The sequence below is a fragment of the Streptomyces sp. NBC_01275 genome (assembly GCF_026340655.1).
Classification (GTDB): domain Bacteria; phylum Actinomycetota; class Actinomycetes; order Streptomycetales; family Streptomycetaceae; genus Streptomyces.
This window is the reverse complement of sequence record NZ_JAPEOZ010000001.1, coordinates 7,209,253-7,265,917: the sequence shown is the minus strand read 5'-3', so window position 1 is coordinate 7,265,917 and position 56,665 is coordinate 7,209,253. Positions and strand designations below refer to the sequence as shown.

Genomic DNA, 56,665 nt, shown 5'->3' with positions numbered 1-56,665 from the left:
GCGCCACATCAGGCCGGCGGTCGCGCTCTCGCCGGGCTTCAGGGTCACCGGCCGGGGCGGGTCGTCGAAGCCGGTGACGGTGGAGATTCCGCCGCTGCCCTGGAAGATCTTCACGCCGTCGACCGGCTCACGGTCCTCGTCCAGCAGGCCGACCGCGGGGTAGCCGTCGAGGGCGTAGTCCTGTTTCCCGCAGTTCTCGAGGCGCAGGCCCACCACCCGCAGCCCCATCGCCGCGTCGCCGTCGTCGGCGGTGACCCTGATCCCGGAGGACGGGCAGACGCCCGCCTCGGGCGGCGCCTCGGCCGCGGGGACCTTGGTGACCTCGGCGACCTTCACTCTCGTCACCGTGGACATGCCCGGCTCCAGGACTCCCAGGCGAACGGTCCCGCGCACCGTCCTGCCGGGGCCGACGTCGCGCACGGTCTCGCGCCGGTTGCTCATCACCTCGCCGCCGGCCGTCGTGAAGTCGAACAGGACCGTGTACGTGAGCGCCGTGTCGCCCTCGTTGGTGACCTCGTAGGCGGCGAAGACACCGGAGTCGGCGGGGAGGGTGAGGTCGTCGGCCGTGACGGGGCCGCCGGGCCCGGTGGACCCGGTGGGGCTCGCGGAGGCGGAGGGGCTCGCGGAGGCGGAGGGGAGGGTCAGCGAGGTGATCCGGACGCCGTCCACCGCCGGATCCGAGACCTGGGTCGGCGATGCCGTGCCGCCCGCGCCGGCCTCGCCGTTCTGGGCGCCGGAACGTTCCGAGCCGCACGCCGAGAGCAGGAGTACGGCGGCCAGGACCGGAAGAAGGGGGGTGGGTCTGCGCATCCGGTCAGCTCATCAGGGCGCCACGCCGCCGACTGTGGCGGAAGCCATACCTCCGGTCACAGGCGTGTCACAGATGCCGGGCGGCGGCCGGAACGGCCCCCGGACCCCGTCCGGCCGCCGGGGCGTCGTCGTCCTACGACAGCTGCGACTGCACCTGGGCGGAGATGAGCTCCAGGTGGTCCAGGTCGTGCAGGTCGAGGATCTGGAGGTAGACGCGCCGGGAGCCGGCCTCGGCGTAGCGGCCGATCTTCTCGACGACCTCGGCCGGGGATCCGGCCAGGCCGTTGGCCTTGAGCTCGTCGACCTCGCGGCCGATCGCGGCGGCACGGCGGGCGACTTCCTGGTCGTCCTTGCCTACGCAGACGACGAGGGCGTTGGAGAGGGTGATGTCGTCGGCCGCGCGGCCGCTCTCCTCGGCGGCGGCCCGGACCCGGCCGAACTGACGCTCGCTGTCCTCGACCGAGCCGAACGGCATGTTGAACTCGTCCGCGAAGCGGGCGGCCAGCCGCGGGGTACGGGTCGCGCCGTTGCCGCCGATCAGCACGGGGATCTTCGGCTGCGCGGGCTTGGGCAGCGCGGGCGAGTCGGCGAGGTCGTAGTACTTGCCGTGGAAGTCGTAGGTGTCGCCGGTCTTGGTGGCCCACAGCCCGGTGACGATCTCCAGCTGCTCCTCGAGCCGGCCGATCTTCTCCTTCGGGAAGGGGATGCCGTACGCCGTGTGCTCCTCCTCGAACCAGCCCGCGCCCAGGCCCAGCTCGACGCGGCCGCCGGACATCTGGTCCACCTGTGCGACCTGGATGGCGAGGACGCCCGGCAGCCGGAAGGTGCCGGCGGTCATCAGCGTGCCGAGGCGGATGCGCCGGGTCTCGCGGGCGAGTCCGGCGAGGGTTATCCAGGCGTCCGTGGGACCGGGGAGGCCGTCGACGGAGCCCATCTTGAGGTAGTGGTCGGAGCGGAAGAAGGCGTCGAAGCCGAGGTCTTCGGTGGCCTTCGCCACGGTGAGGAGGGTGTCGTAGGACGCGCCCTGCTGGGGTTCGGTGAAGATGCGAAGATCCATGCCTCCATCCTGCACTCCGGGGTTCCCGTCAACCCCACCGGTCCCCTCGGGCCCGCCTGTCCCCGGTCGGGTGAAATACGTCCGTGCCGTGCGTGGGGGGTTGCCCTCGCCAGTGACCCGCCCCGGCGGTGATCGTTGGCCGGGGCGGAGCCGGACCGCCCGGCCCCGCGCCCGGCTGGTCAGCGCCGGGACGTCACCCGCATCGGCCTCTTTTTCGGGGGGCCAGGGCCGAGGAGGCCGTCATGTCCGAAGAGACCGTGCCGCAGCAGGGCGGGGGCGCGGGCGCAGCCCCGCCCAAGGGGTTGCTGCAGCAGATGGAAGAGCTGATGGCGGCGCTGAACGCGGATCTCTCGGCGCTGGACGCGGATCTACAGTCGACGGGGAGCTCCCCGCGGGCGTCCGCGGAACAGGGTGACGTGGGCTGAGTCCCGCCGTACTGCCGTGATCCGCCGTTCTGGGGGCTGACGCCCCCAGAGGGGCCGGTTCGACTCACCCGCCGGCATGGGACTCCCCTCCCCGGCCTGCGACTCACCTCTCCGGCAAGGCCCCCTCCCGCTCTTCCCGCTCCTCCCTCGCCGTCAGCTTCCGCAGCATCTCCAGGACCCGGTCCCTGGACTCGTCCGCCGCGTCGATGGCCTCCATGCACTGCCAGTACGTCGTCTCGTCGCCCGCCGCGCTCGCCAGGCCGACGAGGGCGATGCCGACTTCGCCCAGCAGCCCGCTCAAGGCGAGCAGAGCTTGGCGGGCGTCGTGCAGTTCGGTGAGCTGGGCGGCGAGCAGGGTGCCCGGGTCGAGGTCCGGTGGGTCCAGCACACCGCAGCCTCTGCCCGCCAGCTCGGTCAACCCCAGTGCCTCACCGCGTAGTTCGGGCGGGCCCGAGACGGCGAGGCGACTTCCTATCGCCTGCGCCAGGGCCTGCGCCTGCCACACCTCCGTCAGGATCCTCGGTCCCTCTCCGCTGCCCGCGAGCGCAAGCCTGCTCGTCAGGATGAGCCGCACCGCGTCCATGCGCCGCCCCCGTCTGTCCCGACGTGCTTCTCGCACGTCCGCCCGAACTCCCTTACTCACTACCCAGAGTGAGGGTCTGTGGGGCGAAAAGCCAGAGGAAGACGGAAATCTGTGGACAACAAATCGATTTCGAACCGCTTGTTGACTGCGGAGAGTGAAAACGGATCGTGGGACTCCCCTGGAGCGGTCCGCGGGAGGGGTCGGCACGGTCCGCGAGAGAGATCGGCATGGTCCGCGAGAGGGGTCGGCACGGACCCGCCGGACAGGTCCTACGGCGCCGGGAACCTCCGCTCGTTCCGGTCGATCTTGGCGTCCAGCGCCGTCAGCGGGTCGATGCCGAGCACCTCGCACAGCTGCAGCAGATACGCGAGCACGTCGGCGACCTCGTCGGTCACCCGGTGGGCGGTCTCCGGGTCGTCCATGACCCGCGCCGACTCCTCCGGGGTCAGCCACTGGAAGATCTCGACCAGCTCGGACGCCTCCACGCTGAGCGCGGCGACCAGGTTCTTGGGGGTGTGGAAGGGCTGCCAGTTCCGGGCGGCCGCGAACTCGGCCAGCCTGCGCTGCAGCTTCGCCACGTCGAGGTGTTGTTCTGTCACGGACCCAGGTGTACCACCGTCACTCCGGCCGTCCGCACGGCCCAGGACGGGTCGCTCACCGCGCCGACGCAGCGGATGTGCCCGCGCTCGGCCATCCGCACCGCCAGCCGCAGCAGTTCGGCGCGCTGCGTCACGTCGAGGCCCCGGTCGAGGCCGTCGGCGAGCAGGGTGAGCGTCTGCATCGCGGAGGGCACCTCTGCGGCCGGGTCCACGTCGAGGACGCCCGGACCGGTGAGCAGCACCAGCGCGAGAGCTACGTAGCGCAGCTCGCCGTATCCCAGCCGGGCGAGTTCCGTACGGGTGCCGTCGCCGCGGTCGAGCACCGCGCGGACCGTGCCGTCGCCGAGCGGCTCGGCGAGCAGGTCCGTGACCGGGCCGGCGCAGCCGACGCCCAGGGTCGCGACGAGTTGCGCGTGCCGCCGTACGCACTCCTCGCGGGTGCGCCACAGGACGTCGGCGAGGTTGTCGCAGCCGCCGAGCAACCGGCCGGAGCCCGTGGGGACGGGGACGCCCATCCAGTCGGGCTGCGGGTCGCAGGCGAAGACGGAGCGCAGGGCCACCACCATCTGCTCGGCGGCGGCGAGGACTTGGCGCTGCCCGTCGGTCTTGCCCGCCACGCGCAACGGCAGCAGGGCGGTGCCGAGCCGGTCGTCGGGCAGCGGGGCGCGGGTGACGGGCGAGGACCCGGCGGTGTGCCAGGCGGCCTGCACGGTGCGCCGCCCCGGGTCGCGCAGCGCCGTCTCCAGCAGTACGACCCCGTCCGCGCTCAACCGCTCCCCCACGATGCGCAGTTCGGGCTCGGCCTGCACGGCGACGTCGAGCCGGACCGGCCCCTCGGGCCCGTCCGCCGTGCAGCCGATCCGGAACCCGCGCCGCCGCTGGGCGTCGGGCCGCGCCCGCTCCGGTACACAGGAGACCGGATCCGGAAACACATCCCTCAGGGCGGCCCCGCACCCCAGCCGGGCCAGCGCCTCGTACGCCCGCAGGGCACTGCTCTTCCCACTCCCGCTGCGCCCGGCGAAAAGCGTGACCGCCCCGAGCGGGATCCCGACGCCCCGATGCCCGGCAAAGGCGGACAACCGCAACTCGGTGATCCCGGGCCGAACAGGCCCCGACCGGACAGGCCCGCCTCGCCCGCCCCCGGACTCCGCCCGAACGCCCTGACGCGACCGATCGCCCTGAGCGGGCACAGTGAGGGCCTCCTCGCGACGGGCCGCCCGGGCAGGCCTCACGCGGGAATCCGCACCTTGCGCCCCCGGGGCCGGGGCAGGGGCAGGGGCAGGGGCGACAGAGGTATCCCCTTCCCGCGCTCTCGGGGAAGGCGTCGCGGGCGAGGCCCCGCCGCACGGAGCCTGGGAAGGCGTCGCGGGCGAGGCCCCGCCGCACGGAGCCTGGGAAGGCGTCGCGGGCAAGGCCCCGCCGCACGGAGCCTGGGCAGGCACCACAGAGGAGTCCTCGCCCTGCGACACCCCGGCAGTCGCTGCGGAGGAAGTCCCGCCCTGCGGCACTGGAGCGGGAGCAGCGTGCGAAGCCTCGCCCAGGGCAGCCCGGACAGGTGTCGCGGACGAAGTCCCGGCCTGCGACGTCCCGGCAGGAGCCCCGGAGGGGGCCTCGCCGTGGGGCGGTCGGGCAGGCGCGCCCTGACGGTCGGGCTCGGGGAGTGTCCCGTCGGGCCGCCCTGAGCGGGGCGAGGGCGCTGCGGAGCGGGGTGAGGGCGCTGCGGAGCGGGGTGAGGGAGCTGCGGAGCGGGGTGAGGGAGCTGCGGAGCGGGGTGAGGGCGCTGGAGAAGCGGAGGGCACGGCCATATGCGGACCGTAGGACTCCGCTGCCAGGCGAACCGTTTTACCCCCGGAACCTTCCTACGAACGGGCGACGAGGGGACGGTACTGCGGCCCGTCCCGGTCCTTTCAGGGCCGGTCACACCACGGGACCGACCCTGAAAGGACCGGCCCGTCGCCGCCGGACCGGTCCCCCGGACGATCGCCGCCGGACCGGTCCCGGCGGAGCCAGTCGCCCTCAAGCCCCGGTCAAACGCCCGCCCCCTCCATGATTCCGCTCACCTCGGTGCCCGGTGGGGTGAGGAGGAAGACGTTGCGGTCGACGCGATGCATGCCGCTGGCCAGGCCGAAGACGACTCCGGTGGAGAAGTCCAGGACCCGCTTGGCGGTCTCGGTCTCCGCGCCCGTCAGGTCGAGCAGCACCGGGATGCCCGCCATCAGCGTCTCCGCCACCTCGCGGGCGTCCGCGAACACGTTGACCCGCAGGACGACGAAGCGGCGGCGCGTCTCCGTCTCCGAGTCGGGCAGCGAGCGATGGTCCACCGCCGACGGCCAGGCGTCCCGGCCGCGCAGCGGAACGACCTGGGCGAGCCCTTCCCACTGTTCATCGGTGACGTCGTACCGGTTCACCGGATCCCCCCGAACTGACTCGCACTCAATGCCTGCACCAGCCAATTCTTACGCCATGTCACCCGTTCGGCCCAACAGCGACACGGACCGCCACCTCCACAGATACCCCACAGCCGCTTCTTACCTCCACCACACCGGAATCTTCACATCCAAGTGGCCCTCGTTCACCGGGCCCGATTACGTTGCGGAAGCGTGTACTTGGCAGAAACACCGCTGACGACACCCGGCCGGCGGACGCAGTCGACGGTGTCCGCCTTCCCGGAGAGTCCGGAGACTCCGGCCCGAGAAACTCCGGAGACCCGAGAAGCCGCCGCATCGCCCGAACAGTGGCATCGCGTGCTGACCCTGCTCGCCGCGGTCAGCCTGTTCATCGGCACCCGCTCGGTCTGGTCGCAGGCGGCCAGCCACCGGATCGCCGTCGCCGCGGTCATCTCGCTCTGCTATGCGTCGATCCTGGTGTGCGGGGCGCTCGCGCTCGTCGTCCGCCGCGTCCGGTCGCTGGCCCGCGTCGACCTGTTCGTGCTGGTCACCGCCGTGACGCTCGCCCTGTGCACCTGGGCGATGAACCACAAAGGCGGCGACGAGGCGGTCCTCACCACCCAGGCCGCCCGGGAACTCGTCGCCGGCCACCCGGTCTACGGCCAGTCGTGGCCCTGGCTCTTCGGCCACGGCATCGCCCTCACCCCGACGATCCACGGCGGCTACGACTACACGTACGGCTATCCCCCGCTGGGCCCGCTGCTGACCGCGCCGCTGCTGTGGCTGGGGCACGGCGGCGCGCCGGCGACCGCGATGGCGACCGGCGCGCTCCTCGTCGGCTCGGTCGCACTGTGGCGGATGCTGCCGACGCCGTGGCGGCCGGCGGCGACCATGGTGTGCCTGGGCTTCTCCTTCCTGCCGATGTACGGCCGGCAGGGCTACCCGGCGATCCTGGCGCTGGCGCTGCTGATCCCGGTGGTGGTGCGCTGGCCCCGGATCGGAAGGGGCGGCCGGCTCGGCGCGGCGGACATCGCGCGGGCCGCGTGCCTGGGGGCCGCCTGTGCCGCGCAGCAACTGCCCTGGTTCGTCACGCCGTTCCTGCTCGCCGGGATCTACGCCGTGCGCCGAGGCGAGTTGGGTGCGCGGGCCGCGGCGGGCGTGCTGCTGCGTGTCGCCGGGATCGCCGCCGTCGTATGGCTGCTGATCAACGCGTACTTCGTCGCGCAGGAGCCCGGGACCTGGCTCGGCGGGATCGCGCTGCCGTTGACGCAGGGCGCGGTGCTGCACGGGCAGGGCCTGATCGGCGTCTCGCTGTATCTGACGGACGGCAGCGACCGGCTCGACTGGTACGGACACGCGAGCATGCTGCTGGCGGCCGCGCTGCTGGCCCTGTTCGTGCTGTTCGTACGGCGGTTGGGCCCGGCGGCGACCGTGCTGCCGTGGTGCGCGTTCTTCCTGGCGACGCGTTCCCAGGACGGTTACTACCTGATGATGACGCCGCTGTGGCTGGCGGCCGCGGTCACCGCGCCCGCCGCGGAGTTCGCCCGCGCCTGGCAGCCGCGCCCGCGTCCGCTGGCCGGAGCGCACCGGCGTCCGGCGCGGATCGCCGCGGCCGTACTGGTCCTCGTTCCGGCCCTGGCGAGCGCGACCGCCGCGGTGACGGGAACGCCTCCCCTGCACATGCGGGTCACGGAGGTACGGCATCCCTCGCCGAGGTCCGTGACCTACGTGTCCCTGCTGGCAGTCGAGGTCACCAACACCGGAGACGGCCCCCTCGCTCCCCACTTCACGCTCACCACGGGGCAGGGCATGGACCCGTACTGGCCGATCGTGAAGGGGCCGCGCACGCTCCCGGCCCACTCCACCGCGCGCTACGAACTCCGGCCGCCTGCCGGGGGGTTCCACATGCCACGCCCCGGCGTCCGGATCCGGCTGCGGGCTTTCACCGCGGGGCCGCAGACCTTGTCGAGCACGGACGTGGGCCCCTCACTGCGAGCCGCCGCGTCGAAGTGACGATGTGACGGACGGACATGACGCATCGTCACCACACGCTTCACACCGACGTGTTGGCCTGCTGACGTACGCGGGGCTTACCGACGCACCGTCAGGCCTGGGTGCGGGTGAAGCGCAGGGTCGCGGTGACCGTGGTCAGACCGCGGATCATGCCCATCTGGTTCCAGCCCAGGCCGAACTCGCCCCGGTCCACGGTGAATTCGGCGTCGAGCGTGAGCGCGTCGGCGTCCGCCCCGGTCAGCTTCGCGGTGAAGGAGTGCGGCCTGCTGATGCCGCGCACGGTGAGCTGGCCGGACACCTGCACGGCGCCGCCGTCACGGAGTTCGGCGCCGCGGACCGCGTAGGTGATCTTCGGGTGCTGATCGGCGTCGAAGAAGTCGGCGCCGCGCAGATGGACGTCCCGCTTGGCGTTCTTCGTGTCGAGGGAGGCCGCATCCAGGGTCAGGGCGCCGGTGGCGGAGCCGTCGGCGCCCACCTCGCCCCCGCCGCCGATGGTGGCGAAGACGCCCTTGACGGTGACCAGGCCCCACATCGTCTTGTGCTTCAGGGCGACGGTGGAGGCGCCCGCGTCGAGCTGCCACAGTCCGGTTTCCACGGCGACGGTCATGGTCGTTCCCTCGGTTTGGTGATTCAAATTTGGATGACCTCACGCTAGCCGGTTATCCAAATATGAACAACCCTTTCGTCAATCCCTTCGTTCAAAATTGGACAACAGGTACACTCGGAGTATGGCCGACCCTGACGAGCACGCCTCCGACCTGCCCCAATGCCCGTCCATGCAGGACACCGGTCTGCTGCCGCCCGAGCTGCGCGCCTGGATGGTGCTGCTGGCCGCGACGGGGGCGGTGGAACAGCGGCTGCGGTCGGTGGTGAAGGAACGGCTCGACGTCTCGCACGACGAGTTCCTGGTTCTGTGTCTGTTGGCGGAGCAGCCCCGGGAGGGCCTGCGCATGACCCGTATCGCGGAGCTCCTCGGCCGCCCCAAGACCCGGCTCACCTACCAGATCGCCTGTCTCCAGCACGCCGGCCTCGTCACCCGCCAATCGGTGTGCGGCGACAAGCGCGGCGTCGAGGTCGCACTCACCGACAAGGCCCACCGCCTGCTGCGGGAGGCGTCCGGCGCCCTCGCGGAAACGGTCACCGGGGCACTGGCCCACGTCATCGGGCCGGATCAACGAGCCGCGATGTCGGGACTGTTGCCGGATCTGCCGAGGGTGGCGGACACGGAGGCAGACACGGGAGCCGACACGGAAGCGGGGACGCGGACCGAGTCCGGGACCGGGACCGGGGCCGGGACCGGGGCCGGGACCAAGACCGAGACGGTTGCGGAAGCGGTTGCGGAAGCGGAAGCGGTTACTGCGGCCGACTGAGGCCTGAAGGACTGCCGGGCAGGGCCGGAGCAGCCCACACGGACCGCCCCGGCCCTGCCCGGCCGAAGGTCACGACGCCTCACCGAGCGTCGGAGTACACCTCCTCCGCGGCAGCCGCAGCCCCGTCTACCGCAGCCCTGTCTACCGCAGCCCCATCCGCCGCGGCCCCGTCCACGGCCGACTCCTCCGCCCCGCGCTCCGCCGCGGCCCTGCGGCCGGGGAGCACCGCCAGGACGACCAGGGTGCCGGCCGCCATGATGGCGCCGCCGATCAGGCTGGTCTGGGCGACGCCGTGGGCGAAGGACTCGTGGACGGCGTCGATCAGGGCCTGGGCCTGCTGCGCCCCTCCCGCCGGGCTCTTCGCGATCTGCTCGGCGACCGCGAGCCCGCCGCCGACGGAGTCCTTCGCGGTGTCCAGCGCGGCGGCCGGGAGCCGTTCGCCGACCAGGTCGGTCAGTTCGTCGCGGTAGGCGGTTCCCAGCAGCGAGCCGAGGACGGCTATGCCGAGGGAGCCGCCCAGTTCCAGCGCGGTGTCGTTGGCGCCGCCGCCGACGCCCAGCTCGGACTCGGGGAAGGATCCCATGATGGTGTCCGTCGCCGGGGACACGCTCAGGCCGATCGCGAAGCCCAGCATCATCATCGGCGCCAGGAAGTCGGCGTACGTCGAGCCCGTCTCGATCCGCGTGAGCAGGAAGACGGCCGCGGTGCCGACGGCCATGCCGGTGACGATCATCGCCTTCATGCCCAGCTTCGGGGTCATACGGCCGGTCACCGCGGCGCCGACGAACACGGCGCCGGCCAGCGGCAGCAGTCGTACGCCCGTCTCCAGCGCGTCGTAGCCGAGGACGAACTGGAGGAACTGGGTCGAGTAGTAGATCGCGCCGAAGGTGCCGAAGAAGAAGAACAGCACCGCGAGCATCGAGCCGCTGAAGGGCCGCAGCCGGAACCTGCGCACGTCCAGCATGGGGTGCGGGTGGCGCAGCTCCCAGGCCACGAAGGCGACCAGGCTCACCCCGGCGACCACGGCCGCGGCGATCGGTCCCGCGCCCCAGCCGAAGTGCGGGCCCTCGATGGTCGCGTAGACGAGCGAGCCGACGGAGACGATCGAGAGCAGACCGCCGACGTAGTCGATACGGCCCATGCCGGCCGCCTTGGACGGCGGGACCAGGACGAGCGCGCCTATGACGGCGACGACGGCGATGGGAACGTTGATCAGGAACGTCGAGCCCCAGGCATGGTCCTGGAGCAGCCACCCGGCGACCAGCGGGCCGACGGCGATGGCCAGCCCCGAGGTGGCCGTCCAGGCCGTGATGGCCCGGGCCCGCTCGCGCTTCGGGAAGATCGCCACCAGCAGGGACAGCGTGGCCGGCATGACCACGGCCGCCCCGATCCCCATGATCGCGCGGGCCGTGATGACCAGCTCCGTCCGGTCGACCAGGCTGCCCATCACCGAACCGCCCGCGAAGACCACCAGACCGGCGATCAGCGCGCCCCTGCGGCTGTACTTGTCGCCGATGGAGCCCAGGACGAGCATCAGCGCCGCGTACGGGACGGTGTAGCCGTCGATGACCCACTGGAGGTCGCTGCTGCTGAGGCCGAGGTCCGTGGTCATGTCCGGCGCGGCCACGATCAGCGACGTGTTCGCCATGACGACGATCAGCAGACTCAGGCACAGGACGATCAGCGCCCACCAGCGCCGGGCGTACGGCCCGGTCGCCTTGTCGACGGGTGTGCTGACGAGGAGAGGCATGGGGGATCTCCAGAAGACGAGTTAATTGCTCACCGATGTGCAGCTTAATTTATTGCTCACCAGTGTGCAAATAACTCGCCCTACGCAGGGGCGACCGTCGTAGCGCGGAAGGTGGAGCGCATGGGAGGCGCATGCGCGGCGGGAGAAGCCCTCAGCGGGTGGAGTCCGCAGCAGGCGAACCAGGAGCGCGCGAAACCGGAGCACCGGAGCACCGGAGCACCGGAGCACCGGAGCATGCGAAACCCTCCGTCGGCCTGGTCGCCACACGGAGGGGATTGGGGGCGGTACGCCGGTTGAGTCAGTCGTCGCCGGGCTCGGGGTGGGCGGCCGTCTGGGCCGCGACCTCGTCCACGACGAGACGCGCCCGCGCCTGCGGCACCCCGGCCGCGATGAGCGCGGCGACGGTCGTCCGGGTGCCGTCGTCCTCCAGCGCCCCGGCGTTGACCTCCTCCAGCAGCGCCACCGTCATCGCCTCCAGCCCGGCGCTCAGCACGGCGGGCGGCAGATACGCATGGAAGACGCCGTCCCGCTGCCCCCGCTCCAGGAGGGCCGCGACCACGGCGCGGGCCGGCGCCAGGACCTCGGCGACCCGCTCCATCCCCAGATCGCGCCGGGCCAGCGCCAGGAGCAGCCGGTAACGGTCGCCCACCGGCCAGGTCGAGAACATATAGCGCGCGAAGGCCCGTTCGGCCGACTCCTCCGGCTCCGCCGACTCCTCGGCGGCGGCCAGCGCGCCGCGCAGCGCTTCGGAGGCCTCATCGGCCAGCGCCTCCAGCAGCGCGGGCCGCCCGGGAAAGTGCCCGAAAAGAGTGCGCCGTACGACGCCGGAGGCGCGCGCCAGCTCCTCCAGGGTGACGTCCGGGTTCCGGCCGAGCTCACGGCGGGCCGTGGCCAGAATGCGCGCCCGGTTGGACCGCGAATTGCGTCGCTGCGGCTCGCGGGCCAGGGGCTTCGTCACGGAAGAACCTCGGGGAGTCGTGCGGACGGGCGGCGCGCCCATTCTGGCACGGAGGCGCGGGCCCCTCCGGGCCGAAGATCCCTCGCCGCTTCTTTGAGCCAGGTCCGGTGAGCCGGGCCCGCCGGGACGCCTCCCGGGCCCACCATGGGCATCACGCGCATCTCCCGGCCGAGCCCCCCGTTCTCCACACGCCTCCACGCGCCTCTGCACGCCCATGCACGCGTCTGCACGCCCCTCCACAGCAGGGCCATAGCGGGATGACGACGGCGCGAAACCTACCGTAACGCGACACACGCGACACACAGAACTTGGCTGACTCGTTTTCTTGAACTCTTCGTGTTTATGCCGGTAGGTTTGCCGCATGACTTCACCGCAGCCCCCGACCACCGCCGAAGAGCTGCGCGGTGCCGGCCTGCGGGTGACGGCCGCACGCGTCGCGCTGCTCCAGACCGTCCGGGAAGGCGACCACCTCGGCGTCGAGGCGATCGCCGCCGGGGTGCGTGACCGCGTGGGCCACATTTCCCTCCAGGCCGTGTACGAGGCCCTCCACGCGCTCGCGTCGGCGGGACTCGTCCGCCGGCTCGAGCCGCCGGGCAGCCCGGCCCTGTACGAGGGACGGGTCGGCGACAACCACCACCACCTCGTCTGCCGGTCCTGCGGCGCCGTCGTCGACGTCGACTGCGCGGTCGGCCATGCCCCGTGCCTGACCGCCTCCGACGACCGCGGCTTCTCGATCGACGAGGCCGAGGTCATCTACTGGGGCCTGTGCCCCGACTGTTCTTCCACCGCCCCCAGTTCAGCCAGTTCAGCACTCTGATCCACCCCGTTCGGAAGGATTCCCATGTCCGAGAACCATGACGCGATCGTCACCGACGCCAAGTCGGAGGAGACCGGCGGCTGCCCCGTCGCGCACGGCCGCGCCGCGCACCCCACGCAGGGCGGCGGCAACCGCCAGTGGTGGCCCGAGCGCCTCAACCTGAAGATCCTCGCGCAGAACCCCGCCGTGTCGAACCCGCTCGGTGAGGAGTTCGACTACGCCGAGGCGTTCCAGGCCCTCGACCTGGCGGCCGTCAAACAGGACATCGCCGAGATCCTGACCACCTCGCAGGACTGGTGGCCGGCCGACTTCGGCAACTACGGCCCGCTGATGATCCGCATGGCCTGGCACAGCGCCGGCACCTACCGCATCAGCGACGGCCGCGGCGGCGCCGGCGCCGGTCAGCAGCGCTTCGCCCCCCTGAACAGCTGGCCGGACAACGGCAACCTCGACAAGGCCCGCCGACTGCTGTGGCCGGTCAAGAAGAAGTACGGCCAGAGCATCTCCTGGGCCGACCTCATGATCCTCACGGGCAACGTCGCGCTCGAGCAGATGGGCTTCGAGACCTTCGGCTTCGGCGGCGGCCGCGCCGACGTATGGGAGGCCGAGGAGGACGTCTACTGGGGTCCCGAGACCACCTGGCTCGACGACCAGCGCTACACCGGCGACCGCGAGCTGGAGAGCCCGCTCGGCGCGGTCCAGATGGGCCTCATCTACGTCAACCCCGAGGGCCCCAACGGCAACCCGGACCCGATCGCCGCGGCCCGCGACATCCGTGAGACGTTCCGCCGGATGGCGATGAACGACGAGGAGACCGTCGCGCTCATCGCCGGTGGCCACACCTTCGGCAAGACCCACGGCGCGGGCCCGGCGGACAACGTCGGCGCCGACCCCGAGGCCGCCCCGATCGAGGCGCAGGGCCTCGGCTGGGCCAGCACCTACGGCACCGGCAAGGGCGGCGACGCGATCACCTCCGGCCTGGAGGTCACCTGGACCAGCACGCCCACCCAGTGGGGCAACGGCTTCTTCGACATCCTCTTCGGCTACGAGTGGGAGCTGACCCAGAGCCCGGCCGGCGCCAACCAGTGGGTGGCGAAGGACGCCGAAGCGATCATCCCCGACGCGCACGACGCGTCGAAGAAGAAGCTTCCGACGATGCTCACCACCGACCTCTCGCTGCGCCTCGACCCGGTCTACGGTCCGATCTCGCGTCGCTTCCACGAGAACCCGGCCGAGTTCGCCGACGCGTTCGCCCGCGCCTGGTACAAGCTGACCCACCGTGACATGGGCCCGAAGTCGCTGTACCTCGGCCCGGAGGTCCCGGCCGAGACCCTGCTGTGGCAGGACCCGCTGCCGGAGGCCGAGGGCGAGGTCATCGACGCCGCCGACATCACGGCGCTCAAGGCCAAGCTCCTCGCCTCGGGCCTGACCGTCTCGCAGCTCGTCTCGACCGCGTGGGCGTCGGCCTCGACCTTCCGCGGCAGCGACAAGCGCGGCGGCGCCAACGGCGCCCGCATCCGCCTGGAGCCCCAGCGCGGCTGGGAGGCCAACGACCCCGACCAGCTGGCGCAGGTGCTGCGCACGCTGGAGGGCGTCCAGCAGGAGTTCAACTCCGGCGCCAAGAAGGTCTCCCTGGCCGACCTGATCGTCCTCGGCGGCGCCGCCGCGGTCGAGAAGGCCGCCAAGGACGCCGGCGTCGACGTGGAGGTCCCCTTCACGCCGGGCCGCGTGGACGCCTCGCAGGAGCAGACGGACGTCGAGTCGTTCGCCGCGCTCGAGCCGACCGCCGACGGTTTCCGCAACTACCAGGGCAAGGGCAACCGCCTGCCGGCCGAGTACCTGCTGCTCGACAAGGCGAACCTGCTGGGCCTCAGCGCCCCCGAGCTGACCGTCCTCGTCGGCGGCCTGCGCGTCCTGGGCGCGAACCACGCCCAGTCCTCGCACGGCGTCCTCACCGACGCCCCGGGCACGCTGACCAACGACTTCTTCGTCAACCTGCTCGACCTGGGCACGACGTGGAAGTCGACGTCGGAGGACCAGAACACCTTCGAGAGCCGCGACGCCAACGGCACGGTCAAGTGGACCGGCACCCGCGCCGACCTCGTCTTCGGCTCCAACTCCGAGCTGCGCGCCCTCGCGGAGGTCTACGCCAGCGACGACGCGAAGACGAAGTTCGTGAACGACTTCGTCGCCGCCTGGGTCAAGGTCTCGGAGCTGGACCGGTTCGACCTGGTCTGATCCGGCGAACGTCTGATCCGGCGAACGCCTGACAGACCAACACCTGACAGACCGACGTCTGACGGACCACCGTCCGACATAGGAACGACGTGCAGGCCGGCCTTCGGGTCGGCCTGCACGTCGTTGTCCGCTCGCCTGCACGCCTCTCGGTGACCGCACGACTCCCGCACGACTTCCGCACGACTGCCGTCTCGCCGCCGTACGGCGGACAGACCGCAGCAGATCGGTCACTTGGGAGGCGTGAGCGCGCATTCGGCCCACACCGTCTTGCCCGGACCGTCGGACCGGAGGTGCCAGTCCCAGCGGGCGGCGAGCCCGGCGACGAGGAGGAGTCCCCGGCCGCCCGAGTCCTCGGCGTCCGGGAGGCGGAGGGCGTCCGGGCGGGGCGGCAATCGTTCGGCACGGGTGTCCGCGACCTCGATCCGGACGGTCCGCGAGTGTGCCATCACTTGCAGACGCAGATGGAAGTCCCGGCCGGGGACATGGCCGTGTCGTACGGCGTTGGATGCCAACTCGGCGAGGACCAGCACGATCCCGTCGTGCGCATACGTGTCGTACGGGATCCCCCAGGCGTCCAGCCGGTGCGCGGCCAGTCGCCGAGCGAGGCGGGCACCGCGCGGTGTCGAGGTGAAGCGCATCTCGAAGGTGTGATCGAGCAGAGCGCAGGGGGTGATCAAGTAGCCGGTGGGGCGGGCGGGTTGGGCGACGCGGCTGGCGTCGCCGGGCTTGCTCGTCATGCCTCCAACGGTGACGTCGGTCGCGTAGCGTGACCAGTGGTGACGCACCGACGCGGACCGGTTGTACGCGAGGTGTCGGTACGAGTACGAGACACACGGCGTGACGACGCTCCCTCGTGGGCGTTGGGCCAGGGAGGCGGTAGCGGTGACCAACGGCGCGGACGCGAACGCGGTGGAGTTGAGTTTCGGCGACAGCTGGGAGAACGACGACGACACCGGAGGGCAAGGAGCGGCGGACAAGGCCGGGCAGGGCGTGGTCACGGCGTTCGGGCAGAGCATGAAGACGCTGCGCGTACGGGCGGGGATGGAACGCGACGAGTTCGGCCGACAGTTGGGGTATTCGGCCTCCACTGTCGCGTCGTTCGAGCAGGGCCGGAGGATCCCGTCGGCGAGGACCATCGAGCAGGCGGACAAGGTGCTGGAGGCCGGCGGGCTGCTGACCCTGTGGACGGAGCAGGTGGAGCGGGCTCAGTATCCGGTGTTCTTCCAAGGGATGGCGGCCCTGGAGAAGAAGGCCATCGAGCTGCTCATGTACGACACGCTTGTGGTCAATGGCCTCCTCCAGACCGAGGAGTACATGAGGGCGTTGCTCGGCATGCGGCGCCCGCCCCTCAACTCCGAGACCATCGAACAGCGCGTGACCGCACGACTGACCCGGCAACAGATCTTCGAACGGCGGCCCGCGCCCCTGCTGAGTTTCGTGTTGGACGAGTCGGTGCTGCGACGCAAGTACGGCGGAAAGGACGTGCATCGGGGGCAGTTGGAGCACATCCTCCTGGTCGGCCAGAAGCGTAACGTCGAGATTCAGGTGATGCCGCTCGACTGCGAGGAAAGCGCGGGCGTGGACGGGCCGTTCACAGTCGTCACCCGCAAGGACGGCAAGAAGTTCGTGTACGCCGAAGCACAGGGCACCAGCGCCCTTGAGACCGACCCGGAACAGACAGTGCTGGCCGCCGCCCGCTATGGAATCATCCGAGGCGAGGCTCTCAACGCGCGAGAGTCAACAGACTTCCTCGAAGGGTTGCTGGGAGAGCTATGAACAACGCTGAGTCCTCGACCGTTGCATCCGGCCTCACCTGGTTCAAGAGCAGCTACAGCGGAGCCGAGGGCGGTCAGTGCATAGAGATCGCGACCGATACGGGAGTTGTGCACGTCCGGGACTCCAAAGCCGCGGCCGGGCCGGTCGTCCGTGTGTCGCGTGAGGCGTGGGCAGGGTTCCTCGGAGGCGTCTGACGGCCGTACGCAGCGAGAGCCCTGCCCTCGCCGACGACTCGCTCGGCGACAACTGGCGCATCAGCGGCCTGCAGGCATGCGTGATCCGCGGCGGTTCGGCGCTGGCAGCGGCATCGTTCGTGGTGCAGGCCGAAGGCCCTTGGCATGACACCTGCAACGCATCGCCCGGGAATCCAAGGTCGACTACGAGCGGCCCGCCTTCACCTACACGGAGTACACCGTCGGGCTCTGCTACATCGCGGGCACCAAGGGCCTCCCCGCCGAACTGCGTCACCGGGCGCCGGACACCCTCGTACACCGCGCGGACGAGGCCGGCTACGCGGAAGCGCGAAGCCTCCTGCCCAAGAACAGCTGGGGCTGACTCGCGGACGCGGTGCGGAGTACCAGGCGATGAGCAGGGCCAAGACGATTCATTCGCACGCGGATCAGGATGGCCGGAGCGTCGAACGAGCGTCACCCGACCATTGCTCCAGGTCCTCCTGGAGCTGACCCGCGCCTGACGGAGGACTCGGCTCTTGAGGGGAGAACAGCCGGTCAGGCACCCTTCGCCGCAGGCTCCAGCACCGCCACGCACTCCACATGATGCGTCATCGGAAACAGATCGAACGCCCGCAAAGTCCGCACCCGATACCCCCCGTCCCGGAAGTACCCCAGATCCCGGGCCAACGCGGCCGGGTCGCAGGCCACGTACGCGATCCTCCGCGCCCCCAGCGACGACAGATGCTCGACGGTCTTCTTGCCGGCGCCCGCGCGGGGCGGGTCGAGGACGATCAGGTCGACCTCGGTGATGCCGGTGCGCGGGAGGATCGACTCGACCTTGCCCTGCTCGATGCGGACGCGGTCGAAGGCCGCGAGGTTGTGCCGGGCGTCCTCGACCGCGCGCTTGCCGGACTCGATGCCGAGCACCGCGCCCTTCTCGCCGAGGCGGTCCGCGAGGGCGCCCGCGAAAAGGCCGACGCCGCAGTACAGGTCGAGCGCCATCTCGCCCTTGCGCGGCATCAGGCCCTGCATGACGGCCTTGACCAGGGTGTCGGCGGCCTGCGGGTGGACCTGCCAGAAGCCGCCGCTGCCGACGCGGTAGGTGCGGCCGTCGGCGCGCTCGCGCACGAACGCACGGCCGTGGACGCGGTGGATGCCGCCGTCGTGCTCCTCGACGCGCATGACGGAGACGGGCCTGTCGAGCTCGACGAGCGGGAGGCGGGCGCCGGGCCTCGGCTCCAGGATCACCATACGGTCCTGGGAACCGGTCGCCGCGATCGCGTCCACCGAGGCCATGCCGGACCAGTCGCGGTCCTCGATGCCGAGTTCGCTGACGCCGGGCGCGGCGATCATGCAGTGCTCGATCGGCTCGACCTCGTGGGAGCGGTGGCGGCGCAGTCCGGCGTTGCCGTCGGCGTCCACCGCGTACTGCACGCGGGTGCGCCACTGCGGTACCTGGCCCGCGGGCAGCTTGTCGCCCTCGGCCGGCATCACGGTGCCGTCCCAGCCGGCCTCCTCGGGCGTGAGGCCCGCGAGCCGCTGGAGCTGCTCGGCGATCACCTCGCCCTTGAGCCGGCGCTGGGCGCCCGGCTTGGCGTGCTGCCAGTCGCAGCCGCCGCAGCGGCCGGGGCCGGCGTACGGGCAGGGCGCCTCCACCCGGTCCTTGGACGCCTCCAGCACCCGCACCGCGTCCGCGCGCAGGAACCGGGCCCCTTCCTCGCCGTCGGTCACCCGGGCCACGACCCGCTCGCCGGGCAGCGTGTGCCGGACGAACAGGACCTGGCCCGCGTCGGTACGGGCGATGCAGTGGCCGCCGTGGGCGACGGGCCCGATCTCGACCTCGTACTCCTCGCCGACGAGCGACACCGCCTGCGGCGCAGACGACTCCGACGCCTTCGACGCCTCCGACACCGCTGACGCCCCTGACGCCTCCGATGCCTCTGTCACCGCTGACGCCTCTGACTCCGCCTGCGATTTCTTCGGTTCTGCCTGCATGGCGGGGTGACTCCACAACGTCGAACGAGGAACGGCCGGACAACAGCCCACCAGTCTACGTGGCTGTCGTCCGGCCGGTCACCACGAGCGGGTGCGCGCGGCGGTGGGCGGCGGTGGGTCAGTCCTTCGGCTCCGAGCCCGACGGCTCCTTCGACTGCCCCGCCTGCGCCTGTCCCTGCGACGGTCCCTGTCCCTGTCCCTGCGCCGGACCGCGCCGCACCGACCCCGGAGCGTTCCACTCCTGCCGCTTGCGAGCCCGGTTCTTCGCCGCCTCCGAGGACTGGAGCTGGTAGGGGATGGACGTGACCATGACGCCCGGCGTGAACAGCAGCCGGCCCTTCAGCCGCAGCGCGCTCTGGTTGTGCAGCAGGTGCTCGTACCAGTGGCCGACCACGTACTCGGGGATGATCACCGACACCGCGTCGCGCGGCGACTCCCGGCGCAGGCTCTTGACGTACTCGATGACCGGCCGCGTGACCTCGCGGTACGGCGAGTCCAGCACCTTCAGCGGTACGTCGATGCCGCGCCGTTCCCACTCGTCGCGCAGTGCCTTCGTCTCGGTCGGGTCGACGTTGACGGTGAGCGCCTCCAGGGTGTCGGAGCGCATCAGCTTGGCGTAGGCGAGGGCGCGCAGGGTGGGGCGGTGGATCTTGGAGATGAGCAGCACGGAGTGGACCCGGGACGGGCGCACGCTGTCGTCGCTCGGCCCCTCGGGAGCGACCAGTTCGGCCGCCACGCCGTCGTAGTGGCGGCGGATCGCGGTCATCGTCGCGTAGAAGATCACCATGCCGAGCAGGGCGACCCAGGCGCCGTGGGTGAACTTGGTGACCAGGACGACGACCAGGACCAGGCCGGTGAAGAAGGCGCCGAAGGTGTTGATCGCCCGGGAGCGGACCATGTGCCGTCGCTTGGCCTGGTCGGTCTCGGTGGCCAGGTGGCGGTTCCAGTGGCGGACCATGCCGGTCTGGCTGAGGGTGAAGGACACGAACACGCCGACGATGTAGAGCTGGATCAGGCGGGTGGAGTCGGCGCCGTAGATCACGACCAGCAGCATGGCCGCGCCGGCCAGCAGCACGATGCCGTTGGAGAACGCGAGGCGGTCGCCGCGGGTGTGCAGCTGGCGGGGCAGATAGCGGTCCTGGGCGAGGATCGAGCCGAGCACCGGGAAGCCGTTGTAGGCGGTGTTGGCCGCCAGGAAGAGGACCAGGGCGGTGGCCGTGGCCAGGACGACGAAGAGGAAGCTGCCCTTGCCGAAGACGGCCTCGGCGACCTGGGTGATCACCGGGTTCTGGACGTAGTCGGCGCCGACCCCGGTGCCGTTCTTGAGCAGGTCGACGGCCGGGTTCTCGGCCATCCTGACGTCGGTCACCAGGGCCAGGACGATGATGCCGCAGAACATGGTGACGGCCAGCAGGCCCATCGCCGCGAGGGTGGTCGCCGCGTTCTTCGACTTGGGCTTGCGGAAGGCGGGGACGCCGTTGGAGATCGCCTCGACGCCGGTGAGCGCCGCGCAGCCGGAGGAGAAGGCGCGCAGCATCAGGAAGACCAGCGCGAAACCGGCCAGGCCCTGGTGCTCGGCCTTGATCGTGTACTCGGCCGTCGGCGCCCGCATCTGGTCGTCGAGGACCAGTCCGCGGAAGGCGCCCCACGCGATCATGATGAAGACGCCCGCGACGAACACGTACGTCGGGATCGCGAAGAGCTTGCCGGACTCCTTGACGCCGCGCAGGTTCATCAGCGTCAGCAGCACGATGACGGCGACCGCGCAGGCCACCTTGTGCTCGACGACGAACGGGATCGCGGAGCCGAGGTTCTCGATGCCGGAGGCGATGGAGACGGCGACGGTGAGGACGTAGTCGACGAGCAGGGCGCTCGCGACGGTGAGGCCGGCCTTGGGTCCGAGGTTGGTGGTGGCCACCTCGTAGTCGCCGCCGCCACTGGGGTAGGCGTGGACGTTCTGCCGGTAGGAGGCGACCACCGTGAACATCAGCACGACGACCGCGAGGGCGATCCACGGGCTGAGGTGGTAGGCCGACACACCCGCGATGGACAGGACCAGCAGCACCTCCCCTGGCGCGTAGGCCACGGAGGACAGCGGGTCGGAAGCGAAGACGGGCAGGGCGATGCGCTTCGGCAGGAGCGTTTCTCCGAGCCGATCACTGCGCAAAGCGCGCCCGATCAGAATCCGTTTGGGCACGTCGGTCAGTTTGGACACAACAGAGGATCGTAAGCCTTCGAACACGGGGCCGCCCACCCTCCCCCGGGCTCGGCCGGGCGATGCCTTGCCGCGTCTGCCTCCCGGGTGAAATCAGCCACGCGTCCGCTGCGGATTCCACAGCCGCGCCGATCGCCATGTCTATATGACAAACCCCGCCCCACTGCCGCCCCTCGGACGCCTCCCGGAGGTTCCATGCCCGCGACCGCGGAGATCATCGGCGCCGCCTGCACCCTCGTAGGCCTCGGAATCCTCACCTTCCTCAGCGTCTGGAGCATCAGCCGTCGCTGATCGCGCGAAGGGCGCACAGGCAGTGCACGGGGGTGCCGTGCGCCGACCGCGCGTGTGAAGCTTGGTCGACGGTCTGAGACCCTGTTTACAGCCAAGCCAGACAACTCTTGACTTCTTGACTTCTTGACTTATTGACCTCGGAAGGACGGTTGTGCACATCGTCATCATGGGCTGCGGCAGAGTGGGTTCCGCTCTCGCCCAGACCCTGGAGCAACAGGGGCACACGGTCGCCGTGATCGACCAGGACCCCACCGCCTTCCGACGCCTTGGCTCCTCGTTCGGCGGCCGCCGGGTCACCGGAGTCGGCTTCGACCAGGACACCCTGCGCGAGGCGGGCATCGAGGAGGCCGGCGCCTTCGCCGCCGTCTCCAGCGGCGACAACTCCAACATCATCGCCGCCCGCGTGGCGCGCGAGATGTTCGGCATCGAGAACGTCGCCGCCCGCATCTACGACCCCCGGCGCGCCGAGGTCTACCAGCGCCTCGGCATCCCCACCGTCGCCACCGTCCGCTGGACGGCCGACCAGATGCTGCGCCGGCTCCTGCCCTCGGGCGCGGAGCCGCTGTGGCGCGACCCCACCGGGGGCGTCCAGCTCGCCGAGGTGCACGCCGCCCCGTCCTGGGTCGGGCACAAGATCAGCAAGCTGCAGGAGGAGACGGGCGTGCGCGTGGCGTTCCTGACCCGCCTCGGCGAGGCGATGCTGCCCACCTCGCAGACCGTGCTGCAGGAGGGTGACCTGGTACATGTCATGATGCGCACCGACGAGGTCGAGAAGGTCGAGGCCTCGTTCGCCGAAGGCCCGCAGGAAGGCGGTCACTGATGAGGGTCGCCATTGCCGGAGCCGGCGCCGTCGGTCGCTCGATCGCGGCCGAACTGCTGGAGAACGGTCACGAGGTCCTGCTCATCGACAAGGCGCCGACCGCCATCTCGGTCGAGCGCGTCCCGCAGGCGGAGTGGCTGCTCGCCGACGCCTGCGAGATCACCTCCCTAGACGAGGCGGCGCTCCAGCGCTGCAACGTCGCCATCGCCGCGACGGGCGACGACAAGGTCAACCTGGTCGTCTCTCTGCTGGCCAAGACGGAGTACGGCGTCCCGCGCGTCGTGGCCCGCGTCAACAACCCCAAGAACGAGTGGCTCTTCAACGAGTCCTGGGGCGTCGACGTCGCCGTCTCCACCCCGCGTCTGATGTCGGCCCTGGTCGAGGAGGCGGTGAGCGTCGGCGACCTGGTCCGGCTGCTCCGCTTCAGCCACGGCGACGCCAACCTCGTCGAGCTGACCCTCCCCGAGGAGTCGGCGCTGGCCGGCACCCAGGTCGGCGACGTCGAGTGGCCGGAGGACACCTCCCTGGTCACGATCATCCGCGGCACCCGAGTCCTCACCCCCACCCGCGAGGACTCCCTCGAACCGGGCGACGAACTGCTCTTCGTGGCAGCTCAGGCCCGGGAGGAGCAGCTGGAGGATCTGTTGTCGGTACGACGCGACGACGCAACCGGGTGAGTCAACTCAGCACGTCTGAGGGTCCCCCCTCGGGGGGAGTCTGAGGACGAGGCCCGTTCAGGGCCGAAGCGGGGGTCTGGGGGCGGCAGCCCCCAGCACCTCGGCCGTCCCGACGGTTCAGCAGGCACCCCGACGGTTCAGCAGCCGCCGCGACGGGGTTCAGCCGTCCCGACGGTGCCGCCCGGCCACCTCACCGGCGGCAGCCTTACGCTCGGCCTCGGCCTTCTCCTCGGCCTCCATCTCCGCGAACACGTCGATCGGCGCGGGCGCCTTCGCCAGGAACACCCACGTCAGATACACGGCCAGCAGGAACGGCGGGATCTTCAGCGCGACCAGGACCCAGCCCAGCTGCGCGGTGTTCGCCCACCAGTACAGCGGGAAGAGGATCGCGCACTTGGCGAGGAGGATCAGCCCCCACGCCCAACTCGCCTTCGCGTAGGCCTTCTTGCGGCCCGGATTGCGGGTGCGCCAGGAGAGGTTCTCCTTGAAGACCGGCCCGAGGATCAGCCCGATCAGCGGGACCCCGCACAGGGTCGTGATGATGTACGCCAGCGCCAGGCCCAGCGTGTAGAGCATGCCCGGCAGATAGAAGTCCTTCGCGTTGCCGGTCATCATCGCGAAGACGACACCGAAGGCGACGCCGAAGACACCGCTGAACGCGTGCTTGACCGTGTCCTTCATCACCAGGCGCACCACGACCAGGACCAGCGACACCGCGAGCGCGGCGATCGCGGACATGTGCAGGTCCTTGTTGATCGTGAAGATGGTGACGAAGAGCAGTCCGGGCACCACGGTCTCGACCATGCCCCGCACGCCGCCGAACGCCTCGAACAGCGCGGCCTCGGTCACCGCCCGGGCGTCGGCCGCGGCGGTGTCCTCTGCGGTCGAGTCCTCCGCGGTCGTGTCTTCGGTCGGCTTGTCGAGCGACGTCACCGGCTACTCCCTACCAAGGGGTCTCAGTTCGTACTTCGGGTTGAACAGCACGCGGCGGCCCCGGCTCATGGAGACCCGGCCCGACGCTATGAGCCTGCGCCCCGGTTCTATCCCCACGATGGAGCGCCTGCCCAGCCACACCACGTCCAGCGCGGCGCTGCCGTCGAACAGCTCGGCCTCCAGGGCCGGAACTCCGGCGCGCGGCCGCAGGGTGACCGTGCGCAACGTACCAGTAACCGTGACGATCTGTCGGTCCTGGCAGTCTCCGATCCGGGTGCAGCCGGCCGTCTCGGCGTCCTCGCGCAGCTCCTCGGACTCCAGGTCCTCCTGCGACGAGGAGAGCCGGTCGAGCATGCGCCGGAACCGGCCCACCGGCTTTTCGGAACGAGGAACAGCACTCATATCTGAAGCGTACCGGGACGCGCCGACACCGCCGTACCTGCTCTCACTTCTCGAACCGATACCCCATCCCCGGCTCGGTGATGAAGTGCTCGGGATGCGAGGGATCGGTCTCCAGCTTCCGTCTCAGCTGTGCCATGTACACGCGCAGATAGTTCGTCTCCGTCCCGTACGACGGCCCCCACACCTCCTGCAACAGCTGCTTCTGGCTGACCAGACGGCCGGTGTTGCGCACCAGCACCTCCAGCAGATGCCACTCCGTGGGCGTCAGCCGTACGTCCTTCCCGGCCCGGTTGACCTTCTTCGCGGCCAGGTCGACGGTGAATCCGTCGGTCTCCACCAGGACCTCGTCCTCGCCGCCCCCGGCGGGCTCGGCCCGGCGTACGGCGGCCCGCAGCCGGGCCAGCAGCTCGTCCATGCCGAAGGGCTTGGTGACGTAGTCGTCGGCGCCCGCGTCGAGCGCCTCGACCTTCTCGTCGGAGGAGTGCCGGGCGGACAGCACCAGGATCGGCACCCGGGTCCAGCCGCGCAGCCCTTTGATCACCTCGACGCCGTCCATGTCGGGCAGCCCCAGGTCGAGGACGATCACGTCCGGGTGGCGGGCGGCGGCGAGCTGAAGGGCGGTGGCGCCGTCGTGGGCGGCGTCGACCTCGTACTTGCGTGCCCTGAGGTTGATCACGAGGGCGCGTACGATCTGCGGCTCGTCGTCGATCACGAGCACCCTCGTGGGGATCTGGGGAGTCCCCCCGGCCGGGCTCAGCATGAGGTCTGCCTTTCGGGTCGTGCCACAGGTTGCGGTGCGGGGCGGAGTCCCGCCGCGCGCACGGTGAGGACCATGGTGAGGCCGCCGCCGGGAGTGTCCTCGGCGGTGAGCGTGCCGCCCATGGCCTCGGCGAAGCCGCGCGCGACGGCGAGGCCGAGGCCCACCCCGGCCCCGCGCGGGGCGTCGCCGTAGCGCTGGAACGGCGCGAAGATCCGCTCCTTGGCCTCGTCGGGGACGCCCGGACCGCGGTCCACGACCCGTACCTCGACCCGGTCGGCGAGGGCGCTCGCCGAGACCAGCACGGGCTCGCCGGCCGGGCTGTACTTGACCGCGTTCTCGACGAGGTTGGCCACCGACCGCTCCAGCAGCCCGGCGTCGACGGCCACCATGGGCAACGTCTCGGGGATGTCCAGTTCCACGCTCTCCTCCGGGTCCGGGACCCCGCCGAGCGCCATCGGCACCACCTCGTCGAGGTCGATCTCCCGGATGATCGGCGTGACCGTGCCGGTCTGGAGGCGGGACATGTCGAGCAGGTTGCCCACCAGGTGGTCGAGGCGGTCGGCGCCGTCCTCGATGCCCTCCAGCAGCTCCGCCTGGTCCTCCTCGGACCAGGCCACGTCATCGGATCGGAGCGAGGAGACCGCCGCCTTGATCCCGGCCAGCGGCGTCCGCAGATCATGGCTCACGGCGGCCAGCAGCGCCGTACGGATCCGGTTGCCCTCGGCGAGCGCGCGGGCCTGGTCGGCCTCCTCCTGGAGCCGTCTGCGGTCCAGGACGACGACGGCCTGCGCGGCGAAGGCGGCCAGCACCCGCCGGTCCTCCGCGGGCAGCACCCGGCCGGTCAGGGCCAGCGCCATGTGGTCGCCGACCGGCACGTCCACGTCGGCGTCCTCCGGCCGCTCGACCGGCTGCCCGACCCCGACGTGGCCGGCCCGGGTCCAGGGCGCTCGGTCGCCCTCCCGCTCCAGGAGCGCCGCCGACTCCATGCCGAAGATCTCCCGCACCCGCTCCAACAACGCCTCCAGACTGGTCTCGCCGCGCAGCACGTTGCCCGCCAGGTAGGACAGGATCTCCGACTCGGCGCGCAGCCGGGCGGCCTGGTGCGTACGCCGGGCCGCGAGGTCCACGACCGAGGCCACCGACACCCCCACGCCGACGAAGATCACGATGGCGACGATGTTCTTCGGGTCGGCGATCGTCCAGCGGTGCAGGGGCGGCGTGTAGAAGTAGTTCAGCAGGAGCGAGCCGACGGCCGCCGAGGCCAGTGCGGGCAGCAGCCCGCCGAGCAGGGCCGCCGCCACGGTCACGGCCAGGAAGAGCAGCATGTCGTTGGCGAGGCCGAGGTGGACGGTGTTCAGCAGCAGTGCCAGCACCGCCGGGCCGGCCACGCCGACCAGCCAGCCCCAGATGATCCTGGCCCGCCCGAGCCGCGCGCCCCGGGCCACCGGCAGTCCCCGCCCCTTGGCGACCTCGTCGTGGGTGACGATGTGCACGTCGAGGTCGGATCCCGACTCCCGGGCCACGGTCGCGCCGACGCCGGGCCCGAAGACGTACTGCCAGGCCTTGCGGCGGGAGGAGCCGAGCACGATCTGGGTGGCGTTCACGCCCCGCGCGAAGGCGAGGAGCGCGGCGGGTATGTCGTCGCCGACGACATGGTGGAAGGTGCCGCCGAGGTCCTCCGCGAGGGTGCGCTGGACCGCCAGTTCCTTGGGCGAGGCCGAGGTCAGGCCGTCGCTGCGCGCTATGTACACGGCCAGGACCTCGCCGCCGGCGCCCTTCTCCGCCAGCCGCGCCGCCCGCCGGATCAGCGTGCGCCCCTCCGGACCGCCGGTCAGCCCTACGACGATCCGCTCCCGGGAGCCCCAGATCGCCGACACCCGGTGCTCGCTGCGGTACTGCTGGAGGTATTCGTCGACCCGGTCGGCGACCCACAGCAGGGCCAGCTCCCGCAGGGCGGTGAGGTTGCCCGGGCGGAAGTAGTTCGACAGGGCCGCGTCGACCTTGTCCGGCCGGTAGACGTTGCCGTGCGCCATCCGGCGCCGCAGCGCCTGCGGGGACATGTCGACCAGCTCGACCTGGTCGGCGCGGCGGACGAACTCGTCGGGCACGGTCTCCTGCTGCCGCACCCCCGTGATCGACTCGACGACGTCCCCGAGGGACTCCAGGTGCTGGATGTTCACCGTGGAGACCACGTCGACGCCGGCGGCGAGCAGTTCCTCCACGTCCTGCCAGCGCTTGGCGTTGCGCGAGCCCGGGACGTTGGTGTGGGCCAGCTCGTCCACCAGGGCGACCTGCGGGCGGCGGGCGAGGACGGCGTCCACGTCCATCTCGGTGAACGCGGCGCCCCGGTACTCCAGTTCCCGGCGCGGGACCTGTTCCAGCCCGTGCAGCATCACCTCGGTGCGCTGCCGGCCGTGGTGCTCGACGAACCCCACCACGCAGTCCGTGCCGCGCTCCAGCCGGCGGTGCGCCTCGGACAGCATCGCGTACGTCTTGCCCACGCCCGGTGCCGCACCGAGGTAGATCCGAAGCTTGCCGCGTGCCATGGCCTCATTGTCTTCTCGTCCTCGGGTGGCTGCTGCGTCCGCAGCGTCGACCCTACGACCAACAGTTCCGACAAAAGGGACGGGGCGGGGCGCGGGGAACGCCTTTGACGCAACCCTGACGCGACGGATCCGCAGGCCGAGCGCACGACGAAGGGCCGCACCCTGGTGCCGGGTGCGGCCCTTTGCGCCGTACGGTATGACGTTTGCCGTCTGCGTCTGGCTAGCGGACCTCGGTGATCTCCGGTCCGCGCTGCAGCTGGCCCATGCCGCCGGAGAAGCGGGAGCCTTCCTGCTCCTGCTGCTGGACGCCCTCGGGCACCATCTGCGCGTCGTTCGGCAGCTTGAGGACGATCGGGTCGCGGGGCGCCATCGGGCCCTCGCCGCGGACCACGACCGTGTCCCGGAAGATCTGCTCGAGCAGGCCCGCGGCCTGCGGCTGCACCGCGCCCTGGCCCGAGATCACTCCGCGCAGGAACCAGCGGGGACCGTCCACGCCGACGAACCGCACGACATGGAAGCCGCCCGTGCCGTCCGGCAGCTGCACCGGCACCTGGGCCCGCAGCTCCCAGCCCAGCGGGCCCTCGACCTCGTCGATGATGCCGCCCTGCTGGGTGATGCCGGAGCCGATCTCCTCGCGCACCTCGCCCCAGATGCCCTCGCGCTTGGGCGCGGCGAAGGCCTGCAGCTGGATGGCGCTGTCGCGCAGCACGACGGTCGCCGCGACGATCGCGTCGCCCGCGACCTCGACCCGCAGCTCCATGCCGTCGACGCCCGGCACGAACAGACCGCCCAGGTCGACCCGGCCCTCGGCCGGGTCGCGGACCTCGGAGTCGTCCCAGGGCCCGTCGGGCCGCGGCTCCGGCTCGAGCCGTACGCGCTCGCGCTCGCCCGTTCCCTCTTCGTCCGCCTCAGTGTCGACACTGTCGACGACCTGCTCGGCCTCGCCGGCCGCGTCCTCGGCGGCACCCTTCTTCTTGCGACGTCCGAACACGTCACTGTCCTTCCCGGTCGGATACGACCGAAGCGTATCGATTCCCACCCGTCGCGCCGCCCGCGGCGGCCTGAACGCTTGTGCCGCTGTCGCCGCCCACCGCGGCATGCCCGCCGGAGGAACCGAAGCCCCCTGCGGCCCGTGCCGAGTCGGGAAGCTCCGCGACCTCCTGGAAGCGGACCCTCTCGACCTGCTGGACGACCAGTTGGGCAATCCGGTCGAAGCGCTCGAACCGCACGGACTCGCGCGGGTCGAGATTCACCACGATCACCTTGATCTCCCCACGGTACCCGGCATCAACCGTCCCCGGGGCATTCACGAGGGCCACACCGCACCGCGCGGCCAGCCCCGACCGGGGGTGCACGAAGGCCGCGTACCCCTCGGGCAGCGCGACGGACACCCCCGTGGGCAGCACGGCCCGCTCCCCCGGCGCCAGCTCACAGCTCTCCGTGGTCCGCAGATCGGCCCCCGCGTCACCGGGGTGCGCATACGTCGGAAGCGGTACGTCGGGATCGACGCGCCGGATCAGGACGTCGAGTTCTCGACGGGACGCAGGGCTCACGGGTTCACCTCGAAGGCGCGAGCGCGCCGGATCTGGTCCGGGTCGCTCATCGCGGCCCGGATCTCCCGCTCGCGCCCGTTGTTCACGAAGTGCTCGACGTCCACCTCGACGAAGAGCGCGTCGGCACGGACGGCGACGGGCCCCTCGGGGCCGCCGATCCGTCCGGTCCCGGTGGAGTAGATCTTCCGGCGGGCCACCGCCGTCACCTCGGCCTCCAGGTACAGCGTGGTGCCGACGGGCACGGGCCGCACGAAGTCGGTCTCGAGCCGTCCGGTCACGGCGATCGTCCGCAGCAGCCAGTTCAGCGAGCCGAGCGTCTCGTCGAGGGCGGTGGCCAGGACACCGCCGTGGGCGAGTCCGGGCGCGCCCTGGTGGGCGGGCTGCACGGTGAACTCGGCGGTGACGGTGACTCCCGCGCCGGCCCGCGCCTCCAGGTGCAGTCCGTGCGACTGCCCGCCGCCGCACCCGAAACACTGTTCGTAGTGGGCGCCGAGAAGCTCGCCGGGCGCGGGAGCATCGGGGTGCCGCACGGGTTTCACCGCGTCGGCCGGGGGCTGAAGAGCCGGGGAAGTACCACTCACAGCCGCAGACCTTACCCGCGCGTCGATGGGTTCCGGACACCGTGCCAAGCTTGGCTTCATGCAGCTTTCCGCCACCCCTTACGAAGAACGCCTGACCGCCCCTCGCTCGTGGTGGTTCGTCTCGTTCCTCGTGGGCGTCTCCTTCGCCCTGATCCTGCTGCCCTTCGGCACCCTGCCGCTGCTCGGCGGTCTGGTCGGCGGCACCGCGGCCGCGGCGGTCGTGGCCAGCTCCTACGGGTCCCTGCGCATCCGTGTGGTGGGCGACTCGCTGATCGCGGGCGAGGCGAAGATCCCGGTCGCGGCACTGGGCGAGGCGGAGATCCTGGACGCGGAGGAGGCGCGCGCCTGGCGCACGTACAAGGCCGACACCCGGGCCTTCCTGCTGCTGCGCTCCTACATCCCCACGGCGCTGCGCGTGGAGGTCACCGACCCGGCCGACCCGACGCCGTACCTGTACCTGTCGACGCGGGAGCCGGAGCGCCTGGCGCAGGCCCTGAAGACGGCCCGGGAGGCGACGGCCTAGGCAGGCGGCCCTCCCGCGCCCGCACCAGTCCGCTCAGCGCCCGAGTTCCCAGGGGTTTCCGGGGATCTCCCCCACGTCGATCGGCTCCGCCGGCTTCTCCAGCGGAGGCAGCTCGGGCAGTGCGTCCCACGGCACCTGCATCTTCCGCAGGTCGGTCCGGATCTTCGCGGCGACTCTCCTGGTGTCCCGCCGGTTCATGACCGCGCCGACCGCGGCGCCCACCATGAAGGGCATCAGGTTCGGCAGGTCGCGGACCATCCGTTTCATGATCTGCTGACGCAGCTCGCGCTTCATCTGGCCGCCGAGCGCGGAGTTGATCGAGGACGGCTTCAGGACCTGCACGCCGCGTTCACCGGACCACGAGCGCAGGTAGGCGCTGCTGCGGTCCTTGAGGTTTCCCTGCGGCCGTACGCCGTACACCTCGTGCAGTTCGGCGATCAGCTTGAGCTCGATCGCCGCGACGCCGGTGATCTCCGCGGCCAGTTCGGTCGGCATCGCGGGCGGCACGGGCAGCATCGCGGCCGCGCCGATGCCCGCTCCGACGGTGGACGTGGCGTTCGCCGCGCCCGCCACGAGCTTGTCGGCGAGCTCCTCGGGCCCGAGGCCCGGGAACTGCCTGCGGAGCGTCTGGAGGTCCCGTACGGGGATCCTCGGGGCGATCTCGATGATCCGGTCGGCGAGGTACGCCAGTCCTCTCCTGGCGCGGTCACCGCCCTTGCGGACGCCTTCCCGGGCCAAGTGCCTGGCCTTGTCCCGGATCACCGCCGCCCGTCGACTGGCGACGGGGGCGGCGTCTTGCTTCGGAGCCGGGAGGTCAGCCCGGTCGTCCGCCGGTTCGAGCGAGGCCGATCCCGCAGGGACCAGTCCCGTGCCGGATGAGCCTCGCTCGTCGTCACGCACGCCGTGAGGGCCGTCGGACGACCCTTTGTCCGCTCCCCCGAAGGGGAAACGGCGCTTCCGAGAGGGGGTCGAGCCAGTCACGGCCGACCCCTCCTCAGTCGCAGTCGCGGCAGATCGGCTGACCGTTCTTCTCGCGGGCCAGCTGGCTGCGGTGGTGCACCAGGAAGCAGCTCATGCAAGTGAACTCGTCCTGCTGCTTGGGCAGCACCCGGACAGCCAACTCCTCGTTCGAGAGGTCTGCTCCGGGCAGTTCGAGGCCCTCCGCGGCCTCGAACTCGTCTACGTCTACAGCGGAGGCGGACTTGTCGTTCCTCCGGGCCTTGAGCTCTTCAAGGCTGTCGGAGTCGACGTCGTCATCGGTCTTGCGTGGGGTGTCGTAATCGGTTGCCATTTCGCCTCTCCCCCTCTGGGTGTCTGCGGTGTCTCCAGCGCACGTAACGCGTGAGAGGCCGGACTTGTGCCCGCCTCGAGGCGGAGATTTTGCCTCACATCAAGGTCTGTTACTCAATCGACACCCAACCGGACTCCTCATGAGTGATCGGCTTGGATGGCGATCGGGACCGTACACGGTCCGAATGCCGCACTTCAAAGGCGTCTCACCGTGTACTTCCCGTGATCAGGACCCCCGAAAACCCGGATTTTCCGGGCTTTACAAGGGTCTTCATGATCACAGAGAGTAGATGGCCGGAAATTCGCCTTTGTGATCGATCACACACGGGAGGGCCTGGCCGGAGTTCTGAAAATTCCGCGCAAAGCGAACATCCCCGCGTGTGTCGGCGACATGATCTCAGACGGGAAGGGCGACCCGCATCACGAGCCCTCCTCCCTCGCGCGGTCGGGCCACGATATGGCCGCCGTGAGCCCGGGCCACGGACCGGACGATGGACAGGCCGAGCCCGACGCCCTTGTCGCTGCCCGTGCGCTCCGTACGCAGCCGCCGGAAGGGCTCGAAGAGGTTGTCGACCTCGTACGCCGGCACGACCGGCCCGGTGTTCGACACCACCAGGACCGCCTGGCCGTGCTCGACCTGGGTGGTCACCTCGACCCAGCCGTCCTGCGGGACGTTGTACCGCACCGCGTTCTGCAGGAGGTTCAGGGCGATGCGCTCCAGCAGCACGCCGTTTCCCTGGACGACGGCCGAGGCCCGCTTGCCGCGGATCTCCACGCCCTTGGCCTCCGCCTCGCCGTTCACCTGGTCGATGGCCTGCCCGGCGACCTCGGAGAGGTCGACCGGCTTGCGCTCGACGATCTGGTTGTCGCTGCGGGCCAGGAGCAGCAGGCCCTCGACGAGCTGCTCGCTGCGCTCGTTGGTGGCCAGCAGCGTCTTGCCGAGCTGCTGGAGCTCCATCGGCGCGTTCGGGTCGGAGAGGTGCACTTCGAGGAGGGTGCGGTTGATCGCCAGCGGGGTCCGCAGCTCGTGCGAGGCGTTGCCCACGAAGCGCTGCTGGGCGGTGAAGGCCCGCTGCAGGCGCTCCAGCATGTCGTCGAAGGTGTCGGCCAGCTCCTTCAGCTCGTCGTCGGGCCCGTCCAGTTCGATACGGCGGGACAGGTCCGAGCCCGCCACCGCGCGCGCGGTACGGGTGATCCGGCCGAGCGGGGACAGCACCCGGCCGGCCATGGCGTAGCCGAAGGCGAAGGCGATCACGGCAAGGCCGAGCAGGGCCAGCAGGGAGCGGCTGAGCAGGTTGTCCAGGGCGACCTGGCGCTGGTGGTCGATGCACGCGCTGACCGCCGCGTCGAACTGGCTGAGCGTGAGGTTGCTGGCGTTGTTGATCGCGGGGCAGTTGTCGCTGGTGACCTTGATGATGTCGCTGCCGCCCGTGATCTTGAAGAGCGGCTGGTTGCCCGTCTTCAGGGCCTGCGCGGCCAGCAGGTAGATGATCGACAGCAGCAGGATGCCGGCGATCAGGAACATGCCGCCGTACAGCAGCGTGAGCCGTATGCGGATGGTCGGGCGCAGCCACGGGAAGGGGGCGGCCTGCGGCCTCCTGGGGTCCCAGGTGGGCTTCGGGGGCGCCTGGGGAGGCGCGGGCGTCGCGGCCACGGCGGATCAGATCCGGTAGCCGGAGCCGGGGACGGTGACGATCACCGGGGGTTCGCCGAGCTTACGGCGCAGGGTCATGACGGTCACCCGCACGACGTTGGTGAAGGGGTCGGTGTTCTCGTCCCAGGCCTTCTCCAGAAGCTGCTCGGCGGAGACCACCGCGCCCTCGCTGCGCATCAGCACCTCCAGGACGGCGAACTCCTTGGGCGCGAGCTGGACCTCCTTGCCGTCGCGGAAGACCTCGCGGCGGTTGGGGTCGAGCTTGATGCCGGCGCGCTCCAGGACGGGCGGCAGCGGCACGCTGGTGCGCCGGCCGAGGGCACGCACGCGTGCGATGAGCTCGCTGAAGGCGAAGGGCTTGGGGAGGTAGTCGTCGGCGCCGATCTCCAGGCCCTCGACACGGTCGCTGACGTCGCCGGACGCCGTGAGCATCAGCACGCGGGTGGGCATGCCGAGCTCGACGATCTTGCGGCAGACGTCGTCGCCGTGCACGAGCGGGAGGTCACGGTCGAGGACGACCACGTCGTAGTCGTTGACGCCGATGCGCTCCAGGGCGGCCGCACCGTCGTACACGACGTCGACGGCCATGGCCTCCCGGCGCAGTCCGGTGGCCACCGCATCGGCGAGCAGCTGCTCGTCCTCGACGACGAGTACGCGCACGTCGCTTGTCCTTCCTGTGTCCACCCGCGTAGCGCTCGGTGAGCGTGCGTGGGCAGGGGGCTGGGTGAGTGTGGCCTCCATCCTGCCCTTTTCGGCCATAAGTCGGCTGTAAGACGGGGACGAGCGGGATGAAGGACGGGTGTGAAGCCCGGGAATGCCAGATTTTCTCGCCGGGTTGAGGTTTCCGTGGAAGAGAGCAGGGGGAGGACGGCTTTACACCCCGCGATCACGCTCTGCATGTGCCACAGCACCATGTGGTACTTCGCGCTCCGCTTGCCGCAGAGCGGGCGTGGGTGTCCGGCACCGTCGCCGCCCGGCAGGGCAGCGCTGGGCACCTACAGGAGACGTGATCGCCCCTTCCCAACCCGGCACACCCCCGTGCCAACGACCCACGACCCAGGACGAGGGGGCGCAGCATGGACGCATTCACCGCAGGACTTCTGCAGCGCATAAGGGCGACCGAGACCGACCTGACGCGGGCTCGCGACGAGGGCGACGACTTCCTCGTCGAGGTGGAACAGGCTGAGCTCGACGACCTGCGCCGCCTCGCCGCCGACCACGGTGTGGAGGTCGGCGCGACGAGCGTCTGAGCAGTTCGCACGTCTGAGCAGTTCGCGTGCACGACGGAGGGGCCCCGGCGAATCCAGCGCCGGGGCCCCTTCGCGTGCCCGCCTCGTGAAGGCGTCCGCCTCGTGACGGCTCAGTCGTGCCAGGCGCCGAAGTCCTCCAGGAGCCGCTGGAGGGGCTCGAAGACTCCCGGGGTACCGGCGACCGTCAGATCGCGTGCGGGACGCTCTCCGGGGCGTCCACCGGTCAGCGCGCCCGCTTCCCGGGCGATGAGGTCCCCCGCGGCCAGGTCCCAGGGGTGCAGACCGCGCTCGTAGTAGCCGTCGAGGCGGCCGGCGGCCACGTCGCAGAGGTCGACCGCGGCCGAGCCGCCGCGCCGGATGTCCCGCAGGAGCGGGATCAGCCGCTGGGCGACGTCGGCCTGGTGGGCGCGGACCTCGGTGACGTAGTTGAAGCCGGTGGAGACCAGGGCCTGCTCGAGGGGCGCCGTGGGGCGGCAGGCCAGGGCGCGCTCGCCCTCCCAGGCGCCGGTGCCCCAGGCGCCGCCGCCGCGGACCGCGTGGTACGACTCGCCGCGCATCGGGATCTCGACGGCCCCGACGACGGTCTCGCCGTCCTGTTCCGCCGCGATGGAGACGGACCAGGTGGGCAGCCCGTAGAGGTAGTTGACCGTGCCGTCGAGCGGGTCGATCACCCAGCGGATGCCGCTGCTGCCCTCGCTGGAGGCGCCCTCCTCTCCGAGGAAGCCGTCGTCGGGGCGGTGGTCGGAGATCAGGTCCGTGATCAGCTTCTCGGCCGCGATGTCCATCTCGGTGACGACGTCGATGGGGCTCGACTTGGTGGCGGCGACCGCGAGGTCGGCCGGGCGGCCGTCCCGCAGCAGTTCGCCGGCCCGGCGGGCGGCCTCCCTGGCGAGCTCGAGCAGGTCCGTGTGCAGGGGGTCGGTCACGGGAGTCCTCACGCGTAGGGGCTGTCGGCGCCCGCGGCGGCGGGCTTGGGCGCGCGCGCCGGGCAGCAGCCGACGGGGCAGAGGTCGTGGCCGGGGCCGAGGGTCCCGAGGGCGCAGGGGGCGACCGGCTGTCCGCTCTCGGTCGCGGCGCGCTCCAGGACGAGCTCGCGGATCGCGGCCGCGAAGCGGGGGTCGGCGCCGACGGTGGCCGAGCGGCGCAGCGGCAGGCCCAGCTCCTCGCCCTTGGCCTTCGCCTCCGTGTCGAGGTCGTAGAGGACCTCCATGTGGTCGGAGACGAAGCCGATGGGGGCCATCACGACGGCCGGGACCCCGGCGGCGTGCCGCTCCTCAAGGTGGTCGCAGATGTCCGGCTCCAGCCACGGGATGTGCGGGGCGCCGGAGCGGGACTGGTAGACGAGCTGCCAGGGGTGGTCGACGCCGGTGCGCTCGCGGACGGCGTCGACGATCAGCCGCGCCACGTCCAGGTGCTGCTCGACGTACGCCCCGCCGTCGCCGTGGGCCCCGACCGGGCCGGAGGAGTCGGCCGCGGCGGTGGGGATGGAATGGGTCGAGAAGGCGATGTGCGCGCCGTCCCGGACGTCCTCGGGGAGGTCGGCGAGGGACTCGATCACGCCGTCGATCATGGGCTCCAGGAAGCCCGGGTGGTTGAAGTAGTGCCGCAGCTTGTCGACCTTCGGCAGGTCGAGGCCCTCGGCCTCCAGGGCGGCCAGCGAGTCGGCGAGGTTCTCGCGGTACTGGCGGCAGCCCGAGTACGAGGCGTAGGCGCTGGTGGCGAGGACGAGGACGCGGCGGCGGCCGTCGGCGACCATCTCGCGCAGGACGTCCGTCAGGTACGGGGCCCAGTTGCGGTTGCCCCAGTAGATCGGCAGGTCCAGGCCGTGGTCGGCGAAGTCCTTGCGCAGGGCGTCCAGCAGGGCGCGGTTCTGGTCGTTGATGGGGCTGACCCCGCCGAACAGGAAGTAGTGCTGCCCCACTTCCTTGAGGCGTTCCTTGGGGATGCCTCGCCCGCGCGTCACGTTCTCCAGGAACGGGACCACGTCGTCCGGGCCTTCCGGGCCGCCGAAGGAGAGCAGGAGCAGGGCGTCGTAGGGGGTGGCATCGAGCGCGTCTCGCATGAGTCGATCCTGCCACCCGCCTCTGACAGCCGGGAAACGGCGGGGTGACGGGCGAGAGCCGGGGCGAAGGGTCAGAGGGTGCGGGGCGAAGGCGGGGGGGCGGGGGTGCCACCTGCGCGGAAAGGTGCACACCTGGTGCGTTAGGGTTGCCTAACTCGTAAGCTGTATGGGCTGCCTTCACGCCTTACCGAGCGTGACCGGACAGTGTCGAGCCGCCTTCTCCCCTCTCGCGCCGAGCCGTCACGCGCGCGTGACCGGACCGGACCCATCGGAGACCTCCGTGCCCAGCCCGTACCGCGCCCTGTTCGCCGCCCCCGGCTCCAAGGGCTTCTCCGCCGCGGGGTTCGTCGGCCGGATGCCCTTGTCGATGATGGGCATCGGCGTGGTCACGATGGTCTCCCAGCTCACCGGCCGTTACGGGCTGGCGGGCGTCCTGTCGGCGACCATCGCGCTGGCGGCCGCGGTCTTCGGGCCGCAGATCTCACGCCTGGTGGACCGGCACGGGCAGCGAAGGGTGCTGCGTCCCGCGACGCTGGTCGCGCTCGCGGCGGCGGCCGGACTGCTGCTGGCCGCGCACTTCGAGTGGCCGGACTGGGTGCTGTTCGTGTGCGCCGCCGGCATCGGCGCCGTGCCCAGCCTCGGCGCGATGATCCGGGCCCGCTGGGCGGCCCTGTACCGGGGCACCCCGCAGTTGCACACCGCGTACTCCTTCGAGTCCGTGGTGGACGAGATGTGCTTCATCTTCGGGCCGATCATCTCCATCGGTCTGTCGACGGCCTGGTTCCCGGAGGCGGGGCCGCTGCTGGCCGCCTGCTTCCTCGCGGTCGGCGTCTTCTGGCTGACCGCCCAGCGGGCCACCGAGCCCGAGCCGCACCCGCGCGAGGAGCGCGGCGGCGGCACGGCGCTGCGCTCGCCCGGCCTGCAGGTCCTGGTGTTCACCTTCGTGGCGACGGGGGCGATCTTCGGGGCGGTCGACGTGGTCACCGTGGCCTTCGCCGACGAGCGCGGCCACCAGGGCGCCGCGAGCGTCGTCCTGGCGCTGTACGCGGCCGGCTCGTGCGTCGCCGGACTCGTGTTCGGACTGCTGCGCCCGAAGGGGGCGCCGGAACGACGCTGGCTGCTGGGCGTCACCCTGATGGCCGTGAGTATGATCCCCCTCCTACTGGTCGGAAACTTGCCGTTCCTGGCCGTGGCGCTGTTCGTTGCGGGCCTGGCCATCGCTCCCACGATGATCACCACGATGTCCCTCATCGAAGAGCACGTACCTCGCGCGCAACTGACCGAAGGCATGACCTGGATCAGCACCGGGCTCGCCGTCGGGGTGGCGCTCGGCTCCTCCATCGCCGGCTGGGTCATCGACTCGGCCGGTGCGCGGGCCGGGTACGGGGTTCCGGCGGTGTCCGGGGCCGTCGCGGCCGCGGTCGGTTTCCTGGGGTACCGCCGGCTCAGCAGGCCGGCTCCGGGTCGGGGAGGCTCCGTTGGGCAGCACAGCGAGCGGGAAGAACGGCACGTGGCGTAACTGGGGCGGGAACGTCTCCGCACGTCCCGCGCGGGCGGTCATGCCCGCCTCCGTCGACGAACTGGCCGCGGCCGTGCGCCGGGCCGCCGAGGACGGGCTGAAGGTGAAGGCGGTCGGCACCGGGCACTCCTTCACGTCGATCGCCGCCACGGACGGTGTGCTGATCCGCCCTCAGCTGTTGACCGGGATACGCGCGATCGACCGAGACGACATGACCGTCACGGTCGAGGCCGGCACCCCGCTCAAGAGACTCAACCTGGCTCTCGCGCGCGAGGGCCTGTCGCTCACGAACATGGGCGACATCATGGAGCAGACGGTCTCCGGGGCCACCAGCACCGGCACGCACGGCACGGGACGCGAGTCCGCCTCGATCGCCGCCCAGATCAAGGGCCTGGAGCTGGTCACCGCCGACGGATCGGTGCTCACCTGCTCCGAGAAGGAGAACCCGGAGGTGTTCGCGGCCGCTCGGATCGGCCTCGGGGCCCTGGGCATCGTCACCGCGATCACCTTCGCCGTCGAGCCGATCTTCCTGCTCAGCGCGCGCGAGGAGCCGATGCCGTTCGACCGGGTGCTCGCCGAGTTCGACGAACACTGGGCCGAGAACGAGCACTTCGAGTTCTACTGGTTCCCGCACACCGGCAGCACCAACACCAAGCGCAACAACCGCAGCGCGGGCCCGCGCGAGCCGGTGGGGCAGGTCGCGGGCTGGATCGAGGACGAGTTCCTCTCCAACGGCGTCTTCCAGGCGGCCCAGTGGGTCGGCCGCGCGGCGCCCGCCACGATCCCGACGATCGCCCGGATCTCCAGCAAGGCCCTGTCCGCGCGGACGTACACCGACATTCCCTACAAGGTCTTCACCTCTCCGCGCCGGGTGCGGTTCGTGGAGATGGAGTTCGCCGTCCCGCGCGAGGCCGTGACCGGGGTGCTGCGCGAGCTGAGGACGACCGTCGAGCGCTCGGGCCTGCGGATCAGCTTCCCCGTGGAGGTGCGCACCGCGCCGGCCGACGACATCACGCTGTCCACCGCCTCCGGCCGCGACAGCGCGTACATCGCCGTCCACATGGTCAAGGGCACGCCCTATCAGGCGTACTTCACCGCCGCCGAGCGCATCTTCACCGCGCACGAGGGCCGGCCGCACTGGGGCAAGGTGCACACCCGGGACGCGGAGTACTTCGCCGGGGTCTACCCGCGCTTCGGCGAGTTCACCGCGCTGCGGGATCGGCTGGATCCCGACCGCCTGTTCCAGAACGACTACTTGCGGAGGGTTCTGGGGTCGTAGCGAACAGCTGCGCCGGGACCGGTTCCATTTCTACCGATTGCGTGAAGTACACCACTTTCAAGATCGCCAAAAGGGCGTCCAGCACGGCCAAGTCCCACCTCTTGCCAGAAGTTGGGTGGCGCGCCAATCCACGCACGTGGCCCAAATGGAGTACTGTTGCGAGCCCTGGGGCCCGGTCTCCCACCAGGATGTCCGGGGCCTTGCTGGACCGCCAGGAGGGGACCCAGTTGCACAGGGTGACGACATTGGTCACTTAGCGTGGCGAATCAGTAACCGTGTCATAACGGCGATCAAGGGCCCCTGCCCGACACGCCGGGCAACTCGGCAAGGTTGTGGCAGGCTGCACCCGGGCAGGCCACACTCGACTAGCGGAAGCAGCGACGCACGTGACGTCGGCAGGCACCACCCGGGAGGTCCCCATGCCCGAACTGCGTGTCGTGGCCGTCTCGAATGACGGCACACGGCTGGTGCTGAAGGCTGCGGACAGCACGGAGTACACGCTTCCGATCGATGAGCGTCTGCGCGCCGCCGTACGCGGCGACCGTCCCCGCCTCGGCCAGATCGAGATCGAGGTGGAGAGCCATCTCCGCCCCCGCGACATCCAGGCGCGTATACGTGCCGGCGCGACCGCGGAAGAAGTCGCGCAGATGGCAGGCATCCCCGTCGATCGCGTACGGCGTTTCGAGGGCCCCGTGCTGGCCGAGCGCGCCTTCATGGCCGAGCGGGCCCGCAAGACGCCCGTCCGCCGGCCCGGAGAGAACGCGGCCGGGCCACAGCTCGGCGAAGCCGTCCAGGAGCGGCTGCTGCTGCGCGGCGCCGACAAGGACACCGTCCAGTGGGACTCGTGGCGCCGCGACGACGGCACCTGGGAAGTCCTGCTGGTCTATCTGGTCGCGGGCGAACCGCACTCGGCGAGCTGGACGTACGACCCGCCCCGGCGGCTCGTCCAGGCCGTCGACGACGAGGCGCGCTCGCTGATCGGTGAGTCCGACGACCTCACCGCGCCGGAGCCCAGCTTTCCGTTCGTCCCGCGGATCGCACGGCTGCCGCGCGACCGCACGATGGACCGCGCCCTGGAACGGCCGACTCCGCCCGCGCCGCCGTCCGAACCGGCCGAGGAGGCCGTCGGCGAGCGGGAGCGGGACTCGCTGACCAGCCTGCTGGAGGCGGTGCCGAGCTTCCGGGGCGACCTGGTCGTCCCGGAGCGTCCGTCGGAGCCCCCGACAGAGGAGCCGGACGAGCAGGATCCGGACGCCGAGGAGCCCCCGGCCCCCGCCGCGTCCGCCGGTTCCGCCTACGCGGACGTGCTCATGCCGCGCTCCGTCGGCAGCCACCGTGACCGGCTCATCGGCGCGACCGACCGGCAGGCCGAGGCGGACGGCGTCCGTCCGGGCCGCCGGGCCGCGGTGCCGAGCTGGGACGAGATCGTGTTCGGGACCCGGCGCAAGAAGCAGGAGTAGTAGAAGTAGCAGGGGTAGCAGAAGAAGGAGCGGGAGTGGGCCGCCGCAGGGGCGCACACCGGTTGATACGTACGGGAGGGCCGCACCTGTTCGGTGCGGCCCTCCCGCATGTCCGCGTCGCACCCGCGTGACGCGGGCCCGCGTCACGCCTTCGCGCGAGGAGGGGTCATCGGGGGTCGGGGCCGACGGCGACCGGTCGGGCCGGGTCCGAGGACCACTCCGACCAGGAGCCCACGTACAGCGCGGCCGGGATGCCCGCCGCGGCCAGGGCCAGCACCTCGTGGGCGCCGGAGACGCCCGAGCCGCAGTACACGCCCACCTCGGCCCCGTCGTGGGCCCCCAGCGTCTTGAAGCGGCTGCGCAGCTCCTCGGCGGGCAGGAAGCGGCCGTCCGGGCCCACGTTGGCGGTCGTGGGCGCGGACACGGCGCCCGGAATGTGCCCGCCGACCCGGTCGATCGGCTCGACCTCGCCCCGGTACCGCTCCCCCGCGCGGGCGTCGAACAGCACCCCGGAGCCGGCGAGCGCGGCGGCCGCGTCCGCGTCGAGGAGGCCCACGGCCCCCGGCGTCGGCGCGAAGTCGCCCTCCAGGGGCGCGGGGACGTCGACCGAGAGCTCCCCCTCCCAGGTCGGCAACCCGCCGTCGAGGACCCGCACGTCCGGGTGACCCGTCCAGCACAGCAGCCACCATGCGCGGGCCGCCGCCCAGCCCTGTCCGCCGTCGTAGACGACCACCGGCCGGCCGGCCGAGACGCCCGCCCGGCGCATCGCGGCGCCGAACTCCGTGACGTCGGGCAGCGGATGCCGGCCGCCGGTCCCGGGCGTGCCGGCGAGCTCCCGGTCCAGGTCGACGTAGACCGCGCCGGGCACGTGTCCGGCGGCGTACGCGGCCCGGCCGTCGAACGGCGGCTCCCCTGCCGCCTTCGCCAGGGTGAGCTGCCAGCGGACGTCGAGCACGACCGGCGGGTTGGCCCCCGTCAGGTCGCTCGCGAGTTCGGATGCGGAGATGATGGCGTTCATGGCCACCATCCTTGCGCACGGGGTGGCCCCATCGCCCATGTCCGGCTACTGTGCTCGGCCGGACAGGCCCGATCACGAGGCGTACGGGATCGGGCACGTGCCGTACAGGCGATCGACATAGGGCGACAACCGTACGGACACCGAGGGAAGACGGCACATCGGGCATCCTCCGTCCCGGGGCACGGAGCGGCGGTCCGCCCGAGGGCGTGACGCCAGGGGTGGTGCGTACACCACCGGCTCGGTTCCGGAGAGCGGAAGCGACGCGGCCACCGCGAGGGGCCGAGGAGAGAGTGACGATGACCGAGGGACGCGGGTCGGCCGGCCTGAACGGCGCGGCGCACGCTCGGTACGCGACCGGCACACCCTGTTGGGTGAGTCTGATGGTGCACGGGTTGACGACGACCCAGGCGTTCTACGGCGAGCTGTTCGGTTGGGAATTCCAACCCGGTCCACAGCAGCTGGGCCCCTATGTGCGGGCTCTGCTCGACGGCCGTGAGGTGGCCGGCATCGGCCAACTGCCCCCGGACCGGCATCTGCCCGTCGCGTGGACGCCCTACCTGGCCTCGGACGACGTGGACGCGACCGCCGAAACGGTACGGCTGTGCGGCGGCACGATCGGCGTCGGCCCGCTGGACGCCGCCGACGCCGGCCGGCTGGCGATCGGCTCCGATCCGGCGGGCGCCGTCTTCGGCATCTGGCAGGCGGTGGCCCACCCCGGCACGGACCTCACCGGCGTCCCCGGCACGCCCGCCTGGAACGAACTGGTGACCTTCGAGACCGAGAGCGTCGCCAAGTTCTACGAGACGGTATTCGGCTACGAGGAGGAGGCCGTGGTCTCCGCCGACTTCGACTACGTCACCCTGCACGTCGCCGGCCGTCCCGTCGCCGGCCTGCACGGCGTCGGCAACAGCCTGCCCCGGGACCAGGGTCCGCACTGGATGACGTACTTCGAGGCGGCGGACACGGATGCCTCCCTCGCCCTCGTCACCGACCTCGGCGGGCGCGTCCTCGCCCCGGCCCGGGACAGCGCCCACGGGCGCGTGGCGACGGTGGCCGACCCCGAGGGGGCCCGCTTCGCCCTCATCGAGGGACCTCGCTAGGGAGGGCTCGCTCAGGCGGTCGGGCGCGCTCTAGAGCTGGTGCACCGGCAGCACGTCCGGGGACAGGGCCGCCGCCCGGGCCGACGCCGACGTCATACGGCGGCGGTGATGGCGGCGGCACAGGACCTCGTAGCCGACGGTGTCCGCCTGGTCGACATCGCCTACGACGACCTGCGCGCCCTCGACGACCATGACGCCGCCCACCGTGCGGGCGTTGTGCGTGGCGCGGGCGCCGCACCAGCACAGGGCCTCGACCTGGAGGACCTCGACGCGGTCGGCGAGTTCGACGAGGCGCTGGGAGCCGGGGAACAGCTTGGAGCGGAAGTCGGTGGTGATGCCGAAGGCGTAGACGTCGATGCCGAGGTCGTCGACCACGCGCGCGAGCTGGTCGATCTGCTCCTCGGCCAGGAACTGTGCCTCGTCCGCGATCACGTAGTCCGCGCGGCCGCCCTGCGAGAGGTGGTCGACGAGGGACGCGTACAGGTCCTGTCCGTCCTCGACCTCGACCGCGTCGGTGACCAGGCCGAGTCGTGAGGAGAGCTTGCCCTCGCCGGCACGGTCGTCACGGGTGAAGATCATGCCCTGGAGGCCGCGCGCGGACCGGTTGTGCTCGATCTGCAGCGCCAGCGTCGACTTCCCGCAGTCCATGGTTCCGGAGAAGAACACCAGCTCGGGCATGGGGAGTTGAGCACCTTTCGGCAAAGAGGGAAGAGAGCGATGCGCTTCAGGAGCGTACTTCGAGCAGGGGGACCAGTTGCTCGGCAGGGGTCATGGAGCCGTGGTTGCCGACCATCGCGGACTCCTTGGGCTCCCGCTCGGAGGCGATGATCAGGACGTCGTCCCGGGCGGCCGCGATCACGTCGCCGAGGCGGGCGTACACCCGCTCGTCGATCCCGTCGGGGCGGCCGAACCAGCCGGCCGCGATCGCCTCGTCCCGCGAGGCCACCCAGAACTGCTCGCCGATCACCTCGCGCCAGCAGGTCAGAACATCGTTCTCGGCGCCCGGCAGCGCGTAGACGTGCCGGGCGCGGCCCTCGCCGCCCAGCAGGGCCACCCCGGCGCGCAGTTCCCAGTCCGCGTCGAAGTCGATGCGGTGCTCGTCGTCGAAGGGCACGTCGACCATGCCGTGGTCGGCGGTGACGTAGAGCGCGCTGCGCGGGGGGAGCTGCTCGGCGAGGCGCTGGACGAGCCGGTCGACGTACATGAGCTGGCCGCGCCAGGTGTCGGAGGCGACGCCGTAGCGGTGCCCGGCGCCGTCCAGCTCGGCGTAGTACGTGTACACCAGGGAGCGGTCGCCGGCGGCGAGCTGCTCGGCGGCGAGGTCCATGCGCTCCTCGCCGGTCAGCCGTCCGTGGAACGTGCCGCCGCTGAGGGCCACCTTGGTCAGCGGGGTGCTCTGGAAGGCGGGCGAGGACACCTGGGCCGTGTGCACGCCCGCCGCGTGGGCGAGCTGGAAGACGGTGGGGTAGGGCTGCCAGGCGTGCGGGTCCGTCCAGGGCTGCCAGCGGAGCTGGTTCATCAGCGCGCCGGTGGCGGGGTTGCGCACGGTGTAGCCGGGCAGGCCGTGGGCGCCCGGCGGGAGGCCGGTGCCGACGGAGGCGAGGGAGGTCGCGGTGGTCGCCGGGTAGCCGGCGGTGAGCGGGCGTCCGGTGCCGCCGCGCGAGCTGCCGAGGAGGGCGTGCAGATAGGGCGCCTCGTCGGCGTGGTCCTTGATCTGCTCCCAGCCGAGGCCGTCGATCAGGAAGACGCAGTTGCGGTCGGCCGGGGTCAGCTCCTCGATCGCCGCGGTCATGCCGGGCACGCCCATACCGGCGGCCAGCGTGGGCAGCAGGTCGGCGAGGGAGCCGGAGCCGTACGCGGGGACGGGGGCGGAGGCGACCGCGAGGGGTTCGGGGTGGTCCCAGGGGGCGGGCAGAGCCATCAGCGGGTGACGTCCGCGGTCGCCTCGGAGAGCGACTGCGCGAAGGCGAGCGCTTGGCGCACCGTCTCCGGGCCGTCGCCCGCCTCGCTGACGCGCAGGCTGAGGTCGTCGGCCGTCGAGTTGCCCGTGTAGCCGTGGTCGGCGTCGCAGTTGGGGTCGCCGCAGGCGGCCGGCTCCAGGTCGATGCGGGAGACGGCGCCCCACCCGATGGTCAGCACGACCTCGCGCGGCAGGGTGCCCGGCGTGTACGACTCCGGGTTGGCGACCACCCGGCTCAGCACGACCGACGAGATCCGGCCGAGCTTCACGGACTCCGTGGACGTCGTGGCGTACGGCGTCGGGGACGTGGTGTCGGCGGCCTGCTCGTCGGTGTGGCTGACGATGAAGCGGTTGCCGGTGAGGACCAGCACGGTCACATGCCGACGCACCTCGTTCTGGTCGAACGTGGTCTCCTGGTGGACCAGGAACGACCGGATCGGCTCGCCGCCCACGGCGGCCTCCACCGCCTCGGCCACGAGGGCCGGGTAGTAGCCGCTGCGCTCGATCGCCGAGCGCAGCCCCTGGGTCGTCGTACTGGTCTTGGCCATGTCCTCCATCCTACGGGGACCCACTGACTGCGAGGCACCGCTCAGGACGCCTTCAGTACGCGGGTTCGGTGCGCGGTTCGGTACGCCGATCAGTACGCCGTTCGGTCCTCGGCTCAGCGCGCGGTCCGGTCCTCGGCTCAGTACGCGGGCAGTGTGCGGGGACCGAGGTCGTCGCGAGCGGGCGGGGGCGCGAGGCGGACCGAGGCGCCGAGGACGCTCAGGCCGTGCGGGGCGACGACGACCGGCTCCAGGGTGACCGCCACGACCTCGGGGTGGTCGTCGACCAGCCGGGAGACCCGCAGCAGCAGCTCCTCCAGGGCGGGGGTGTCGACGGGGGTCGAGCCCCGCCAGCCGAAGAGGAGCGGGGCCGTCCGGATCGAGCGGATCAGTGCGGTCGCGTCGCGGTCGGTGACCGGAACCAGTCGGTGGGCCATGTCCCCGAGCAGCTGGGAGGCCGCCCCGGCGAGCCCGAAGGACAGCACGGCTCCGGCGGCCGGATCGATGACCGAGCGGACGACTGTGTCGACCCCGCGCGGGGCCATCGCCTGGACGACCGGACGCAGCTGCTCCGGCGCCCCGAACAGCCCGGTCAACTCGGCGTACGCCCGCCGCAGTTGTTCCTCGTCCGCGAGATCCAGACGTACGCCGCCCAGGTCGGCGCGGTGGCGCAGGTGCGGGGCGGTGGCCTTGAGGGCGACGGGGTAGCCGAGGGCGTGGGCGGCGCGGGCGGCCTCGTCGGGGGTGGGCGCGGGGATCGCACGGCGGGGGTGGACGCCGTAGCGGCCGAGCAGCTCGCAGGTCTCCTCCGTGCCGAGGGTGAGGCCCTGCCCGCGCGCGAGGAGCCTCTCGATCAGGGCGGCGGCGCCCTTCTCGTCGATGTCCTCGTACTCGGGCACCTTGCCGGGGTCGGCGGCCTCGCGCCGCCACTGCGCGTACTTCACGGCTTCGGCGAGGGCGCGGACCGCGCGTTCGGCGGCGGGGTAGGCGGGGATGAGGTGCGTTCCCTCGGGGGCTTCGGCGGCGGTGGGCGGGCGGGTGTCGGTGGGCGGCTGTGCACCGGCGGGCGGCCGTGCGGCGGCGGGCGGCCGAGTATCGGCGGGCAGCCGTGTTCCGGTGTCCGGAGTTCCCGCGTCCGGTGTCGCGGCCCGCGCGCGGGGGGCCGTCTCCGCGGCGCGCGGTGCGGTGCTCGTCGCGGCCGACAGCGCCTCCGCCAGGCCGCCGAGTTCCACGTGCACGACCAGCACCGGCTTGGCGGGGGCCACGACCGCGGCCGAGCGCAGCGCCTGAGCCAGCTCCGCGTCCCCGGGCGAGGTCTCGCCGATCGCCGGGATCGCCGTGACGACCACCGCGTCGCACGTCTCGTCGGCCAGCGCCCGCGCGAGCGCCGCATGGAAGTCCTCCGCCGAGGCCCCCGTGGTCAGGTCCAGCGGCGGCAGCGGCCGCAGCCCCTCGGAGAGGCAGGCGTCGTACGTCAGCAGCCCCAGCGACTCGGAGTTGCCGAGGATGGCCACCCGCGGTCCCGTCGGCAGCGGCTGGCGGGCCAGCAGCAGGCCCGCGTCGACCAGTTCGGTGATCGTGTCCACGCGGATCACGCCGGCCTGCCGCAGCAGCGCGGACACCGTCGCGTGCGGCAGCCGCGTCGCCCGTACGGCGTGCCCCTGCGGGGCGGTGCCGGTGCCCTGGACGACGACCAGCGGCTTCGCCGCCGCCGTACGCCGGGCGAGGCGGGTGAACTTGCGCGGGTTGCCGATGGACTCCAGGTACATGAGGGCGACGTCGGTGTCGGGGTCGTCGTACCAGTACTGCAGGACGTCGTTGCCGGAGACGTCCGCGCGGTTGCCGGAGGAGACGAAGGTGGACACGCCGGTGACGCCGGTGACGCCTCCGCCGCGCCGGTGCAGCCGGGACAGCAGGGCGACGCCGATGGCGCCGGACTGGGCGAAGAGGCCGATCCGGCCGGGCCGCGGCATCTCCGGGGCCAGGGAGGCGTTCAGCCGCACCTGCGGGGAGGTGTTGATGACGCCGAAGGCGTTGGGGCCGATGATCCGCATCCCGTACGCGCGCGCGTGCCGCACGAGTTGGCGCTGGCGTTCGCGTCCGTCGGGGCCGCTCTCGGCGTAGCCGGCGGAGAGGACGACGAGTCCCTGTACGCCGTGCTCGCCGCACTCTGCGACGACCTCGGGCACGTGCTCGGCCGGGACGGCGACGACCGCGAGGTCGACATGCCCCTCTATGTCGCGCACCGAGCGGTGGGCGGGGACCCCGTCGAACTCCTTCAGGTCCTCGGGGAACGCCTTGTTCACGGCGTACAGGCGTCCGGCGAACCCGGCCTCCCTGAGATTGCCCAGGACGCTTCGGCCCACGCCGCCGGGGGTGCGGCCGGCGCCGACGACGGCGACGGAGCCGGGCGCGAGCAGCCGCCCTACGGAGTGCGCCTCGGCGCGCTGCTCCCGCGCGCGCTGCACGGCGAGGGAGCGCTCGGTGGGTTCGAGGTCGAACTCCAGGCGGACCACGCCGTCCTCGAAGTGGCGCTGCTGGGTGTATCCGGCGTCCGTGAACACCTTGATCATCTTGTTGTTGGCGGGGAGCACCTCGGCGGCGAACCGGCGGATGTCCCGCTCGCGCGCGACGGCCGCGATGTGCTCGAGGAGGGCGGAGGCGACACCGCGCCCCTGGTGGGCGTCCTGCACGAGAAAGGCGACCTCGGCCTCGTCGGCGGGCGCGGAGGCGGCCATGCCGTCGGCACCAATCCGGTCATAGCGTACGGTGGCGATGAACTCGCCGCCGACCGTGGCCGCGAGTCCCACCCTGTCCACAAAGTCGTGGTGCGTGAAGCGGTGGACGTCCTTTGCGGACAGGCGCGGGTAGGGCGCGAAGAAGCGGTAGTACTTCGACTCGTCCGAGACCTGCTCATAGAAGCTGACCAGGCGCTCGGCGTCATCGACGGTGATGGGGCGGATGCGTGCGGTGCCGCCGTCGCGCAGCACCACGTCGGCCTCCCAGTGGGCGGGGTACTCGTGCCGGTCCGACGCGCTCTGCATGGGGCCCAGAGTACGGCTCGCGTACGACAACGGCGCGAGGCAGTCTGTGGAGGACGGACGTCGGATCGAGGCCGCGATCCGACGACCACACCGGGACGGTTCACACGGACCCTCCCTCACACGCTTCACGTGTGGAACACTGGTCTAGACAACCTGAACACCGAAGGGCAGCATCACATGGCTGAGCGCCGCGTCAACGTCGGCTGGGCCGAGGGCCTTCACGCCCGCCCCGCTTCCATCTTCGTCCGGGCCGCCACGGCCGCAGGCATCCCGGTGACGATCGCCAAGGCCGACGGCAACCCCGTCAACGCGGCCTCCATGCTGGCCGTTCTCGGCCTGGGCGCCCAGGGCGGCGAGGAGATCGTCCTCGCCTCCGAGGCCGAGGGCGCGGACGCGTCGCTCGACCGACTGGCGAAGCTGGTCGCCGAGGGTCTCGAGGAACTCCCCGAGACCGTCTGAGCGGGAAATCGACGGTTGCGGCGGCCTTGACCTCAAAGACATCGCGCCGCAACTCCGAAGGGCTCGTCCGAATTATCGGGCGGGCCCTTTGCATTTCCCTTCAACGGGCAGCATAAATAGCGCCCCGCGAATTATCTTCTCTTTGTATACGGCCCTCGTGTTAATGACGCAGGCCCGTCATGTTTACGGGATGTTGCGAAGTCCTCACACGGTCCTGGCGGTCGGCTCCGGCGGAAAAGCGCAGCCGGTGCGCGGCCGTCGCGCGCTCGGTGTGCAGCGCCGTGATCGCCCGCGCACGCTCCCCGTCGCCGCGCGCCACCGCGTCCACGATCGCGCCGTGCTCCGCCCAGGACTCCACGGGGTTGGCCGGCGCCTCGATCGCGTACATCCAGGCGATCTTGTGGCGCAGCTGGGTCAGCGTCGACGTCAGGGCGTGGCTGCCGGAGGCCTGGGCGAGCGTCTCGTGGAACCAGCTGCCCAGCGAGCGCAGATCCTCGCTGTTGCCCCTCCGGGCGCGTTCCTGGCCCAGCCGGACGAGCCCGCGCAGCACCTTGAGATGGGCCTCGGTGCGGCGCTGGGCGGCCCGGGAGGCGCCGAGCGGCTCCAGCAGCATGCGCATCTCCAGCAGGTCGGCGGCCTCCTGCTCGGTCGGCTCGGCGACGCACGCGCCCGCGTGCCGCCGCGTCACGACGAAGCCCTCCGCCTCCAGCGTGCGCAGCGCCTCTCTGACCGGAACGCGGGAAACGCCGTAGCGGCGGGCGAGGAGTTCCTCGGTGAGGCGGCTGCCGCGCTCGTAGACACCCGCGACGATGTCGTCCCGGATGGCCGTGCACACCGAGTGCGCCGGAATACGCATGACGGACCTCCGCCTTAATCCCCGTGAAACGTCGACGATTGACGTGTTCAGTGACTCTATTGCAATGAGCGGGAATTTCCGATGGCGGGCCGGAATCCAGGGATATTTTTTGGACAGCAGGGCCTCGGAAACGACGAAAGCCCCGGCCACGGGGGCCGGGGCTCGACGATCTGTCGCCGAACGTCGTCAGAGGTTCACGCCGTGCGTGCGGAGGTAGGCGACGGGGTCGATGTCCGAGCCGTACTCCGCCGTCGTGCGGGCCTCGAAGTGCAGATGCGGGCCGGTGACGTTGCCGGTCGCGCCGGACAGGCCGATCTGCTGGCCGGGGGTGACCTGCTGGCCCACCGAGACGCCGATGGACGACAGATGGCCGTACTGGGTGTACGTGCCGTCGTTCATCTTGACGACCACCTGATTGCCGTACGACCCTCCCCAGCCGGCCTCGACGACGGTGCCCAGGCCGACCGCGTGCACCGAAGTGCCGCTCGCGGCGTGGAAGTCGATGCCGGTGTGGCTGCCGGAGGACCACAGCGAACTGCTGGCGTGGTAGCCGGTGGAGACGTAGGAGCCGGTGATCGGCAGCACGAAGGCGTTGAGCCGCTTGCGCTCGGCCTCACGGGCCGCACGCACGCGTGCCTCGCGCTCCTCCACGGCCTTCTTGGCGGCCGCCTCGCGCGCGGCCTCCTCGTAGGCGGCCTTCATCTGCACGGCGACCTGGTCGTCGATCTGCTCGGCGACGGCTTCGCCGGCGGTGACGACGGGGATCAGCCCGGTCTGCTCGGGGGTGGGCTCGGCCGCGAGGGCCGGGGAGGCGACGGTGGCGACGACGCCGGTGGTGGTGAGCGCCGCGACGCCCGCCGCGCGGGCGGTGGTGCGCTTCATCCGGCTGGGCCGACGGTGCTTCCCGGGGGCGCAGGTGAACGCCATGAAGTCGGGGGTGTCCTTTCCTTCCCTCTCGCCTACCGGGTTAGCTGACGGGTTCGGAGCAGGAAGGTCTCCTACGGGCGCCCTCGCGACCTGCGCGGGCGTCCGATTCACCCCAGGGACTTCTGGGCCCCTCCAGCCGCGAACGCGGCGACAGGAGGGAGGGTCCCCGGCTCCCCTGGCTCGCGCCATGCGGGGACTCGGCGATGACTGTCCGCTGCCGCGGATGCGGCGCACTGCCTGACGAACAGCCCGGACGAAGCTAAGCGGGGCGGCTCCCCATCCCCAAGCCGATGACGGGTTTTGTAGCGCATCCCACAGGGCAGACGGGCAACCTCCGCCCCAATTCGGACATCTGAGGGCCCTGGTGACGCTTCCGTCGACCAGGGCCCCACACGCGCGTGCCGCCGCTTCGGCCTACTCCGCGGCGACGACCTTCACTTCGCCGAGACCGAGCGCCTCGACCGGCTCCTTGATCTGCGCGGCGTCGCCGACGAGGACGGTCACCAGACGGTCCACGGGGAAGGCGCTCACGGCCGCCGCGGTGGCCTCCACCGTGCCGGTCGCGGCGAGTTGCCGGTACAGCGTCGCCTGGAAGTCGTCGGGCAGGTACTGCTCGACCTGGTCGGCCAGCGTGCCGGCGACGGCTGCGGCGGTCTCGTACTTCAGCGGCGCCACACCGACCAGGTTCTGCACGGCCACGTCGCGTTCGGCGTCGGTCAGTCCCTCGGCGGCGAGGGTGCGCAGCACCTTCCAGAGGTCGTCCAGGGCGGGACCGGTGTTCGGGGTGTCGACGGAGCCGCTGATGGCGAGCATCGCGGCGCCCGTGCCGTCCGGCGCGGACCGCAGGACCTGCCCGAACGCCCGCACGCCGTAGGTGTAGCCCTTCTCCTCGCGCAGGACGCGGTCCAGGCGGGAGGTGAGGGTGCCGCCGAGGCAGTACGTGCCGAGGACCTGGGCGGGCCACACGCGGTCGTGCCGGTCGGCGCCGATCCGGCCGATCAGCACCTGCGTCTGGACGGCGCCGGGGCGGTCCACGATGACGACCCGTCCGGTGTCGTCGGCGGTCACCGGCGGCACCGGCCGCGGCTGGGCCGAGGAGCCCGTCCAGGCGCCCAGCGTGTCGCCGAGGAGCGCCTCCAGCTCGATGCCGGTGAGGTCGCCGACGACCACGGCGGTGGCCGTGGACGGGCGAACGTGCCTCTCGTAGAAGGCGCGTACGGCCGCGGCGTCGATCTTCTCGACGGTCTCCGCGGTGCCCTGGCGGGGGCGCGACATGCGCGCGGTGGCCGGGAACAGCTCCTTGGAGAGCTCCTTGGCGGCGCGCCGGGAGGGGTTGGCCAGCTCGTGCGGGATCTCGTCCAGGCGGTTGCGGACGAGGCGCTCGATCTCGCTGTCGGCGAACGCGGGCGCCCTGAGGGCGTCGGCGAGCAGGCCGAGCGCCTTGGCCAGGCGCGAGGCCGGGACTTCGAGGCTGAGGCGGACGCCGGGGTGGTCGGCGTGCATGTCGAGGGTGGCGCCGCAGCGCTCCAGCTCGGCGGCGAACTCCTCGGCGGAGTGCTTGTCGGTGCCCTCGGAGAAGGCCCGCGCCATGATCGTGGCGACGCCGTCGAGGCCGGCCGGCTCGGCGTCCAAGGGCGCGTCGAGGAGGACCTCGACGGCGACGACCTGCTGGCCGGGGCGGTGGCAGTGCAGGACCGTCAGGCCGTTGTCCAGCGCGGCGCGCTCGGGCGCCGGGAACGCCCACGGCCTGGCCTCGCCCGCCTGGGGCTGGGGGTGGAAGTCCATCGTGGCGAGCTCGGTCACTGCGCCGCCTCCTCGTTCTCGTCCTGGTCGGCGGGGGCTTCGGCGGCGGTCGGCTCGTAGACGAGCACCGCGCGGTTGTCGGGGCGCAGTCGGGCCTTGGCGACCTCCCGCACCTCCTCGGGCGTGATGTCCAGGACCCGCTGGACGGCGGTCAGGGCGAGCTGCGGGTCGCCGAACAGGACGGCGAACCGGCACAGTTCGTCCGCGCGGCCGGCGACCGTGCCGAGCCGGTCCAGCCACTCGCGCTCCAACTGGGCCTGGGCGCGCTCCATCTCCTCGGCCGTGGGGCCCTCCTCGGCGAACCGGGCGAGCTCCTCGTCGATGGCGGCCTCGATCACGGGCACCTCGACGTCGCCGGAGGTCTTCACGTCCAGCCAGCCCAGGGAGGGCGCGCCGGCCAGCCGCAGCAGGCCGAACCCGGCCGCGACGGCCGTACGGTCGCGGCGCACGAGCCGGTTGTACAGGCGGGAGGACTCGCCGCCGCCGAGGACGGTGAGCGCCAGGTCGGCCGCGTCCGACGCGCGCGTGCCGTCCTGCGGCAGGCGGTAGGCGGCCATCAGGGCGCGGGCCGGGACCTCCTCCTCGACGACCTCGCGCAGCTGCTCGCCGATGACGTCGGGCAGCGAGCCGTCCCGGGGCTCGGGCTTGCCGTCGTGGCCGGGGATGGAGCCGAAGTACTTCTCGATCCAGGCGAGCGTCTGCGCGGAGTCGATGTCGCCGACGACCGACAGGACCGCGTTGTTGGGCGCGTAGTACGTGCGGAAGAACGCGCGCGCGTCCTCCAGGGTCGCCGCGTCCAGGTCGGTCATGGAGCCGATCGGCGTGTGGTGGTAGGGGTGGCCGTCCGGGTAGGCGAGGGCGGTCAGCTTCTCGAACGCCGTGCCGTAGGGGACGTTGTCGTAGCGCTGGCGGCGCTCGTTCTTCACGACGTCGCGCTGGTTCTCCATGGACTCGTCGTCCAGGGCCGCCAGCAGAGAGCCCATGCGGTCGGCCTCCAGCCAGAGGGCGAGCTCCAACTGGTGAGCGGGCATGGTCTCGAAGTAGTTGGTGCGCTCGAAGCTGGTGGTGCCGTTGAGGGAGCCGCCGGCGCCCTGGACCAGCTCGAAGTGACCGTTGCCCTTGACCTGGCCGGAGCCCTGGAACATCAGGTGCTCGAAGAGGTGAGCCAGGCCGGTGCGGCCCTTGACTTCGTGGCGCGAGCCGACGTCGTACCAGAGGCACACCGCCGCTACGGGGGTCAGGCGGTCCTCCGAGAGCACCACGCGCAGGCCGTTGGCCAGGCGGTGCTCGGTCGCTGTCAGGCCCCCGGAGCCTGCCTGGGCTGTGGCCGTGTGACCCATGGGCATGTACGTCCCTTCCGATCGCGGACGCGGTCGTGGAAACCGCGTTTTTCCTGCCGGTCCTGCCACTGTATGCAAGCGTGCGGACGGTCGGCGAAGTTCCCGGACGGCGTACGCCGAGAGCGAGATCGCGTAGCCTGCGGGCAGCCGTGAAGGAGATGCCTCCCGGCGCAGGGCCGGACGGCCGACGCCGGGTCCTCGCCCGCACTGTCAGTGCCACGGTCCACAATGGTCCGCGTCAGATCCCGTCACACGCCCCAGCAAGGAGCCGGCAGCGATGGCCCGCCGCAGCACGAAGACCCCGCCGCCCGACGAGTCGTACGAGGAGCGGATCCTCGACATCGACGTCGTCGACGAGATGCAGGGCTCCTTCCTCGAGTACGCGTACTCGGTCATCTACTCCCGCGCCCTGCCGGACGCCCGCGACGGCCTCAAGCCGGTGCACCGCCGCATCGTCTACCAGATGAACGAGATGGGCCTGCGCCCCGACCGCGGGTACGTCAAGTGCGCCCGCGTCGTCGGCGAGGTCATGGGCAAGCTGCACCCGCACGGCGACGCCTCGATCTACGACGCCCTGGTGCGCATGGCCCAGCCGTTCTCCATGCGCGTGCCGCTGGTCGACGGCCACGGCAACTTCGGCTCCCTGGGCAACGACGACCCGCCGGCCGCGATGCGGTACACGGAGTGCCGTCAGGCCGAGGCGACAAGCCTGATGACGGAGTCGATCGACGAAGACACGGTCGACTTCGCGCCGAACTACGACGGCCAGGAGCAGGAGCCGGTGGCGCTGCCCGCCGCCTTCCCGAACCTCCTGGTCAACGGCTCGTCGGGCATCGCGGTCGGCATGGCCACGAACATGCCGCCGCACAACCTGGGCGAGGTCATCGCCGCCGCCCGCCATCTGATCCGCTTCCCGGCCGCCGATCTGGACGCCCTGATGCGGCACGTCCCGGGCCCCGACCTGCCCACCGGCGGCCGGATCGTCGGCCTCTCGGGCATCCGGGACGCCTACGAGACGGGCCGCGGCACCTTCAAGATCCGCGCCACGGTGTCGGTGGAGACGGTGACGGCCCGCCGCAAGGGCCTGGTCGTCACCGAGCTGCCCTTCACGGTCGGCCCCGAGAAGGTCATCGCCAAGATCAAGGACCTGGTCGGCTCGAAGAAGATCCAGGGCATCGCCGACGTCAAGGACCTCACCGACCGCGCGCACGGCCTGCGCCTGGTCATCGAGATCAAGAACGGCTTCGTGCCGGAGGCGGTCCTGGAGCAGCTGTACAAGCTGACGCCGATGGAGGAGTCCTTCGGCATCAACAACGTGGCGCTGGTGGACGGCCAGCCGCTCACGCTGGGCCTCAAGGAGCTCCTGGAGGTCTACCTCGACCACCGTTTCACGGTGGTGCGCCGCCGCAGCGAGTTCCGCCGGACCAAGCGCCGCGACCGGCTGCATCTGGTGGAGGGCCTGCTGACGGCGCTCGTCGACATCGACGAGGTCATCCGGCTGATCCGCTCCAGCGACAACAGCGCGCAGGCCAAGCAGCGTCTGATGGAGCGCTTCTCGCTGTCGGACATCCAGACCCAGTACATCCTGGACACCCCGCTGCGCCGGCTGACCAGGTTCGACCGCATCGAGCTGGAGGCCGAGCAGGAGCGGCTCAACGCGGAGATCGCCGAGCTGACCCGGATCCTGGACTCCGACGCCGAGCTGCGCAAGATGGTCTCGGCCGAACTGGCCGCGGTGGCCAAGAAGTTCGGCACCGAGCGGCGTACGGTCCTGCTGGAGTCGTCGGGCGTCACGACCTCCGCGGTGCCGCTCCAGGTCGCGGACGACCCGTGCCGCGTCCTGCTGTCCTCCACGGGACTGCTGGCCCGTACGGCGAACGGCGAGCCCTCCACGGAGAGCGCCGAGGACACCGAGGAGGAGGCCGGCCCGCGCACCAGGCACGACGTGATCGTCTCGGCCGTGCCGGCCACCGCGCGCGGCGAGATCGGCGCGGTCGTCTCGTCCGGCCGACTGCTGCGGATCAACGTGGTCGACCTGCCGCAGCTGCCGGACACGGCGTCGGCGCCGAACCTCTCGGGCGGCGCCCCGCTGACGGAGTTCGTCTCCCTGGAGGGCGACGAGACGGTGATCTGTCTGATCACGCTCGACGAGTCGTCCCCGGGCCTTGCGCTCGGCACGGAACAGGGCGTCGTCAAGCGGGTCGTGCCCGACTACCCGACCAACAAGGACGAGTTGGAGGTCATCACCCTCAAGGAGGGCGACCGCATCGTCGGCGCGGTCGAACTGCGCACCGGCGAGGAGGACCTGGTCTTCATCACGGACGACGCCCAGCTGCTGCGCTATCAGGCCGCGCAGGTGCGCCCGCAGGGCCGTCCGGCGGGCGGCATGGCCGGCATCAAGCTCGTCGAGGGCGCGAAGGTGATCTCGTTCACGGCGGTGGACCCGGCGGCGGACGCGGTGGTCTTCACGGTCGCGGGCTCACGCGGCACCCTGGACGACTCCGTCCAGACGACCGCCAAGCTGACCCCGTTCGACCAGTATCCGCGCAAGGGCCGGGCCACAGGCGGGGTGCGCTGCCAGCGGTTCCTGAAGGGCGAGGACTGCCTGTCCCTGGCCTGGGCGGGGCCCGTCCCGGCGAAGGCCGCGCAGAAGAACGGCACCCCGGTCGAGCTTCCGGAGATCGACCCGCGCCGTGACGGTTCGGGCGTGTCGCTGGCGAAGACGGTGTCGGTGGTGGCCGGCCCGATCTAACCCTCCGGGAAGGCCTCTTCCTCGGGTTCCGGTAGATACTCCTCGGGATCCTGTACGCGTTCCTCGGACCCGTGTACGTACTCCTCGGGATCCTG

At 71.5% G+C, this 56,665-nt stretch carries 51 protein-coding genes, 1 pseudogene and 1 riboswitch (2 of these 53 running past the window's edge); of the genes and pseudogenes, 17 read left to right on the top strand and 35 right to left on the bottom strand.

Annotation, left to right across the window (positions count from 1 at the left end):
- Both OG562_RS32260 and OG562_RS32255 read right to left on the bottom strand, forming a co-directional pair.
- Nucleotides 1-810: the 5' portion of a DUF4232 domain-containing protein gene (locus OG562_RS32260; RefSeq protein ID WP_266404254.1), read on the bottom strand. Its footprint begins 150 nt before the window's first position; 810 of the gene's 960 nt are visible here — the first part of the coding sequence; its start codon is at nt 808-810; the stop codon falls past the left edge of the window.
- A gap of 133 nt (nt 811-943) precedes the next feature.
- Nucleotides 944-1,867, bottom strand: a complete 924-nt coding sequence (locus tag OG562_RS32255) for an LLM class F420-dependent oxidoreductase (protein ID WP_266404253.1) — start codon at nt 1,865-1,867, stop codon at nt 944-946.
- 242 nt (nt 1,868-2,109) lie between these two features.
- On the opposite strand from OG562_RS32255, the gene OG562_RS32250 reads away from it, so the two are divergent.
- On the top strand, nt 2,110-2,292 hold the full coding sequence (locus OG562_RS32250) for a hypothetical protein (protein ID WP_266404251.1): 183 nt from the start codon (nt 2,110-2,112) through the stop codon (nt 2,290-2,292).
- A gap of 103 nt (nt 2,293-2,395) precedes the next feature.
- On the opposite strand, the gene OG562_RS32245 is transcribed toward OG562_RS32250, so the two are convergent.
- From OG562_RS32245 to OG562_RS32230, 4 genes are all read right to left on the bottom strand, one after another.
- Nucleotides 2,396-2,875 (bottom strand): DUF6099 family protein, encoded by a 480-nt coding sequence (locus OG562_RS32245; RefSeq protein WP_266409637.1) that lies wholly within the window; start codon nt 2,873-2,875, stop codon nt 2,396-2,398.
- A 269-nt stretch (nt 2,876-3,144) separates the two neighbouring features.
- A complete protein-coding gene (locus OG562_RS32240) occupies nt 3,145-3,474 on the bottom strand; it encodes a nucleotide pyrophosphohydrolase (RefSeq protein ID WP_266404248.1) in 330 nt (109 codons plus the stop codon).
- On the bottom strand, nt 3,471-4,568 hold the full coding sequence (locus OG562_RS32235) for an ATP-binding protein (protein ID WP_266409636.1): 1,098 nt from the start codon (nt 4,566-4,568) through the stop codon (nt 3,471-3,473). The genes OG562_RS32240 and OG562_RS32235 overlap by 4 nt, the downstream gene beginning before the upstream one ends.
- Nucleotides 4,569-5,501: 933 nt before the next feature.
- The gene (locus OG562_RS32230) at nt 5,502-5,882 is read right to left on the bottom strand and encodes a cell division protein SepF (protein ID WP_266404246.1); all 381 of its coding nucleotides are present in this window, start codon (nt 5,880-5,882) and stop codon (nt 5,502-5,504) included.
- 336 nt (nt 5,883-6,218) lie between these two features.
- On the opposite strand from OG562_RS32230, the gene OG562_RS32225 reads away from it, so the two are divergent.
- Complete coding sequence (locus tag OG562_RS32225; protein ID WP_266404244.1) at nt 6,219-7,874, top strand: hypothetical protein; 1,656 nt, start codon at nt 6,219-6,221, stop codon at nt 7,872-7,874.
- Nucleotides 7,875-7,965: 91 nt separating this feature from the next.
- Here OG562_RS32225 and OG562_RS32220 read toward each other — a convergent pair whose 3' ends face one another.
- Nucleotides 7,966-8,481, bottom strand: a complete 516-nt coding sequence (locus OG562_RS32220) for a YceI family protein (RefSeq protein ID WP_266404243.1) — start codon at nt 8,479-8,481, stop codon at nt 7,966-7,968.
- 121 nt (nt 8,482-8,602) lie between these two features.
- Between OG562_RS32220 and OG562_RS32215 the strand changes: the two are divergent.
- Nucleotides 8,603-9,082: pseudogene (locus OG562_RS32215) on the top strand (MarR family winged helix-turn-helix transcriptional regulator); the annotation flags it as partial.
- Between the two features lie 241 nt (nt 9,083-9,323).
- Here OG562_RS32215 and OG562_RS32210 read toward each other — a convergent pair.
- Complete coding sequence (locus OG562_RS32210; protein ID WP_266404241.1) at nt 9,324-10,994, bottom strand: MFS transporter; 1,671 nt, start codon at nt 10,992-10,994, stop codon at nt 9,324-9,326.
- Between the two features lie 298 nt (nt 10,995-11,292).
- Nucleotides 11,293-11,952, bottom strand: coding sequence for a TetR/AcrR family transcriptional regulator (locus tag OG562_RS32205; protein WP_266404240.1), 660 nt, complete (start codon nt 11,950-11,952; stop codon nt 11,293-11,295).
- 361 nt (nt 11,953-12,313) lie between these two features.
- On the opposite strand from OG562_RS32205, the gene OG562_RS32200 reads away from it, so the two are divergent.
- Nucleotides 12,314-12,769, top strand: a complete 456-nt coding sequence (locus OG562_RS32200; RefSeq protein ID WP_266404239.1) for a Fur family transcriptional regulator — start codon at nt 12,314-12,316, stop codon at nt 12,767-12,769.
- A gap of 24 nt (nt 12,770-12,793) precedes the next feature.
- Nucleotides 12,794-15,007, top strand: coding sequence for a catalase/peroxidase HPI (gene katG, locus OG562_RS32195; RefSeq protein ID WP_266404237.1), 2,214 nt, complete (start codon nt 12,794-12,796; stop codon nt 15,005-15,007).
- 227 nt (nt 15,008-15,234) lie between these two features.
- Here katG and OG562_RS32190 read toward each other — a convergent pair whose 3' ends face one another.
- Nucleotides 15,235-15,744 carry an ATP-binding protein gene (locus OG562_RS32190; protein WP_266404234.1) on the bottom strand — a complete coding sequence of 170 codons (510 nt, stop codon included), beginning with the start codon at nt 15,742-15,744 and terminating at the stop codon, nt 15,235-15,237.
- A gap of 172 nt (nt 15,745-15,916) precedes the next feature.
- Between OG562_RS32190 and OG562_RS32185 the strand changes: the two genes are divergently transcribed.
- Both OG562_RS32185 and OG562_RS32180 read left to right on the top strand, forming a co-directional pair.
- Nucleotides 15,917-16,783, top strand: coding sequence for a helix-turn-helix transcriptional regulator (locus OG562_RS32185; protein WP_266409635.1), 867 nt, complete (start codon nt 15,917-15,919; stop codon nt 16,781-16,783).
- The gene (locus OG562_RS32180; protein ID WP_266404233.1) at nt 16,780-16,977 is read left to right on the top strand and encodes a DUF397 domain-containing protein; all 198 of its coding nucleotides are present in this window, start codon (nt 16,780-16,782) and stop codon (nt 16,975-16,977) included. The genes OG562_RS32185 and OG562_RS32180 overlap by 4 nt, the downstream gene beginning before the upstream one ends.
- Before the next feature lie 534 nt (nt 16,978-17,511).
- Here the strand turns inward: OG562_RS32180 and OG562_RS32175 are convergent.
- Both OG562_RS32175 and OG562_RS32170 read right to left on the bottom strand, forming a co-directional pair.
- Nucleotides 17,512-18,951 (bottom strand): class I SAM-dependent RNA methyltransferase, encoded by a 1,440-nt coding sequence (locus OG562_RS32175; RefSeq protein ID WP_266404231.1) that lies wholly within the window; start codon nt 18,949-18,951, stop codon nt 17,512-17,514.
- Nucleotides 18,952-19,069: 118 nt separating this feature from the next.
- Entirely contained in the window at nt 19,070-21,166 is a 2,097-nt protein-coding gene (locus OG562_RS32170; RefSeq protein ID WP_266404229.1) for an APC family permease, read from the bottom strand.
- Nucleotides 21,167-21,608: 442 nt separating this feature from the next.
- On the opposite strand from OG562_RS32170, the gene OG562_RS32165 reads away from it, so the two are divergent.
- Complete coding sequence (locus tag OG562_RS32165) at nt 21,609-22,277, top strand: TrkA family potassium uptake protein (RefSeq protein ID WP_266404227.1); 669 nt, start codon at nt 21,609-21,611, stop codon at nt 22,275-22,277.
- Nucleotides 22,277-22,954: a TrkA family potassium uptake protein gene (locus OG562_RS32160; RefSeq protein ID WP_266404224.1), complete on the top strand. Its 678-nt coding sequence runs from the start codon at nt 22,277-22,279 to the stop codon at nt 22,952-22,954. Before OG562_RS32165 ends, OG562_RS32160 begins: the two co-directional genes overlap by 1 nt.
- Nucleotides 22,955-23,113: 159 nt before the next feature.
- Here OG562_RS32160 and OG562_RS32155 read toward each other — a convergent pair whose 3' ends face one another.
- The 7 genes from OG562_RS32155 to OG562_RS32125 all read right to left on the bottom strand — a co-directional run bounded on the left by OG562_RS32155 (nt 23,114) and on the right by OG562_RS32125 (nt 29,729).
- A complete protein-coding gene (locus OG562_RS32155) occupies nt 23,114-23,887 on the bottom strand; it encodes a DUF3159 domain-containing protein (RefSeq protein ID WP_266404221.1) in 774 nt (257 codons plus the stop codon).
- A gap of 3 nt (nt 23,888-23,890) precedes the next feature.
- Nucleotides 23,891-24,289, bottom strand: coding sequence for an OB-fold nucleic acid binding domain-containing protein (locus OG562_RS32150; RefSeq protein ID WP_078890401.1), 399 nt, complete (start codon nt 24,287-24,289; stop codon nt 23,891-23,893).
- A 43-nt stretch (nt 24,290-24,332) separates the two neighbouring features.
- The gene (locus OG562_RS32145) at nt 24,333-25,049 is read right to left on the bottom strand and encodes a response regulator (protein ID WP_266404214.1); all 717 of its coding nucleotides are present in this window, start codon (nt 25,047-25,049) and stop codon (nt 24,333-24,335) included.
- Entirely contained in the window at nt 25,043-27,595 is a 2,553-nt protein-coding gene (locus OG562_RS32140) for a sensor histidine kinase KdpD (RefSeq protein WP_266404211.1), read from the bottom strand. Before OG562_RS32140 ends, OG562_RS32145 begins: the two co-directional genes overlap by 7 nt.
- Nucleotides 27,596-27,815: 220 nt before the next feature.
- Nucleotides 27,816-28,586, bottom strand: coding sequence for a DUF3710 domain-containing protein (locus tag OG562_RS32135; RefSeq protein ID WP_266404208.1), 771 nt, complete (start codon nt 28,584-28,586; stop codon nt 27,816-27,818).
- Between the two features lies 1 nt (nt 28,587).
- Nucleotides 28,588-29,148: a dUTP diphosphatase gene (gene dut / locus OG562_RS32130; RefSeq protein ID WP_266404206.1), complete on the bottom strand. Its 561-nt coding sequence runs from the start codon at nt 29,146-29,148 to the stop codon at nt 28,588-28,590.
- On the bottom strand, nt 29,145-29,729 hold the full coding sequence (locus OG562_RS32125; RefSeq protein ID WP_266404204.1) for a PaaI family thioesterase: 585 nt from the start codon (nt 29,727-29,729) through the stop codon (nt 29,145-29,147). Before OG562_RS32125 ends, dut begins: the two co-directional genes overlap by 4 nt.
- 58 nt (nt 29,730-29,787) lie before the next feature.
- On the opposite strand from OG562_RS32125, the gene OG562_RS32120 reads away from it, so the two are divergent.
- Nucleotides 29,788-30,252, top strand: coding sequence for a DUF3093 domain-containing protein (locus tag OG562_RS32120; protein WP_266404202.1), 465 nt, complete (start codon nt 29,788-29,790; stop codon nt 30,250-30,252).
- Nucleotides 30,253-30,285: 33 nt separating this feature from the next.
- Here the strand turns inward: OG562_RS32120 and OG562_RS32115 are convergent, their stop codons facing one another.
- From OG562_RS32115 to OG562_RS32100, 4 genes are all read right to left on the bottom strand, one after another.
- Complete coding sequence (locus tag OG562_RS32115; protein WP_266404199.1) at nt 30,286-31,233, bottom strand: hypothetical protein; 948 nt, start codon at nt 31,231-31,233, stop codon at nt 30,286-30,288.
- A 13-nt stretch (nt 31,234-31,246) separates the two neighbouring features.
- On the bottom strand, nt 31,247-31,543 hold the full coding sequence (locus OG562_RS32110; RefSeq protein ID WP_003993510.1) for a DUF4193 domain-containing protein: 297 nt from the start codon (nt 31,541-31,543) through the stop codon (nt 31,247-31,249).
- Nucleotides 31,544-31,939: 396 nt separating this feature from the next.
- Nucleotides 31,940-33,196: a HAMP domain-containing sensor histidine kinase gene (locus OG562_RS32105; RefSeq protein WP_266404195.1), complete on the bottom strand. Its 1,257-nt coding sequence runs from the start codon at nt 33,194-33,196 to the stop codon at nt 31,940-31,942.
- A gap of 6 nt (nt 33,197-33,202) precedes the next feature.
- Complete coding sequence (locus OG562_RS32100; RefSeq protein ID WP_003993508.1) at nt 33,203-33,856, bottom strand: response regulator transcription factor; 654 nt, start codon at nt 33,854-33,856, stop codon at nt 33,203-33,205.
- 416 nt (nt 33,857-34,272) lie between these two features.
- On the opposite strand from OG562_RS32100, the gene OG562_RS32095 reads away from it, so the two are divergent.
- Nucleotides 34,273-34,446, top strand: coding sequence for a hypothetical protein (locus OG562_RS32095; RefSeq protein ID WP_019061061.1), 174 nt, complete (start codon nt 34,273-34,275; stop codon nt 34,444-34,446).
- A 110-nt stretch (nt 34,447-34,556) separates the two neighbouring features.
- Here the strand turns inward: OG562_RS32095 and OG562_RS32090 are convergent, their stop codons facing one another.
- Together OG562_RS32090 and OG562_RS32085 are read right to left on the bottom strand one after the other, a co-directional pair.
- On the bottom strand, nt 34,557-35,372 hold the full coding sequence (locus tag OG562_RS32090) for an inositol monophosphatase family protein (RefSeq protein WP_266404191.1): 816 nt from the start codon (nt 35,370-35,372) through the stop codon (nt 34,557-34,559).
- A gap of 8 nt (nt 35,373-35,380) precedes the next feature.
- Complete coding sequence (locus tag OG562_RS32085; protein WP_266404188.1) at nt 35,381-36,508, bottom strand: ferrochelatase; 1,128 nt, start codon at nt 36,506-36,508, stop codon at nt 35,381-35,383.
- A gap of 280 nt (nt 36,509-36,788) precedes the next feature.
- Between OG562_RS32085 and OG562_RS32080 the strand changes: the two genes are divergently transcribed.
- The 3 genes from OG562_RS32080 to sepH all read left to right on the top strand — a co-directional run bounded on the left by OG562_RS32080 (nt 36,789) and on the right by sepH (nt 40,766).
- Nucleotides 36,789-38,027, top strand: coding sequence for an MFS transporter (locus OG562_RS32080; protein WP_266404185.1), 1,239 nt, complete (start codon nt 36,789-36,791; stop codon nt 38,025-38,027).
- Complete coding sequence (locus OG562_RS32075) at nt 37,987-39,306, top strand: D-arabinono-1,4-lactone oxidase (RefSeq protein WP_266404182.1); 1,320 nt, start codon at nt 37,987-37,989, stop codon at nt 39,304-39,306. The genes OG562_RS32080 and OG562_RS32075 overlap by 41 nt, the downstream gene beginning before the upstream one ends.
- 419 nt (nt 39,307-39,725) lie before the next feature.
- The gene (sepH, locus tag OG562_RS32070) at nt 39,726-40,766 is read left to right on the top strand and encodes a septation protein SepH (RefSeq protein ID WP_266404179.1); all 1,041 of its coding nucleotides are present in this window, start codon (nt 39,726-39,728) and stop codon (nt 40,764-40,766) included.
- 166 nt (nt 40,767-40,932) lie between these two features.
- Here sepH and OG562_RS32065 read toward each other — a convergent pair whose 3' ends face one another.
- Nucleotides 40,933-41,784 (bottom strand): sulfurtransferase, encoded by an 852-nt coding sequence (locus tag OG562_RS32065; RefSeq protein ID WP_266404176.1) that lies wholly within the window; start codon nt 41,782-41,784, stop codon nt 40,933-40,935.
- A 296-nt stretch (nt 41,785-42,080) separates the two neighbouring features.
- Between OG562_RS32065 and OG562_RS32060 the strand changes: the two genes are divergently transcribed.
- Nucleotides 42,081-42,884 carry a VOC family protein gene (locus tag OG562_RS32060; RefSeq protein WP_266404173.1) on the top strand — a complete coding sequence of 268 codons (804 nt, stop codon included), beginning with the start codon at nt 42,081-42,083 and terminating at the stop codon, nt 42,882-42,884.
- 30 nt (nt 42,885-42,914) lie between these two features.
- Here the strand turns inward: OG562_RS32060 and OG562_RS32055 are convergent, their stop codons facing one another.
- From OG562_RS32055 to OG562_RS32040, 4 genes are all read right to left on the bottom strand, one after another.
- Nucleotides 42,915-43,562: a thymidine kinase gene (locus OG562_RS32055; protein ID WP_266404170.1), complete on the bottom strand. Its 648-nt coding sequence runs from the start codon at nt 43,560-43,562 to the stop codon at nt 42,915-42,917.
- Nucleotides 43,563-43,608: 46 nt separating this feature from the next.
- Nucleotides 43,609-44,805: an alkaline phosphatase family protein gene (locus OG562_RS32050; protein WP_266404168.1), complete on the bottom strand. Its 1,197-nt coding sequence runs from the start codon at nt 44,803-44,805 to the stop codon at nt 43,609-43,611.
- Entirely contained in the window at nt 44,805-45,392 is a 588-nt protein-coding gene (locus tag OG562_RS32045; RefSeq protein ID WP_266404165.1) for a DUF5998 family protein, read from the bottom strand. Before OG562_RS32045 ends, OG562_RS32050 begins: the two co-directional genes overlap by 1 nt.
- Nucleotides 45,393-45,529: 137 nt before the next feature.
- The gene (locus OG562_RS32040) at nt 45,530-48,433 is read right to left on the bottom strand and encodes a bifunctional GNAT family N-acetyltransferase/acetate--CoA ligase family protein (RefSeq protein WP_266404163.1); all 2,904 of its coding nucleotides are present in this window, start codon (nt 48,431-48,433) and stop codon (nt 45,530-45,532) included.
- Between the two features lie 177 nt (nt 48,434-48,610).
- Here OG562_RS32040 and OG562_RS32035 point away from each other — a divergent pair, with 177 nt between their 5' ends.
- A complete protein-coding gene (locus tag OG562_RS32035) occupies nt 48,611-48,892 on the top strand; it encodes an HPr family phosphocarrier protein (RefSeq protein ID WP_266404160.1) in 282 nt (93 codons plus the stop codon).
- A 160-nt stretch (nt 48,893-49,052) separates the two neighbouring features.
- On the opposite strand, the gene OG562_RS32030 is transcribed toward OG562_RS32035, so the two are convergent.
- The 4 genes from OG562_RS32030 to OG562_RS32015 all read right to left on the bottom strand — a co-directional run bounded on the left by OG562_RS32030 (nt 49,053) and on the right by OG562_RS32015 (nt 53,818).
- On the bottom strand, nt 49,053-49,748 hold the full coding sequence (locus OG562_RS32030; protein ID WP_266404158.1) for a GntR family transcriptional regulator: 696 nt from the start codon (nt 49,746-49,748) through the stop codon (nt 49,053-49,055).
- A 186-nt stretch (nt 49,749-49,934) separates the two neighbouring features.
- Entirely contained in the window at nt 49,935-50,675 is a 741-nt protein-coding gene (locus OG562_RS32025; RefSeq protein WP_266404155.1) for a M23 family metallopeptidase, read from the bottom strand.
- 14 nt (nt 50,676-50,689) lie between these two features.
- Nucleotides 50,690-50,888: riboswitch (cyclic di-AMP (ydaO/yuaA leader) on the bottom strand.
- A gap of 201 nt (nt 50,889-51,089) precedes the next feature.
- Entirely contained in the window at nt 51,090-52,478 is a 1,389-nt protein-coding gene (locus OG562_RS32020) for a pitrilysin family protein (protein ID WP_266404153.1), read from the bottom strand.
- A complete protein-coding gene (locus tag OG562_RS32015) occupies nt 52,475-53,818 on the bottom strand; it encodes a pitrilysin family protein (RefSeq protein ID WP_266409634.1) in 1,344 nt (447 codons plus the stop codon). The genes OG562_RS32020 and OG562_RS32015 overlap by 4 nt, the downstream gene beginning before the upstream one ends.
- Before the next feature lie 277 nt (nt 53,819-54,095).
- Here OG562_RS32015 and OG562_RS32010 point away from each other — a divergent pair, with 277 nt between their 5' ends.
- Nucleotides 54,096-56,570: a DNA topoisomerase (ATP-hydrolyzing) subunit A gene (locus OG562_RS32010; protein WP_266404152.1), complete on the top strand. Its 2,475-nt coding sequence runs from the start codon at nt 54,096-54,098 to the stop codon at nt 56,568-56,570.
- Here OG562_RS32010 and OG562_RS32005 read toward each other — a convergent pair.
- Nucleotides 56,567-56,665, bottom strand: the 3' end of a protein-coding gene (locus OG562_RS32005) for a GTP-binding protein (protein WP_266404151.1). 1,023 nt of this gene lie beyond the right edge of the window; the window shows 99 of its 1,122 coding nt (coding positions 1,024-1,122); its start codon lies beyond the right edge, outside the window — the gene reads right to left on this strand; its stop codon occupies nt 56,567-56,569. The genes OG562_RS32010 and OG562_RS32005 overlap by 4 nt on opposite strands.

Excerpts from the sequence above, each read along its gene's own strand:
- OG562_RS32220 (WP_266404243.1), bottom strand. The coding sequence starts at position 8,481 with ATGACCGTCGCCGTGGAAACCGGACTGTGGCAGCTCGACGCGGGCGCC.
- OG562_RS32040 (WP_266404163.1), bottom strand. The coding sequence starts at position 48,433 with ATGCAGAGCGCGTCGGACCGGCACGAGTACCCCGCCCACTGGGAGGCC.
- OG562_RS32250 (WP_266404251.1), top strand. The coding sequence starts at position 2,110 with ATGTCCGAAGAGACCGTGCCGCAGCAGGGCGGGGGCGCGGGCGCAGCC.
- OG562_RS32010 (WP_266404152.1), top strand. The coding sequence starts at position 54,096 with ATGGCCCGCCGCAGCACGAAGACCCCGCCGCCCGACGAGTCGTACGAG.
- OG562_RS32180 (WP_266404233.1), top strand. The coding sequence starts at position 16,780 with ATGAACAACGCTGAGTCCTCGACCGTTGCATCCGGCCTCACCTGGTTC.
- OG562_RS32140 (WP_266404211.1), bottom strand. The coding sequence starts at position 27,595 with ATGGCACGCGGCAAGCTTCGGATCTACCTCGGTGCGGCACCGGGCGTG.
- OG562_RS32065 (WP_266404176.1), bottom strand. The coding sequence starts at position 41,784 with ATGAACGCCATCATCTCCGCATCCGAACTCGCGAGCGACCTGACGGGG.
- OG562_RS32045 (WP_266404165.1), bottom strand. The coding sequence starts at position 45,392 with ATGGCCAAGACCAGTACGACGACCCAGGGGCTGCGCTCGGCGATCGAG.
- OG562_RS32200 (WP_266404239.1), top strand. The coding sequence starts at position 12,314 with ATGACTTCACCGCAGCCCCCGACCACCGCCGAAGAGCTGCGCGGTGCC.
- OG562_RS32030 (WP_266404158.1), bottom strand. The coding sequence starts at position 49,748 with ATGCGTATTCCGGCGCACTCGGTGTGCACGGCCATCCGGGACGACATC.
- OG562_RS32015 (WP_266409634.1), bottom strand. The coding sequence starts at position 53,818 with ATGGGTCACACGGCCACAGCCCAGGCAGGCTCCGGGGGCCTGACAGCG.
- OG562_RS32210 (WP_266404241.1), bottom strand. The coding sequence starts at position 10,994 with ATGCCTCTCCTCGTCAGCACACCCGTCGACAAGGCGACCGGGCCGTAC.
- OG562_RS32190 (WP_266404234.1), bottom strand. The coding sequence starts at position 15,744 with ATGACGAGCAAGCCCGGCGACGCCAGCCGCGTCGCCCAACCCGCCCGC.
- OG562_RS32060 (WP_266404173.1), top strand. The coding sequence starts at position 42,081 with ATGACCGAGGGACGCGGGTCGGCCGGCCTGAACGGCGCGGCGCACGCT.
- OG562_RS32160 (WP_266404224.1), top strand. The coding sequence starts at position 22,277 with ATGAGGGTCGCCATTGCCGGAGCCGGCGCCGTCGGTCGCTCGATCGCG.
- OG562_RS32255 (WP_266404253.1), bottom strand. The coding sequence starts at position 1,867 with ATGGATCTTCGCATCTTCACCGAACCCCAGCAGGGCGCGTCCTACGAC.
- OG562_RS32120 (WP_266404202.1), top strand. The coding sequence starts at position 29,788 with ATGCAGCTTTCCGCCACCCCTTACGAAGAACGCCTGACCGCCCCTCGC.
- OG562_RS32150 (WP_078890401.1), bottom strand. The coding sequence starts at position 24,289 with ATGAGTGCTGTTCCTCGTTCCGAAAAGCCGGTGGGCCGGTTCCGGCGC.
- OG562_RS32245 (WP_266409637.1), bottom strand. The coding sequence starts at position 2,875 with ATGGACGCGGTGCGGCTCATCCTGACGAGCAGGCTTGCGCTCGCGGGC.
- OG562_RS32055 (WP_266404170.1), bottom strand. The coding sequence starts at position 43,562 with ATGCCCGAGCTGGTGTTCTTCTCCGGAACCATGGACTGCGGGAAGTCG.
- OG562_RS32175 (WP_266404231.1), bottom strand. The coding sequence starts at position 18,951 with ATGCAGGCAGAACCGAAGAAATCGCAGGCGGAGTCAGAGGCGTCAGCG.
- OG562_RS32050 (WP_266404168.1), bottom strand. The coding sequence starts at position 44,805 with ATGGCTCTGCCCGCCCCCTGGGACCACCCCGAACCCCTCGCGGTCGCC.
- OG562_RS32025 (WP_266404155.1), bottom strand. The coding sequence starts at position 50,675 with ATGGCGTTCACCTGCGCCCCCGGGAAGCACCGTCGGCCCAGCCGGATG.
- sepH (WP_266404179.1), top strand. The coding sequence starts at position 39,726 with ATGCCCGAACTGCGTGTCGTGGCCGTCTCGAATGACGGCACACGGCTG.
- katG (WP_266404237.1), top strand. The coding sequence starts at position 12,794 with ATGTCCGAGAACCATGACGCGATCGTCACCGACGCCAAGTCGGAGGAG.
- OG562_RS32035 (WP_266404160.1), top strand. The coding sequence starts at position 48,611 with ATGGCTGAGCGCCGCGTCAACGTCGGCTGGGCCGAGGGCCTTCACGCC.
- OG562_RS32145 (WP_266404214.1), bottom strand. The coding sequence starts at position 25,049 with ATGCTGAGCCCGGCCGGGGGGACTCCCCAGATCCCCACGAGGGTGCTC.
- OG562_RS32085 (WP_266404188.1), bottom strand. The coding sequence starts at position 36,508 with ATGCGAGACGCGCTCGATGCCACCCCCTACGACGCCCTGCTCCTGCTC.
- OG562_RS32095 (WP_019061061.1), top strand. The coding sequence starts at position 34,273 with ATGGACGCATTCACCGCAGGACTTCTGCAGCGCATAAGGGCGACCGAG.
- OG562_RS32110 (WP_003993510.1), bottom strand. The coding sequence starts at position 31,543 with ATGGCAACCGATTACGACACCCCACGCAAGACCGATGACGACGTCGAC.